The sequence below is a fragment of the Enhygromyxa salina genome (assembly GCF_002994635.1).
Taxonomy (GTDB): Bacteria; Myxococcota_A; Polyangia; order Nannocystales; family Nannocystaceae; genus Plesiocystis; species Plesiocystis salina_B.
This window is the reverse complement of the sequence record NZ_PVNL01000047.1, coordinates 1-57,334: the sequence shown is the minus strand read 5'-3', so window position 1 is coordinate 57,334 and position 57,334 is coordinate 1. Positions and strand designations below refer to the sequence as shown.

Below are 57,334 nucleotides of genomic sequence, written 5' to 3'. Positions count from 1 at the left end.
GGACCTGGGCCCTCGTCGAGGCCTTCATCGCGACCGGCGAGGTCCGCTGCATCTTCCTCGACTATCAGGTCCAAAAGCTGCTCTACAACCACGCCAAGGCCAACGGCGTGCCGCAGAGCAAGCTCGACGAGTACTTTCAGTATCCGCGCGGCAGCGGCCGCAACCACGGGCTGATCCGACACTGGCGCGGTCACGTGAACCACTTGCACGTCCGGTTTCGCGAGTAGCGTTCCGGCGGCGCCAGCGTATTGAGCCTCCGATGTGCACGATCATCGCCGCCGTCGACGTCTGGCCTGACTCGCCGCTGGTGATCGCCGCCAATCGCGACGAAATGCTCGATCGGCCGGCGATCGAGCCGCGGGTGTGGGCGGCCGGAGAGGTCGCGGCCCGGCGGGTGCTGGCGCCGCGGGATCTGAAAGCAGGCGGGACCTGGCTCGGCATCAATGACGCGGGGCTGTTCGTGGGCATCACCAACCGCCGGAGCTCGTCGGGCTTGCTGCCCGGCGGGCGAGTCCTGCGCTCTCGCGGCGAGCTCGTGTTCGAGGCGCTCGGTTCCGACACTCACCTCGACGCGCTGGCGCGGATCCAGGGGCTCGGCGCGCGCGACTACAGCCCCTTTCACCTGCTGCTCGCCGACCGCGCGGGCGCGCGGGTGGTCTGGGGTGACGGCGAGCGCCTGCATGAAGTCGAGCTCGAGCCCGGCGTTCACTGGCTGACGGAGCGCAGCTTTGGTGCTGGCGAGAGCGCGCGTCACCAGACCCTGACCGCGCGCTCGGCCGAGCTCGCGAGCGGGCCGGCCCCGGATGTCGCGCGCTGGCGCTCGATCCTCGCCGATCACCGGCCCCATGCAGCGGACGGTGCGGCCCCCAAACCGCTGAGCGTGGGCCTGGACTCGATGTGTGTGCACGCGCGGCCGATCAACTACGGCACGCGCTCGTCGACGATCGTGCAGCTGCACGCGCACGGAGCTGCGCAGGCGCCCGTGCGCTTCCTCTACGCGAACGGACGCCCGTGCGAGACCGAGTTCGCGGACTACCGAGACGCGGTCGCGCAGCTCGTCGCGGTTTAGGAACGCCACTTCGCTCGAGCCGGTGATTTTTGCGCGAGGCCAGGCTGGAGTGACAGCCACGCGCCACGGTCGTAAGCACTACCCGTGGGCTCGAGCAGCGCCAAACCAAAACGCGTGGTGATCGTCGGTGGCGGGTTCGCCGGACTCAACGCGGCCAAGATCCTCGGTCGTCACGGCACCGAGCTCGAGGTCGTGGTGATCGATCGTCGCAACCACCACTTGTTTCAGCCGCTCCTCTACCAGGTCGCGATGGCGGGCCTGAGCCCGGCCGATATCGCCGCGCCGATCCGCGGGCTGCTCAGCGACTACCGCAACACCACGGTGATCCAGGGCGAGGTGCGTCGGGTCGACGCGGACGCCAAGCAGATCCACGGGGACTTCGGCGAGCTGAGCTACGACTACCTGCTGCTCGCGGCCGGGGCCATGCATGCCTACTTTGGCCACGAAGACTGGGAGCCCCACGCGCCCGGGCTCAAGACCGTCGAGCAGGCCACCGAGATCCGCCGCCGGGTGCTCACGGCGTTCGAGCAGGCCGAGGCTCACCCGGCGCACACGGCGGACCGCAAGCGGCTGCTGACCTTCGTGATCGTGGGCGGCGGGCCAACCGGGGTCGAGCTGGCCGGGGCGATCGGGGAGATGAGCCGCACGACCCTGGCCAAGGACTTTCGCAACATCGATCCCAAGCTGACCCGGGTGATCTTGATCGAGGCCGGGCCGCGGATCATGGCGTCGTTCCACGAGAAGCTGGCGAGTCGCGCGACCCGTGACCTCGAGAGCCTGGGCGTGCAGGTGTGGACGAACTCGTTGGTGACCAAGGTCGACGCGAGCGGCGTGGAGGTCGGCGGCGAGCGGATCGAGGCGGCGACGGTGCTGTGGGCCGCGGGGGTTCGGGCGGCAGAGTTCGAGGCGCTCGACGCCGAGCGGGACCGGCAAAATCGCGTCCACGTTGGCGCTGATCTGAGCCTGAAGGGCCACCCGGAGGTGTTCGTGGCTGGCGATCTCGCCCACGCCGTCGACGCGCAGGGGCAGCCGTATCCCGGGCTGGCGCCGGTCGCCATGCAGCAAGGTCGGTTCGTCGCGCGGGCGATCCTGCGTGAGCTCGCGGGCGAATCCCGGGGCAGCTTCGAGTATGTCGACAAGGGCCAGATGGCCACGATCGGGCGCGGGCGGGCGATCGTCGAGGCCGGCAAGGTTCGCTTCGCTGGCATGCTCGCCTGGTGGACATGGCTGCTGGTCCACATCTATTACCTGACCGGGTTTCGCAATCGGGTGCTGGTGCTGATCCAGTGGGGGTGGTCGTACTTGACCTTCTCTCGCGGGGCGCGGTTGATCGTCGCCAAGCAGTGGCGGTCGTACCCGCAGTTGGGCGCCGCCGACGAGTCGGCCGGCGAGCACGCGGCCGAGTAGGCTTTGCGAGCATGCAACAAAAAAGAGGGGCCAGAATCCTGGCCCCTCTCGTTTGTTGGGGACTGGCTCAGTGGATGAGGCGGCGACCCGGCATGCCGAACTCGTCGTCATCCTCGTCGTCGAGCTCCGCCTGGGCCTGCGCGGCCGAGCGCTGCTCGTCCCGGCGCCGCATCAGCGCGGTCATGATCAGCGCCAGCCCGGCGGCCCAGCACAGGACCATGAACGCCAGCCAGTACGGCGACACGCTCACGTTGAGCAGCAGCGGCATCGCGGCGGCGTTCTTCAGGGCCACGTGCTCGACCTCGATCCCGTAGGTGCCGAGCAGCAGCGCGAGCTGCATGACCACGACCGCGCCGCCCAGGAAGGCGACCCGCAGCTTGCGCTCGCGCCGTCGTGACGCCCACAGCAAGGTTGCGACGCCGGTCTCGGCCGCCAACAACAGCTGCGTGAGGGTGGCCCACATGACCTCGGACTCCGTGGTCGCGAGGCCAGCCTGGTTCATCACCAGGTGATAGGTGAGACCGACCAGCAGACTGGTCACCACGATGAAGCCCTGGAACCGCAGGAACGCCCTGCGCGCTTCGATGTGGTCGGCGACCGCCCGGGCCCGCGCGGGGCGACGGAGGCTGGCGACCAACAGCCAGGCCAGGACCGGGAGCAAGAACGCGCTGGACAGGAAGGTCAGCAGGTTGAGCGCGTTGAAGTCCTGGGCTTGGTGATGGTGGCTGATGTCGAGCAGCGTGAGCGCCGAGCAGCCGATGCTGACCAGCGCCAGGGCCACGCCCTCGAGCGGGCGGAACAGCGGGGCCCAGCCCTGCTCGACGCGGCGGCGCCACGAGCCCAGGCAGATCAGGCCGAGCAGCGCCTGGGCGGCGACCGAGTAGGCGAGCATGGTCACGGTCAGCTCGCTGCCGAGGTACAGACCGATCTGGTTGATGCCGCTGAGATCGGCCACGGTGGCCATCAGCGGCGGCAGCGGGCCGAGCAGCAGCCCGGTCGCGGCGACGTCGAACGCGGCCAAGCCACCGCCGAGCAGGCCGGGGATCAGGATCCCGACGCCGAGCAGCCCGCCGACGACCATGGCGTTGACCCGCTGCCCCAGCGCGTCACCCAGGCCGATCGCGGTCAGGTGGGTGGCGACGGCCATGACCGCCAGCAAGCCGAGCGGCAGCGCGACCGCGAGCGGGCCCACGGTCATGGCGAGCAACATCGAGCCGCCGAGCAGCAGCGAGCCGCCGAGCACCAGCGCGAACACGTTGGGTCCGACGATCATCGCCATGGCCAGGTCGCCGGCGCTCATGCCGGTCATGCGCAGGACGGGCAGGGTGCCGGCCTCACGCTCGCGGGCGGTCGCGGTCGCGGTGACGATCGGGCTGACGACCACGAACACGAAGCAACCGATTGCGAAGAACAAGATCCCGGCGAGGCGGTAGCGGGTCGAGTCGGTGATCGGCGAGCTGTAGCGGATCGTGGGCTTGTGAAGCTTGGACCAGGCGGTGGTCTCCCAGCCCCCGTCCCAGCGCGGATCCGACGGGTTGAGCGCGGCGGTAAACTCCGTGGCCTCGTTGTTGGCCAGCGAGAAGGCCGAGCGGCTGAGTTCGTCGGCGATGCCGCCCTCGAACCATGCCCTGGCCGCGAGGGTCAGGTCGTGACGCTCGGGGTGGACCGTCAATTCGATCCGGGTCGCGTCGCGGTCGAGGGTGGTGGCGGAGACCTGTGGCGCCGGCTCGCGCGAGCGCTGACGATTGACCGTGGCTTGGTGCTCGGTCAGCTGCGCTTGGGCGCTGTCGATCGCGGCGACCAGCAGCTCGCGGGTCTCGGCGGGGGTCGAGTCGCGCAGCGCGTCGTAGGTGGCGGCCTCCTGCAGGGACTCGAGCGAGTAGCCGTTGGCGTAGATGCTGTTCCAGCGCAGCGGCGAGAGGTTGGGCAGGTTCAGGAGCTCGGCCAGGCGGACGTCGCCGCCCGCTGGCAGCCCGTTGCCGAAGTCGAACTCCTGGCGGTCGAGCAGGCGCTGGGCCTCGCCGAGGTTCTGGAGAGTGGCGCCAATCCGAAGATCGAGGTCTTGAAGGATCGCCGACCGGATGCGAACGTCGCGATCCCATTCCTTATCAACCTGGGCCTGGGCACGATCGTCGTAGCTGCAGTCCGACATGCCCGTGCGGCTGGAACAGACCTCGGTGGCCCGCTCGAGGCCCAGCTCGACCCGGAGCTGTTGGGCGCCCGCGGAGTCGAGGTGCGTGAACGCCGAGACTCCAAACCAGGAAAGGCCGGCGATCACCAGCGCCGCGATGGACGCAGAGATCAGCCGGCCTTTGAGATCTCGCCGAACGAAGGGCCGCAGTCGGTGCCAGATGCTTCGGTCGAGAGGACGTCCAGATGGCTCGCGTTTTATCTCGTTCACAGGTTCCCGCTTCCTTCAGGTGCAGCTGGCGCTGCCGGTATCGCCGATGGCTGGGTCCGACAGAGGACCCGCTCTAGTGTTCCACACTTCGTGAGACTGCGCCGGTCGAACACGTTGACGCAGGCGCGCCGTAATTGCTTCGGTCTGCCGATTCGAGCCCCGCGAACGTGCTAGTCACAGGTAAGATTTCACCGTGACCACCGATGCTCCCGCCGAATCCGTGCTCGAGGCGCTCGACCGTCTCGCGCTCCCCGAGCCCATGCGCGCCACAATCCGGGCGTGGCTGAGTGATCCCGCCTACGCCGACACCCGGGCCGAGCTGGAACGAACGGTCGCCCGGGCGATCGGCGGGTCAGGCGCGGATCCGGCGGGCAGCAAGGGTCAGGCCGACGCGCTGGCCGAGCTGGAGGATGCCTTCGTCGGACCGCTGCCGATCGGCACGGGGGGCCGGCGTGGCCCGTGCGGCGCCGGGCCCAATCGGGTCAACGCGGCGGTCATGCGCGAGACCGCCCGGGGCTTGGCGGTCGCGATGCGCGAGTCCGACGAGACCCCCAAGGTCGCGGTGGTGTACGATACGCGGAGCAGCAGCCGGACGTTTGCGTTGGTGGTCGCCGCGGCGCTGACCGCCGAGCAGATCGCTGTCACGTTGATCGACGGCCCGCGCCCAACCCCGCAGCTGTCGTTCCTGGTCCGTCGGCTCGGATGCGGGGCCGGGATCGTGATCTCGGCCAGCCACAACCCGCCGACCGACAACGGCATCAAGATCTACGGACCCGACGGGGCCCAGGTGATCGGCGATCTCGATCGTCGCCTCATGGACGGGATCGTCGCGGCCGGCAACAACCCGGGCTCGCTGCCGGAGATCGACATCAAAGCGGTCACGGCCGGCGTGGTCCCAGCCGCGGTCGAGCGGATCAACCCCGACGCGCAGCCCGATCGCGCCGATGATCCCTATCATGAGTACGTGCTGGCCCAGGGCGTGACCCCGGGTGCGCTCGATGGTGACGCGGCGGTGCGGGTCGCGTTCACGCCGCTGCACGGCGTCGGCCACAGCTCGGTGATCCCGGTGCTGCGGGCGCGCGGGCTCGCGCCGATCTTGGTCGAGGCGCAGCTGCCCGACGACGGCGTGTTCGAGACCGTCAAGAGCGCCAACCCCGAGTCGATCGCCGCGTTCGCGGTCGGGCTGGAGGTCGCGCGGGCGCAGCGGGCCGATCTCTTGCTCGCGACCGATCCCGACGCCGACCGGCTCGGCGCGATGGTCCGCCAGGCCGACGGCGAGTATGGCTTCATCGACGGCAACCGGCTCGGCGTGCTGATGCTCGACCACGTGCTGCGCGAGCTGTCGGCGCTCGGCTCCGAGGAGCTGCGCGGCGGCTGGGTGCTCACGACCCTGGTCAGCTCGCCGCTGATCGCCAAGCTCGCGCGCGCGCGCGAGGTCGAGGTCGTCGACGATCTGCTGGTCGGCTTCAAGAACCACGCGGGCATGCAGGCCGACAGCGAGCGGCGCGGCGAGCCGCGGACGTTGGTGTTCGCCTGTGAAGAGAGCCACGGCTACCTGCGCGGCAACGAGATCCGCGACAAGGACGGCGCGATCGCGGCGCTGTTGCTGTGCGAGTGCGCGGCCGCGTGCAAGCGCGAAGGCACGGATCTGTTCGGCCGGCTCGAGCAGCTGTGGGCGATCCACGGCTACCATCGCGAGCAGACCGGCAACCTCTATGCAGAGGGGTCATCGGGGCGGCGGGCGATCTCTGCCGTCATGGATCGCCTGCGCAGCGATCCACCGTCGAGCTTCGGTGGGCTCGCGGTCCAGGCCACGCTCGATCGCCTGAAGCCCACGCCAACCGGCTGGCCAACCCGTGATCTGCCGGGTGATGTGCTGGTCTACGAGCTCGCTGGCGACGGCCGCGGGTGTCGGCTGGTGTTTCGGCCCAGCGGGACCGAGCCCAAGATCAAGGCCTACGCGCTCGCGCATGGTCGGGCCGGGATCGACGAGCCAGGCGCGGCCGCCCGCGAGCGCGAGCAAGTCGACGCCCTCGTCGCGCAGGTGCTCGCCGACGCCGAGCGCTTCGCGACCGAGGTCATGGCGCCGCTGATCGAGTCAGCATGAACTCGAGGCGCGCGTGGGTGCTGCTCGGCGTCGCCCTGGCGGCGATGCTGACGGTGGTCGGCGTCTGGTGGTCGGCAGATCGCCCGAGCGTGGCGGCCCGCAGCGATGCGCGCGACACCAACCCAGCTGCGACCGCCCGGGCCCACAGCCGCGCCGATCCACACGCCACCCGCGGCGAGGGCATCGCGGAGTTGCCGATCTTGCCCGGTGCGCCGCTGATCGGGGGCGTGTTCGTCTCACCCGACGAGGGTCCGCTCACGCTCGGCGCGATCGAGCTGTGGTGCGCCGATGGCCAGCCCGGCGCGCGGGCCCAGCTCACGGAAGACGGAAGCCTGCTCGCGCCCGCCTGCCCGACGACCACCTGCGTCCGGCTGCGTCACCCGGCCTTCGAGCAGCCGAGCGCGTGGGAGCTCGCGCCTGACGAGCGGCGTGAATTCGAGGTCGCCGCTGCGCCGAAGATCAGCGGGATCGTGCGAAGTCCGCTCGGTGACGCGGTCGTCGACGCGAGCTTGGCCGTGCGCAGCGACGACGGCCGTCGAGCGCATGCGCGGACCGACATGGACGGCGAATTTGCGGTGGCGCTCCCGGGGCTTCGGCCGTGTGACGCCTGCGATCTCCAGCGGGGTCCACCTACATGCCGTGAGGCAGCGCCGAGCGAGGATCGTCTGCGGGCGCAGGTGCTGGTCTCGGCCCCAGCGTTCGCGCCGACCGAGCTCGAGGTCGAGCTCGACGCCCAGTCGGACGCGGTGTCCGAGCTCGTGCTCGATCCTGCGGCCGCGCCGATCACGGGCGTCGTGCGGGGTAGCGACGGCGAGCTGTTCGACGACCGCACCAAGATCTTGGCCACCAACAGCGAGCGCCCCGACGAGCAGCACCACGCGCGGGTCGTGGACGGTCAGTTCGCGCTGGCTGGGCTCGCGCAGGCACGCTATCGCCTGCGCGCGGTCCGAGACGGCCGCGAGCTGGGGATCCTCGCCAGCGTGAGCCCTGGTGACGAGGTCGAGCTGAACGTGGAGCAGCCCGCGCGAGGGGTCACGTTGGAGCTGCTGGTCCTACATGCGAGTGGGCGGCCAGCTGACGGCGTGCGGGTCGACGGCGGCCCCTTCGTGGGGGGGGGGACAGACCATGAAGGCCACCTCGCGGCCGCTGACGTGGCCCCCGGCGACTACACCCTCCGCCTGCGCGCCGCCGAGTGTTCAGTCGTTCGTGCGGTGGTCGAAGTCACATCGCAGCCAACGGGCCCACGACGAACGCTGCACCTGCCGTCAGCCTGCGAGCCAGACTAGGTATCCACGCAGTATCCACGCACACCACACCGGTGTCGGCGCCGGGCGGGCCCCGCATGTTCGCCAGTATCGTCGCGGTTTGCCCGGCATTGGGTAAGATGAGCGCCGTGGCTGCTTCTGCCGAACCGACGGGCTCTGGGTCCGGCAGTCAAAGTAGCGGTTTCCCCCAGGTGTTCGGCAAGTATGTGCTGCTGCGTCCGATGGCGCGCGGTGGCATGGGCGAGCTGTTCTTGGCGGCCGCGGGCGAGACGGGGGGGTTCGAGAAGCTGTGCGTGGTCAAGAAGGTCCTGACCGAGCTCGAGGACGGAGGCGGCGTGCGGCGCCGGTTCCTCGACGAGGCCAAGGTCGTGGTTCGCCTCAACCACGCCAACCTGGTCCAGGTGTTCGACGCCGGTCGGGTCGCCGACGACTACTACCTGTCGATGGAGCTGGTCGAGGGGAAGGATCTACGCGGGGTCTGGAACCGCTGCGCGCAGCTGCATCGGCGGATCCCCGTCGAGTTTGCGACCTTCGTGGTCCGTGAGCTGTGCCGCGCGCTCGAGTATGTCCACGACGCGATGAGCCTCGACCTGGTCCATCGCGACATCTCGCCGCCGAACATCATGGTGAGCTACCACGGCCAGATCAAGGTCACCGACTTTGGCCTGGCGACCCACGCGATCAAGCAAGAGCTGACCAACCCGGGCGTCGTGTTTGGACGCTACAGCTACCTGTCTCCCGAGCAAGCTCGCGGGCTCCCGGCGGACCGCCGCACGGACATCTACGCTGCGGGGATCGTGCTGTGGGAGATGTTGACCGGGCGCCAGCTGTTCCCGGCCGACCGCCACCAGGCGCTGGGCGCCAGCGCGCTGTCCGAGCTGCGCAACCCCAAGATCAAGGCGCCATCCTCGATCGTGCCCGGGGTCCCCGACGGCCTCGATGAGGTCGTGGTCAAGGCGCTCGCGGTCGAGCGCGAAGATCGGTTTCAGACCGCGGGCGAGTTCAAGGTCGCGCTATCCGAGGTGCTCACCCGCCACCATCCCAGCTGCGACGTCGACCGCGTGGCGGCGTTCATGCGTGACATCTTCTCGCGTGAGTACCGGCTGGAGTCGCAAGACTACGCCAGCTACTCGCGCGAGGACTTCTCGCCGATCCGGGCCCAGGCCTCGATCGACGAGTCCGAGACGCTCAGCATCAGCGACGCGATCAGCCTGGCCAGCGCCACGCCCACGCCCAAGCCCGCGCCCAAAGAAGGACGGAGCCGCACGCAGAGCGGCGAGCTCAACCCGTCCGCGATCGTTCGAGGCGTGGCCGCCGACGGCGGCACCTCGAGCATCCCGCTCGACGACGGCGACATCGACGAGCTCGAGTCGAGCAGGACCTTCACGGGCTGGGACGGGGGACCCACGCCAACCGAATTGGCCGAGGCCGCGGCCGCCCGCGTCGGCACCGTGGTCGGCAAGCGCTATCGCGTCGACCGTCTGATCGGCGTCGGAGGGATGGGGGCGGTGTTCGCCGCGACCCACCTCGCGCTCGGCAAGACCTACGCGCTCAAGATCCTCCACGAGGCCTACGGCCGCGATCCCGACATCATCGATCGCTTCATGCGCGAGGCTCGGGCGGCGACCCAGACCGGCCACCCCAACATCATCGATGTCCTCGACATCGGCACGATGGACGAGGGCGATCTCTACTTCGTGATGGAGCTGCTCGAGGGCATCGATCTCGCGACCGTGATCCGGCAGTCCGGACCGCTGGCGATGCGTCGGGCGGTCCACGTTGGGCGGCAGATCTGCCGGGCCCTGTCCGCGGCGCACGAGGCCGGGATCATCCATCGAGATCTCAAGTCCGAGAACGTCGTGCTGATCGTCAAGGGCAGCGACCCGGACTTCGTCAAGGTCCTCGACTTTGGGATCTGCAAGCACATCAACTCGATCAACCCGTCGCAGACCAGCCCCGGCATGGTCATGGGTTCGCCAGCCTATATGGCCCCCGAGCAAGCCGCCGGGGCCGCGGCCGACGTCAAGTCCGACATCTACGCGCTGGGCACGATCCTGTTCGAGATGTTGACCGGCCACCTGCCGTTCACCGGGCGCAACGCGATCGCCGTGCTCATGAAGAAGGGCAGCGACCCGGCGCCGAGCGTGGCCGAGGACCGGCCTGAGGTCCCCGCGCCGCTCGTCGAGGTGGTCGCGCGCTGCCTGGATCTGGAACTCGAGCGTCGGCCCGACTCCATGAAGGCGCTCGAGTACGAGCTCACGCGCGCGATCGAAGGTCGCGCGTCAGCGGTGGCCGCGGTCATGGGTCTGCAGCTCGACGCCGAAGCGGCGGCCTCGGCCTCGGGCTCGGGGCCGCAGGAGCGCGCCCGGGATCTCGAGCCGCCACCTTCGGAGGCCTCGATCAGCGAGGTCCCGGCCAAGCTCCTCACCGTCCATGATCAGGCCATGCAGGCGGCCGCGGTCGCACGCCATGCGCAGCAGGCCGCGGCGGGTGCGGAGGCCAAGCCGCTGCGGCGCCACCTCGGCTTTGGCGTGTTGATCGGCGTGGCGATGGTCGCCCTCACCGTGTTCGGGGTCTGGGCGTCTGGTCTCGCCGGAAGGTCTGGCAGCGGGTCTGGCTCGGACGCAGCGGCGGAGTCTGGAACCGGCGCCAGCGGAGCGCAGGACGGGGGCAATGACGGCGGGCAGGCGCTCGACTCCGCGTCATCGGGAGCCGGCGAGACGGCCACCCCAGACTCGGACACCAGCGGCGAGACCTCGGGTGAGGCCAACGATGTCGCGTCGATCGTCGCCCGCGCCGAGCAGGCGCTGGCCGACGAGCGCTGGCGCGAGCCGCTGGCCCAGAGCCTGGCGTTCGAGATCAACAACCTCAGCAATTTCGACCCGGGCCACGAGGCGATCGGCCGGCTGCGTCGCGGCGCCGAGCAGGTCCTGGGTCCGCGGGCGCGCAAGGCCGCCAAGGCCAAGGACTGGGAGCCGACGGCGGCCGCGTATCGCGACTTGCTGGCGATCTGGCCGGAGCACGCCGACGCCCGCGAGAACTTGATCGACGCGCTGCGCCAGCTCGCCCGTGAGCAGCGGGCCGACGGTAATTTCGTGGGCCTGCTCGCGACCGCCGACGAGCTGCTCAATCGCGATCCCGACATGTTCGTCGCGCTCAAGTATCGCGCCGAGGCGTTCGAGGGGCTCGGTCGCTGGACCGAGGCGGTCCCGGCCTACCGCGAGGCCATGCGCGTGCGACCGGCCAACAAAGACGTCAAGAAGGCCTATCGCAAGGCGCTGCGGGAGCTCACCCAGCAAGAGCACGGCGACGGCAAATAAAAGCGCCGCCACCTCGATGATCGAGGTGGCGACGCGCGCCATTCGTTCGCTATCTCGTGAGGGCCGGCGGCTGCTGATCAGATGTCGAAGGACAGGAAGATCAGCTTGTCGCGGAACTGACCGCGGATGCCGATCATGCTCGCGTGTGCCTTTGCGACCGCGCCGCCGACGTCGACACCGTTCGGCTTGAGCACCTCGCCCTCGAGCTCATCGCCGACTTCAAAAATGATCTCACGCATCGGCCCATCATCTTTGACGGTGGCACCCTCCTCGTTGGTGCTAGCTGGGGCCGCGATGGCCACGGACGGGAGCAAGAGCAGGGCAGCGCACAGGGGGAGCAAGTACTTGTTCATGGTCGGTGTCGTCTCCGGGGACTGGCAACGACCCGAATCGAAATGCGGTCTACGAATCCACAAACAGGTTCAACAGCAAGAACGCCAACAGCACGACCGTCAGCAGCAGCACGGTCGTCCCCACGCCCCACCGCTGGTACCGGACCCCCCCACGCTTCGCACTCCCGGCTCCAAACTCGCGCGCCGCCATGCGGGGCAGATCCTCGATGAGCCCCTCGTGGATCGGCTCGAGCGCCAGCAGCAGCGGCCGGAACACCCACTGCCACAGGCCCGGGAACATCCGCCGATAGACCCAATCCGCGTCCAGGGTGATCGTCAGGGTCCGCTTGAGCCGGTCGAGCAACACGAAGAACGCGAGCCCCGCGAACAACAGCAGCTGCAGCTGATTGATCACGTGGGCGTAGTTGTACGCTTCGTACAGGGGCGTGCCGTCGGCTCGCTGGAACGGCAGGATGTCGTAGAGCGGCTTGGGGAACAGCCCCAGCGCGATGCACAGCAACGCGAAGAAGATCATCGCGCCCTTCATGTTGGCGGGCGGGTCGAGCTTGCGATCATCGTTCTTGGGCGCCGGCTTTTGCAGGAACACGAACCACGGGAACTTGATCCCGGCGTGCAAGAACACGCCAGCCGAGGCCGCGACGAGTACGAACCACGCGACGCTCGGATGCAGCAGGCTGGCCCACACCACTTGCCCGTCGAGCTCGGCGACGGGCGCCCATAGCTCGACCATCGCGGCTGCGTCGGTGATCATCGATTTGGTCGTGAACCCCGAGGTCAACGGCACCGCAGAGATCGCCAGCGCGCCAATGATCCCGCACCACATCGTGATCGGCATGGCCTTGTAGAGCCCGCCGAGGTCGGTGCACTTGCGCTTGCCGGTCATGAACAGCACCGAGCCAGCCGACATCAACAGCAGCGCCTTGTAGATGATGTGGGCGAAGGCGTGGGCGGTCGCGCCGTTGACGGACAGGCCGGTGCCGATCCCGACCGCGCAGACCATGAACCCGACCTGGTTGATGATCGAGTAGGCCAGGATCCGGCGCATGTCGTTCTCGAGGATCGCGTAGACGATCCCGTAGATGGCCATGAGGCAGCCGACCCAGACCAGGATGTTGCAGCCGGCGAACAGGACCAAGAGCACGTAGACGGAGGTCTTGGTCGTGAACGCGGAGAGAAACACGGTGCCGGAGGGGGAGGCCTCCGGGTAGGCGTCGGGCAGCCATGAGCCCAGCGCGGGGGTGCCGGCGTTGATCAGAATCCCGACCAGCATCAGGATCGAGCCGGGCGTGTCGAGCGACGGGACCAGCCAGGTGCGGCCACCCTCGGCGATCATGCGCACGGGCTCGAGCAGGTCACCGCCGAGCACCATCTTGGGCACCAGGATCGAGCCGGTGTGGTGCACGTGCAGCGCGATGCCGGCCATCAGGATGGCGCCGCCGACCAGGTGCGCGTTGACGTAGCGGCGGCCAGACTTGCGGGCGGCCTCGGTGTTGCCAGCCCAGACCACCAGGGTCGAGCCGAGCGCCATCACCTCCCAGAACATGAACAGGGTGATCAGATCACCCGCGAAGGTCACGCCGATCGCCGCGCCCGCGTAGAGCATCGCGCCGCTGAGCTCGACGCGGCGATCTTGGTTGAGGGCGAACAGCGCCCCGCCGAAGGCCATCAGCGCGAAGATCGTCGCGAAGGCCTTGGTCGGCAGGTTGAACTGGGCCAGGACCAGGTCGTAGTCGAGCCAGTGTTGGACGATCCGGCCGTTGTCGGGGAACGTCCAGATCACCGCGAGGGCCACGAGCGGGGCCAGCAGCGACCAGGCCTTGTGGGCCTTGCCCGGGGTGACCGCGGTCAGCAGCGCGCCGATGATCAGCACCAACCCGGGGGGGAAGCTAGCGGCCATCGGGGAGCCTCCTGTGCTTGGCGTCGCGGGTGGGGTCGAGCGGCGACTGATCGTAGTAGGTGTCGGGCCGCATCAGGATCTTGCCGATCACCAGCTTGCTGCCCATGACCATGACCCAGCAGGTCACGAACCCGAACACCGCGTAGAACACCGGCCAGCCGTCGACGACGAACTTGGCCGCGTGGTGGGGGTCGTGCTCGAGCACGTGGATCAGCTCGAGCAGCTTGGGATCGAGCAGCAACAGCACACCGAGCACCGCATAGAAGCCGAGCCAGAGCTTGCGGATGGTCTTGGGATCGTCCAGTTCCATGGTGGGCCCCGCCTACTTGGGCATTGCCTCGGCCAGCATGCTCGCGTAGCCGGTGAAGAGGTCGGGGTAGAAGAACAGGCCGACGGTGGCCGCGGCGGTGCAGGTCAGGGCGATGACGATCGGCAGCGGCGCCTCGCCGTGGTCGTGGTGATCATGATGATCATGATGATGGTCACCTTCATGTCCGTCATGCTCGGGCGGCTTGCGGAAGAACGCGCGGTACACGATCGGCAGGAAGTAGGCCGCGTTGAGCAGCGTGGAGGTGAGCAGCACCGCGATCGCAAACCCACTCTCGGCCGTCCACGCGCCCTGCATCAGGTACCACTTGGAGATGAACCCCCCGGTGGGCGGCAGGCCGATCATCGACAAGGTCCCGATCGTGAACGCGGCCATGGTCCACGGCATCTTGCGGCCGATCCCGTCGAGCTCGGAGATGTTGGTCTTGTGCGCGGCCGTGTAGATCGAGCCGGCCGCGAAGAACAGCGTGATCTTGCCGAACGCGTGGGCGGCGATGTGGATCGCGGCGGCGCGCATGGAGATCGGCCACAGCAGCGCCGCGCCCAGCGTGATGTAGCTGAGCTGGGAGATCGTGGAGTAGGCCAGGCGCCGCTTGAGGTTGTCCTGGAACAGCGCGATGAAGCTGGCGATCACGATCGTGCCGCCGGCGACGTAGAGCAGCCACCCGCCCTGATCGTAGAGCCGCAGCTGGTCGACGCCGATGATGTAGATCGAGATCTTGCAGATCGAGAACACCCCCGCCTTGACCACCGCGACGGCGTGCAGCAGGGCCGAGACCGGGGTCGGGGCGACCATCGCGGCCGGCAGCCAGCGGTGTGAGGGCATCAGCGCGGCCTTGCCGACGCCGTACATGTACATGGCGAAGATCAGCCCAAACAGCGCCGGGCTCAGGGCCCCGTCGGCGAGCGGCTGCGCGAACACGCCGCCCTGCGTGAAGTCGAGGGTGCCCGTGTAGACGTACGTGGCGACCATCGCCGGCAGCATCAGGCACACCGAGGTGCCCATCAGGATGCCCAGGTAGGTGCGCCCGGCCTTGAGCGCCTCGGGCGTGCCCTTGTGGGTGACCAGCGGAAAGGTCACCAGCGACAGGGCCTCGTAGAACACGAACAGCGTGAACATGTTGGCCGAGAAGGCGATGCCCATCACGCTGGCGATCGACAGGGCGAAGCACACGTAGAAGCGGGTCTGGTGCTTCTCCTTGTTGCCGCGCATGTAGCCGATCGAGTAGATCGAATTGAGGATCCACAGCGAGCTGGCGATCATCGCGTAGATCATGCCCAGCGGCTCGAGGTGGAACGCGAGCGACATCCCCGGGACCACGTCGACGAGCGCCTCGGCCTTGCTCGGCGTGGCCTCGAGGAAGTTGTTGAGGTTGCCGACCACCCACAACAGCGCGACGGCGGTGATGATCGTGACGGACTCGCGCAGGTTGGGCCAGCGGCCGGCGGCGGCGATTAAAAACGCGCCGATCAGCGGGACGGCGATCGCCAGGATCGGGCTGAGCTGCAGCTCGAAGGTGGGGAGCCACTCGATTGCGTTGAGGGCGATCATCCGTGACCTCCGTTGAGCAGCAAGCTGGCAGCGGCGCGGGCGCTGTCGGCGGTCCAGGTGGCGTCGATCCCGAAGTACACGCTCGCGCCGATCAGGATCCACATCGGGACCAGCATGGACAGCGGCGCCTCTTTCACGCGCTTGTTGGGGTCGTCCGGGGTGCCGAACCAGATGATCTCGATCAGCCGCCAGACGTAGACGATCGCGAGGACCCCGCCGAGCAGCACGACCGCGGCGACGCCCCAGTAGCCCTCTTCCATGGCGGCCTGGACCAGGTACCACTTCGAGATGAACCCCGAGGTGAGCGGCACGCCGATCAGCCCGCAGCCGCCGACGGTGAACGCGGCCATGGTCACGGGCATCTGGCGACCGATGCCCTTGAAGTCCTCGATCTTGGTGCCGCCCGTGCGCAGCGCGACGGCGCCGACGGCCATGAACATGCCGCCCTTGATGATCGCGTGGTTGAAGATGTGGATGACCGAGGCGGTGACCCCGGTGTGGTTGGCCAGCGAGAAGCCGAGCACGATGTAGGCGATCTGGCCGACCGAGGAGTAGGCCAGGACCTTCTTGACGTTCATCTGGCGGACCGCGGCGACCGACGAGACCACGATGCCCAGGCACGCGCACAGGGCCAGCAGCTGTAGATCTGCGCTGGTGTCGTAGACGCCGCCGTAGATCGTGAACACGAACCGGAAGGTCATGTACACGCCGACCTTGGTGGCCGTGGCCGCGACCAGGGCCGAGACCGCCGAGGGCGCGTAGGTGTACGCGTTGGGCAGCCACAGGTGCAGCGGAAACAGGGCCATCTTGAGGCTCAGGCCGACCATCAAGAACGCGAAGCTGACGAACACCGTGCGGTTGTTGGCCAGGGTCCCGGCCTCGCGCATGCGGACCAGCTGGTCGTGCATGTCGCCCATGTTGAGCGTGCCCGTGAGCATCAGCAGGTAGCCGATCCCGAGCAGGATGAAGGTCGCGCCGATGCTGCCGAGGATCAGGTACTTGAGGGCCGCGACCAGGGCCCGGCGGTCGCGGTCACCACCCAGGGCGACCAGGGTGTAGACCGTGAGCGAGCTGATCTCGAGCAGCACATAGATGTTGAACGTGTCACCGGTGACGGTGATGCCGATCAGCCCGGCGATCGCCAGCAGCCACACGCTGTAGAACAGGTGGTGGCGATCATTGGCGACCTCGGCCATCACGCTGTCCTTGGCGTAGACCGTGGTCAAGAACGCGATGATCGAGACGACCAGGATCACGTAGGCGTTGAGCGCGTCGACGCTGTAGCCGATCCCGTAGGCCTCGGGCCACGAGCCCAGCCGGTAGACCAGCGGCTCGGGGCTGGCGTGGACCAGCTGCAGCATCGCGGCCGAGCAGACCAGCATGAGCCCGGTGATCAGCACCGACCAGGCCCAGGCGATCACGCCGCCGCCGCGCTGCACCAGCCCGGTGAACATGGCGAGCAGCCCGCCAAACAGGGGCAAGAGCACGACCAGCACCGGGAGGTGCGCGCGGATGGATTCGGGGAGCTCGATGTCCATGGTCGGGCTCAGCTGTCGCGCTTGTCGGCCTCGAGGATCTCGTCTTCCTCGATCGTGCCGTACTTGCGTTGGATGTTGACGATGATCGCCACCGCCACGGCCAGGGTGCTCACCGACACGACGATCGCCGTCAGCATCAGCACGTGGGGCAGGGGGTTGTCGAACGGGCCGGTCTTGGCGGCGTCGGTCCAGATCGGCGCGACCCCGGCGGTGCCGTCGGGGCTGCGGTACACGCCCATGGTCACGTAGAACAGGAACACGCCGGTCTGAAACAGGCCCAGCGAGATCGCCTGCTTGAGCAGGTTGCGGCGGGCGATGACCCCGTAGAAGCCGATCATGATGATCACGATCGCCAGCCAGTAGTTGAAGTAGCCGAACGACTCCACTTAGCGGACCTCCCCCCGGCGAACCGTCGCGCGTCGCTCGCTGATCATCAGGTAGATCGTGACCATCACCGAGCAGACCGTGATCCCGACCCCGTACTCGACGAGGGCCATGCCCAGCGCCTCGCCGTCGCCAGCGTGGTCGGGCTCGAGCATGCCGTAGTCGAGGAAGGTCCCCCCGCGCAGCACGCTGGCCAGGCCGACCCCCGCGTACAGCAGCGCGCCGAGGGCCATGCAGGCGTCGATGATCGGCGGGGGGATCCGGCGGCGCAGCTCGTCGGCTCCGAACACCAGGCCATAGAGGATGAACGCGGCGGCGAGGATCACCCCGCCCTGGAACCCGCCGCCGGGGCCCAGCTCGCCGTGCAGGATCACGTAGCAGCCGAACACCAAGATGAACGGGATCGTCATCTTGGCGATCACCCGGATCAGCGTCTGCTGACTCATCTGCTCGCCGGCGGGCGTGCCCGACTGGTCGTGGGTGTCGGCCATCAGGGCTCGCCCCTCTCCGATGAGCTGGACTCGGGCACCCCGAGCTCGCCCTCGCGTCGGCGCCGGAGCAGCAGCAACAGGCTGACCCCAGCGACGAAGATGACCGCGGTCTCGAACATCGTGTCGTAGCCGCGGTAGGCCGCGAGCAGGCTGGTCACGGTGTTGGGCGCGTGGCCGTTGAAGTCGTCGTCGGGGTGGCCCTCGTGGGGGTGGCCCTTGTCGCGCGGGGCCGCGGTCTCGTGCTTGCCGACGGTCTGGTCGAGCAGCCGAGGGACCCGGTGGGTGTGGATCGGCGCGTTGGGATCGCCGAACGGGGGCATGTCGAAGGTGCCGTAGATCAGCACCAGCCCGGTAGCGACGCAGACCAGCAGCGCGGGCGTGTGGAGGACCGGCTCGGACTTGGCGAAGCGCTTGGTCAACACCAGCGCGCCGAGCAGCAAGATCGTCGAGATGCCTGCGCCGACGGCCGCCTCGGTGAAGGCGACGTCGAGCGCGTGCATGTTGGTCCACACCAGCGCCATCAGCAGGCTGTAGACGCCCGCGAGGATCGTGGCCGAGAGCAGGCTGCGCACGCTGATGACCGCGACCGCCGTCGCGGCGACGAGCACCAGCAAGAAGATGTCGAGGATGAGGACGGGATTGCTCACGGGTCTTCGTCCTCCGCGACGGTCTCGCGCACGTCGAGCACGGGGCCGGGGGGCTCTTCGAGTGGCTCGGTGACGTCGCCCGCGACCACGATCTCGGCCACGCGCGAGCTCGCCGGGTCGTCCCCGGGTTCATGGTCGAAGGGCAGCCGGGTGTAGCGATCGAGCCGCGCGGCCTTGGCGATCGCGTGGGTCGCCGTGGGTGCGGTCAGGAACAACAGCGCGGTCAACAGCCCGAGCTTGAGGATGATGTTGGCGAGACCGATCCACGCGTCGGCGTGGCTGTTGGCCTCGCTCGGCCACGCGTTGATCAGCTGCTGCCCGGCCAGCAGCGCCAGGCCAAACAAGATCAGCGCCTGCGCGAGGGTGTCGGACTTTCCGGCCGGGTGGAGCCGCGCATAGAAGTCGGGCATCCGCAGCACGCCGACCGCCCCGGTCAGCGCGAACACGCAGCCGCCCAGCATGAACAGCGCGCCAAGGATTTCGAGCACGCTCACTAGCTGAGCCTCCGGTACTGGATGTACTTGAGAATCGCGATGGTCGCGACGAAGTTGATCAGCGCGTAGACGATGGACGTGTCGAGGTAGAAGCTGGGGTTGCCGTGCGGCATGTCCAAGAACGCGATGCAGGCGACCAGCACGACGGTCTTGGTGCCCATCGCGTTGACGGCGAGGATCCGGTCGAACACGGTTGGCCCGCGCAGGGCTCGGATCAGCAGCAAGATCGCGCCGGTCAGGAGGGCGAGACAGGTTGCGAGGACGACATAGGAAGTAGGCGAGTGCGCGGCGGCGCCAACGTTGGCCAGTGGAGCGGACCAGGGCTCGATCATTTGGCCTCCTGCTGGGACTTGATCGGGCCCTCGACGGCGAGCACCCGGCGGTGCATCTCGCCGCTGAGCAGATCGTCAGCCGCGGCCTTGGTCAGCGCGTGGACCAAAAGCTCGTCCTTGCCGATGTCGACCGTGACCGTGCCGGGGGTCAGCGTGATCGAGTTCATGTAGCTCGCGACTCCGTAGGCCGTGCGCAGCTGGTTGGGCACCCGGATCATTCGGGGCTGGATGTCGAGCGGGCCGATCTTCCACACGCGTTTGAGCACGTCGATGTTGGCCAGCACGATCTGCCACATCAGCCATGGCAGGTACTTGATCGTGCGGGGCCACCAGCGGTAGGGCACGCCCTCGTCGTCGACGATGCCGAGGCGCTTGGCCAGCAAGGTGATCGCGGCGCTGCACACGACCCCGGCGCCCAGCAAGAAGGTGCTGTGGATCTGGCCCGAGAGGACCGTATAGAAGGCCATCAGCGAGACAAACAGGATCCAGGCGTGCATGGGTCGCGGGGTGAGCGGTGGCTGCGAGTGGTCGGGCTGGGTTTCCGGGCTGATGCCGGGCTGATGTTCCGGGCTCGGGGGCCGGTACCCGAGTCGCTTGACCCAGGCGCAGGGCATGGTACGCCCGCCGAGCCCCTGAGTGCTAGTCTCACGTTCGCTGAGATTCTGAGCAGCCTCAGGGGGCACAGTGCCCACAGACGGGTCAGAATCCTGGCTCGAACCTCTAAAGTGATCTCGAGTGCGACAATCTCTTCGCAGTCCCGCGCACTCGCGCGGCCGATCAGCGCCCGTGGACGCCACACAGGCCGAGCAGGCGCCGGCTTTGGTTCGGTGGCTGGCCAACGGCCGGGGCGACGCGCTGCGCCACCTCGGGTGGACGCAGCTGGTCCGGCGGATCGCAGATCGCCTGCGCACCGACATCGCGCGGGCCCGGGTCCACGATGATCTCGAGGCCATGGAGCGGCTGCTCGGCCTGGCGCCCGCATCCGAGCAACCTGGCAGCGCGCGCCAGCTGGCCGCGGTCGAGCGGCTGCCCGCGCTGCGACCCGAGACCGAGCGGGCCGCCGCCGCGGCCCGGCTGAGCGAGCTCGAGGGGATCGAGGCGCTGTGGCTGTTCGACAACCCCAGCGGTGGGGCCGGGATCGCGGCGGCGCTGTCTCAGCTCGAGGATCTCGACGAGAGCCTCGCGGTCGCGCGCGGCGGCGGCTTGCTGAGCGTGGTCGAGCTGATCGGCGTGGCCGAGCTGTGTCGGGCGTGTGGGTTGCTCGCCGAAGCGTTCGCGCAGGCCGAGCGGCGCGAGGCGAGCGGGGCCCTGGGTGAGGGGCAAGTGCGGGGCCTGCGAGCCTGCGCGGCCAGGCTGGGTTCTAGGCCGGGGTCCAGCCCAATCGAGACCTGCGCCGCGCTGCTGGCCGAGCTCGATCGCGCGATCGACCGGCGCCCCGAGGTCGCGCAGATCTCGGCGGACGCGAGCCCGGCCCTGGCCGCCGCGCGCCGGGAGGTCCGCGCGGCCAAGCAGCGGCTGCAGACCAACGCCGAGCGGCTGCTGCGAAACCCGGTGATCGCCGAGTGCCTGCGCGATAGCTACCTGACCGAGCGCGACGGTCGGGTGGTGCTGCCGGTTCGCAGCGATCGGCTCGGGGCCGTGCGCGAGCGCGGGGCGATCATTCATGGCTCGAGCTCGACCGGGCAGACCTTTTATTTGGAGCCCGCGAGCCTGGTCGAAGACAACAACGCCCTGCGCGAGGCCGAGCTCGCGGCGGTCGAGGAAGAGCGAAAGATCCTCCGGGCGCTGTCGACCAAGGTCGCCGAGCGAGCGACGAGCCTGGGCGGGATGCAGCGGGCCTGCGTCGAGCTCGATCTGATGTTGGCCCGCCAGGCCTTCGGTGAGCAGCTCGGCGGCGTGATCCCGAGCTTGCACGATCCCCACCACGAGCACGAGAACGAAGGCGGGCGTCCGGCGATCGACCTGCGCGCCGCTCGGCATCCGCTGCTGTTGCTCGATGGCGTGGAGGTCGTGCCCAATGACATCGTGCTCGAGCGCGGCCACGCGCTGGTCGTGAGCGGGCCCAACGCGGGCGGCAAGACGGTGGCGCTCAAGACCCTCGGGGTCCTGGCGTTGATGGCCGCGACCGGGATCGCGCTGCCGTGCGAGGGCCAGCCGCGGATCCCGGTGTTCTCGGCGTTGATCACCGACGTCGGCGACGACCAGTCGATCGCCGCCAACCTCTCGACCTTCTCGGCCCACGTCGGCCACGTGCGGGCGGCCCTGCACGCCGCGACCGACTCGGGCCCTGGCACCCTGGTGTTGCTCGACGAGGTCGCGGTCGGCACCGATCCCGAGCAGGGCGCGGCGCTGGCCGAGGCGATCCTCGTCGCGCTGGTGGACGCGGGCGCGACGGTGGTCGTGACGACCCACTATGATCGGCTCAAGCTGCTGGCCACGCAGCCGGCGACGTCAGCCCGGTTTCACAACGCCGCGGTCGGGTTCGACATCGCCCGCATGCGTCCGACCTTTCGCCTGAGCCTCGGCGTGCCGGGCAGCTCGAGCGCGATCGCGGTCGCGCGGCGGCTGGGGCTGCCGGAGGCGGTGCTGACCCGGGCCGAGGCGCTGCTCGGCGACGAGGGCGTGAAGATCGACGAGCTGCTGCGCGACATCGAGGCCGAGCGGCAGTCGCTGGCCCGCACCCGCGAGCGACTCGAGCGTGATCAGCTGCGCCTGCGCCAGCAAGATCACGAGGTCCGGATCCGCGAGCGGCGGCTGCTCGAGGGGGTGCGCAGCCGCAAGGCCAAGGCCTACATGGCCGCGGTCGAGCAGCTGCGCGCGCTCGAGGTCGAGCTCAAGACCAAGCGCAAGCACCTGCGTCGCCAAGATCCCGAGCAGGTCGAGCAGCTGCCGACCCGGGCACAGCTCGCTGGCGAGGCTCGCAGCACGCTCGCCAAGCACCGGGCCCAGACCGAGGCCGAGGCCGCGTCGGACCAGGCGGCCGCCACCGAGCTCGCGGGCACCGTTCGCGTCGATCCGCGGACCCTGGCGATCGGCGATCGGGTCCGGGTCCTGAGCATGAAGCAAGAGGGCGAGGTCGTCGCGCTGTCCGGGACTCCCCCCAAGAAGGTCACCGTCCAGCTCGCCACGCTGCGGACCACCGTCAAGGTCCGGGATCTCAGCCGGCCGCCGCCCGAGCTCGGGCGTCGGCTCGGGCGCAAGCCTGGCAAAGCCACGCCGATCCTCGACTTTCAGGCGGTCGTGCAGGCCCAGGCGCAAGCCCACTTTGGCGAGGGCGCGGTCGCGGTGAAGACCAGCGTCGACAACGTCTGCGACGTCCGGGGCCAGCGCTACGAAGACGCCCAGGATCGCGTCTCGGACTTCGTCGCCCAGGCGCTCGCGCGGGATCAGGACGTCGTCTTGATCCGTCACGGTCACGGTGGCGGAGCGGTGCGCAAGGCCGTTCGCGAGCTGCTCGAGCGGCACGAGAGCGTTCACCGTCAGCGGCCCGGCCTGCCCGCCGAAGGCGGCGACGCGGTGACGGTCGCCTGGCTGCAGTGACAGAGGGTGGCTAAAGCGACCGGGGTCCCACGTTGGCGGAGGCCAGCGCTAGCTTACCCGCTGTGGAGAGCATCAGAAGCGTCGACCCCGGCCCCGCCTGTTCCGATCACGTGTTACTCGAGCGCTGGCGCGAGGGCGATCGCCAGGCCGGCGGTGTGCTCGTGTCCCGCTACGCGCCCGCGGTGCGTTCGTACTTCCGATCACGGGTGAGTGGCCCCGACAGTGAAGACCTCGTGCAGGAGTCCCTGTCACGACTCACACGCGCGATCCATGGGTTCCAGGCCCGGTCGAGCTTTCGCACCTATGTGATGAGCATCGCCCACAACACCCTCAATGACCACCTGCGCCGGGGCTACCGACGGATCTGCTTCGAGAGCTTCGACGACAGCGCGGGCGAGCCCGCGATCGCCGAGCAGTGTCTGCTCGAGCGTGAGCGCCACGCGTTGGCGCTCGCGTGTGTTCGGAGCCTGTCGCCCGACCACCGCGAGCTCGTCGAGCGCTTCTACTGGCAGGACACCAGCGCGCGCGAGCTCGGCCGCGAGAAGGGCATTCCGGCGGGCACGATCCGGCGGCGGCTGTTCGAGTCCCGGGCCAGCCTCAAGAAGTTCTACAGCGAAGCCACCCCCGAGACCCTCCGCCGCGTGGCCGAGCTCGAGATCGAGCAGATCCGCAGCTTCGTCAGGTCCGGCGCGGTCTAGAAAAGCACCCCCACAGCCACCAGCCACGACGGCGGCTGTGGGTCATCGCGTCGGCTCAGCGGGCCATGTGCACGAGCGCGTGGCTGTGGCTGATGTCGAGGACGGCCGCCCCGCCGACCTCATCCGATTCGGTGTCCGATCCAAGGGACGACAAATTCATGCCATCCCGGTGAGTTCTAAGCAATGCCGGATAAATTTGATCGACCCAGGCGAAGTCGTCGAATGTGGGCTGCAGCTGGGTGATCACTTTCAGGCGTGCCCGCTGGATTCGCTTGCGTCGGTTGGTGTCGCCTTGTTCGAGGGTTCGCGGGGTGCTGTCGTCGGGGGTATCGTCGGTCAATGAGAACTGGGCGAGCATGCCAAACACCTCGAGAATCAGCAGATCACACGCCGCGCGGTTGGCTGAGACGCTCGCTTGCGGGTTGACGATCGCAGTGTCGAAATAGGCGATGACCGCGAGACAGTAGTCAATCGTGAGCCGCAGCGGGCCGCCGGGTACAGCGATGCGCTCGAGCAGACTCAGGGTGCTGGCGTGCCAGCTCACGGCGCGACGAAACGCGGGATCACGTCGGCGCTCGCGGTTGCCCCCGCCCGTCAGGGTGCGGCGCACGTCACGCGCGGACGCGGCCCACGCTTGCTCGACGGCTGCGAGCGCGTCGACGGCCGCCCGCGCGAGCTTGGGCTCTGGCCACCTCCGCCACCCGTCGCTGGCGTCGGACAGGGCCGCGAAGCTGCTGACGAGCCGGTCCCAGCCGGCCGGATCGCGCTGCTCGAGCGCGGTGAGCAGGGCGCTCAGCGGCTGGCTGCCGCGCCGCCCGAGCGCGTTGCTGATGAAGCTGGCGAGCAAATTTCCCGGGTAGATCGAGCGCGGTGGGACCGAGCGCAGCCGGGTACTCAGGACCAAGATCGCAAGCTCGAGGTCGCGGCGACGTCGGCGAAACAAGGTGATCAGCGCGTCGCGGTCGATGCTGGCGCCGTAGCGGAGCGCGGCGCTGCTGAACGCGTCGAGGTGGGGGCTGACCTCGTCCTCGAGATCTTCGAGGGTGTCGGCCAGCTTGCGAAACCCGGCCGCGTCACATGGTAGTGCGTGAATGATGGATGCTAGCTGACCCGTCGATGAGTTGTGTTCGGACATGAGACTGCTCCTGAGACGTAATTTCGGAATCGGTGATTGAGCCGGCCGCGAGCCCGAGGCGAGTCGAGCGGGCGAATGACCCGAGGTGAACATGGCCATCTTTCTGAGTGCAATGTTCGAACATGTCGTAATTATATTGTGACGTCGGGGGGTCACATTGTCATTGTTGCGGTCATCATCATCGTGATTCGCAGCGTTCGCGTAATTATTGACAGCAGGCACGAGTCGCCCAATACGGTCCTGATTTTTGGAGGCGCGGCGGCGGTCTGCGATCTGCCATCTCTCCGACTCGACCGGACCTCGGCTGCGGTGGCCGCCGACGCCGGCGGGTCCGAGCGGGTCCGAGCGTCGGCCCGGGCTGGCAACGGCGGCGAGGCGCGCTCGATTTTGCGCGAGCCCGACCGCCCCTACGGCGTGGTGGCGGGTGAGGCCCTGTCGTTCTACGGGGCCACCTCCACCGATGAGATCTCCGTCATCCGCCACGACGCCCGACCATGAGACGCACGATCACGGACGACTGACCCAACGGCGCGCATGCGCGGCGCTGACCGCGCGCCGCTCGGACCTGTCGTGTTCGGCGGGGTGGTCAGTGCACACGCGAGCTTTGAATCGCGTGCACGCTGCATGGCTGCCCGAGCACAGACCGTTCGGCACGGCCCAACCACCGGAGCTGACTCATACGCAGCAGCACATCATGGTCGTGATCAGACCCTCGAGCGGCTGATCGCAGGTGACGGTCAGCGGGATGGCGGTGTCGTGATCGCCGCCCAGGCACCTCGCGTCGGCCTCGGAGGCTGAGCCCGACCAGCCCCACGCCGTCGCCCCGTCGCACGCCAGGTGTAGGCGCACGACTCGTCGAACGACTCGCAGAAGGCGTCGCACGTGGGCGCGAACGCGGGCGACCAGCACTCCGCGATCAGGCGACCCTGACACTCACCGTCGATGCACTCGCCGATCCCGAGCCCGCCGACGCACTTCAGCCCGAGCTCGCCGCAGTGCCATGGATCGCCGACGACACCGTCCTCGGCTTCCGCCTCGACGGGCAGGTCGTGGAATGGATCAGAGCCGACGTCGCTGACTTCACCTGGGCCGCACCCGATGATGGTCGAGGCAGCGAGGGCCGCAATCGAGAACCGAGCCAGATGTCGTTCGCACTTCATTTGAAGACCGCCTCCGTCACGGCGCGGGGCGGTAGCAGGCTACTGCCGAACCGATCCCCGGTCATCTCGTCGCCTTCGATCATACCTTGGGAAATGTAGGTGTCTCCGGTCAACGAGATCGTGCTGCCTGTACCCGTACGATAGACGTTGACCGCACCGATGTTGCCGTTCTCGCCAGGCGCTCCGATCGCAAGCGCTCGGAAGGCGTTGTCGCTGCCCAGACCAAGATTTGTCCACGTCAACGCGTACCCGAACTGATCCCCGGCCACGTTGTCGCCCGCCACGCCATCCCCTTGCCGAAACCAGGTCGCGTTGTCGACGTCGAGCCCGAGATCCGAGCCAGGAATGATGACGATTGAACCGTTAAGCTCGTCACCCGGCGCACCGATCACGAGATCATCAAAGTCGTCCTTGTTCAGATCCCCAGCGATCATGACCCATCCAAACTGATCGCCAGGGTCAGCCGTGACGCCAAACACATCATCGAGATCCAAGACGGGCCCGCCATACAGCAATCCCCAAGTCGCCTCCGGTCGAGTCGGTGGCGTTGGTGGTATCAAGATCGGGCGGCAGGGGGAACGCCTGGCACGAGGCCACGCCCAGTGGGAGGGCGACTGCTACCGCTAGTGTGGGGCGTTCTGATCTCATCGACTCACCGTATCAGACACCTCCTCATGGTCGTTGCAACCGGTGCCAAACGCGAGGGCGACTGCGAACAAGCTGAAGAGCAGTGGGCGCCTGCGTCGATGCGGAAACCATCGAACTGCGCGAGCCCGAGCTCGGATGGACCGTCGGCGGGTTCGAGATGCAGTTTCGCAACACGAACTCGAAGCCCTTCGGGTCGGCGATACCGCGCAGACGGTCGACTATCTGGCCACTGTCATCGAGGTCGCGGATGGGCGACCGACGGCGGTGCGGTTTCGGTTTCGGGCTCCGCTACTCACAAGAGTTTCGCGTGGACGACCTGGGAGACCGATGAGTTTCGACCGACCAGCCCGGCGCAGGCGTGTGGGGGCGGCTGAAGGTCATGACACACGCCTGGGTACCCTCGGTCCGTGCCGAGGTCGGCGGGAAGTCCGCGGAGGTGGCCCAATCCTGGCCGCGGGCGGGCCGGGACATACGTCTGGGCACCCTCGGTCCGTGCCGAGGTCGGCGGGAAGTCCGCGAAGGTAGTCGCGTTCCGGTGCGGCCCCGTTCGGATCCAACCTCGGCCCACCTCCAGTCCGTGCGACCCCCGTTCGGATCCAACCCCGGACCACTCCCGGCCAGCGCGGCCCCGTTCGGATCAGGCCTCGGCCCACCTCCAGCCCGTGCGACCCCCGTTCGGATCCAACCCCGGGCCACTTCAGCCTCACCGCGTTGTTGCTCGGGTTGTAGCAGACGTCCGCGAGCAGCTTGGGCACCTTGGCGAGGCTATATTGGCATGCCCCTGAGACCGACGTCCAGAGATAGCGATACTCAGCGTCCGCAGTCAGCGGCACAGCGCCGAGCGTGTCGAGTTATGGGCTCATGTCGATCACCATCAGCAAGCCGCGGACGTCCGTGGATTTCGTGGCAAAGCTTGCTGATGCTCGAGTCTTCCTCGATCGATGGGAGCGGCCCAGTTTGGAGCCATGCAAACAACGGTCGCAACCACCCTCCTCCTCAACCTCCAACAACCCACCGCGCCACCGCTCGAAGAGAGTCACGCAGTGGCAACCGTAACTTCGACCGAGAGCGCCGAGGTCCTGGTTTACGATCAGTCGGATGCTCTCCAAGGCCAAGTCCACATCTGGGAAGACGTGGACGGCGTCTGGTTCGTCGTGCTCGACTACAGCGACGGCTACAGCCAGATCACGCTCGCGCCCGGCACCGCCCCGGTGATCGAGGGCACCTTGTCTGCCGAAGAAGTGTCCCAGCGGACAGGCGCGCTCGCCATGGAAGTGGGCTTCGCGCCGCAGGCCCAGCGGGGCTGGGGAGGTTGCCTGGTCGGTGTAGCTGCCGCAAGGGTCGCCATCGCAACGGCGAATCCCGTAGGCGGCATGCTGGCGTCGGTCGCCGTCGGGTGTGGGTGTGGCGAGTTGATCTTCGGAAAGGGCAAGTCAGCATGCGGCGAGCTCTGGTAGCCGGGATAGTCGGCCTCATTGCTGTTGCGAGTGCCTGGATCATCACGGTCGCAGCGCAGCGTGACCTATGGGTCTGGGCGTTCATGACGCCGGTCTTCAGCGGCGCCTTCATCTCCCAGTGGCTGCGCGCGCGGCAGCGCAACCACGAGGTTGACACTCTGGCGAGCACTGTGGCGATCGGGCTGGCGCTCCTCGCAATCGCCATCGGTGGGCAACCACGCTGACGGGTGCAGGAACGCAGTGTAGGTGAGCGCACGTCAGGCACAGCACGTAGACGGTACGCTCGGTCGGCGGCTGGCGGCCCAGTCCCAACTGGGCTGAGTCCTAGGTGGCCCGCGCCCAGTCCTTGACGACGCGCTCGGCTTGCTCGATCGCGGTCAACACCGCCTGCTCCTGCTTGTCTGGCGGATACCCGTGCTTGCGAAGCAGTCGCTTGACCTTGCGTCGCATGTCGGCGCGCACGGCCTCCTTTGGACTGCGAGGCGCGCACAGAACGACTCGATGCGCCGGCCGCCTCGGCCCCCCCCCCGAGGACAGCCACGCTCACCACGTGAGCGCGTCGTCATCACATCGAGCGAACTGGCCCGAGGCGAACAACGCGGCGCGGCGTTGGTCCGGCGTGTGCCCGGCGGCCCGATCCCGCGCCGCGCTTTGGCTGCCCTCGACCTGCCGACACAATCCCGCGACGAGCGTCGAGAACGAGATATCGAGCTCGTCGCATAGGTTGTAGAGCGCGCGCATTCCCGGGTTGAAGTCACCCTGCTGGATCTGCTGGATCTGCTGGATCTGCTGGATCTGCTGGATCTGCTCGATCTGCTGGATCGTGTGGAGCGGCGGCCGAACTCGCTGGTCGAGGGCTTGCCTGTTTAGCCCCGAGCGAGGCGCAGGCTCCGAATGTTGGGGCCGAACACGGAGGTTGGGCGAATCAACTCACTACCCATATGGCATATGTCGCAATCATCCATCGCACTGTCAATGCATTCGTCTGGCGCAGGCGCCAGCTGCTCCCGAGATCGAGCGCCTCCGTGCGGTTCACGACACTCGCTCAGCGGTGGACACGAGCACCCATGCGGCGCCATTCAACAACGGGCAGCTTGCCGACCCGCCAGCGGACATCGCCGAGGACACGCCAGGCCTCGCTCGCGTCCTGCGATAGCGATGGCGCTGACGACGCCCAGCCAGCGTCGGGCGCCAGCACAGGCGTTTGTGCGAGCGCCTGCGCGCTGACCCGCGTAGCGAAGGTCAGTTGCTCGCCGCAACAGCTTCCCCGCCGGTCGCGCGACTCGGCCGTCTACGCCGCGTCCAGACCCGGTAGCGCACGTCGCGGTCCAACGTGTTATCACCGTCCAGATGCGACGGAGCAGCCCGCGGCGATCCGTCACGCTCGAGCTCGCGCTCATGGGCCTGCTCGTGCTCGCCGCGACGCTGTGCACATCGCGGTCAGCCCAGGCCGGCAACGGCGGCGAGGCACGCTCGATCTTGCGCGAGCCCGATCGCCCCTACGGCGTCGTCGCGGGCGAGGCCGACGCCAGCGCGGTGGTCCAAAACCCGGCCAACCTCGGCTATTTGGACGGCTTCAACGCGATCATTGATTTCACCTACAATATCGACAGCAGCGGGCGCCGGGGCGATGGCATCGGGGGCTTCGTGGCGGTTCCGCTGCCATGGAAGATCCTCGCGCTCGGGGTCGGGCTGCAGGCGGTGCTGCGCCAGCAAGGCGAGCCGGGCAGCCTGTATTCGACGGCCGACGCCCCGTTCGGAAAGTTCACGATCGCGGCGGCCGTACCGTTGATGCGCTGGGTGCCGGGATTGTCATTTGGGCTACAGTATTCGCGACTGTTCTCAGGCGAGAACGTCTACGCGAGTCGGGTCAACCAGCTCGATCTCGCGCTCAGCTGGCGAGCCAACCGATTCGTGAGCCTGGCTGTGGTCGCGCGCAATCTCAACGCGCCGAGCCTGGCCGACAGCGTGCGGGTGGCCCCGGTGCTCGATCCAGAGATCGCGCTGCGTCCGTTTGGCGACGCGCGCTTCGAGGTCGCCGCCGGGATGCGGGCCCGGCTCGCTGGCTTGCAGGCCCCCGAGGCGCCGATCCGCGGGTACCAGGTCCAGCCGCGCGGGCGGCTGTTGTTCGGCAACCGTGGCGTGCGGGTCTACGTCGAGGCCGAGGGGGTCGCGTACTTTGACGATCCTGGGCCCGGCATGCAGCCGACCCAGGCCGACGCGCGCACGGCTGCCCGGGTGAGCATGGGCGTGCAGCTCGACACCCCGCACTTTGGCGTCGCCGTGGGCCCCACCGCTGGGCTCGGCGCAGGCGGCATGCACGGCGTGAGCGGGCGAGTCAGGCTCTCGCGCGAGCGCTACACCGACATCTTGCCGGCTCGACCGCGCCGGGTCACGCGGCTGTCGCTGGCCGGCAAGCACGACGACCGCGAGCTGGCCGAGCTGGTCTGGCTGGTCGACGATCTGGCCCGGCGCCGCGGGGGCGTGGTGCTCGTCGAGCTGGCCGGCTCGGGGTTCGGCAGCGCCCAGCTCGAGGAGCTGCGCGAGGCCCTGCGTCGCTACCAGGACAGCGGTGGCAAGGTCGTCGCGTACCTCGAGGGCGGCTCGCTCACCAGCTACTTCTTGGCGTCGGTCGCCGATCGGATCATCGCGCACCCCCACGCCGCGCTCTCGATCATCGGGCTGTCGACGCGGACCCTGTACTGGGGCGAGTTGCTGGCCCGGATCGGCGTCCAGGCCGAGTTCGTGCGGGTCGCCGAGTACAAGGGAACGCCCGAGATCTGGAGCCGCACGGGCCCGAGCGCACCCGTCGCCGAGGCCAACCGCGCGTTGATGACCGACACCTGGAACCACCTGATCCGCGTGATCGGTCGCTCGCGCGCCCGCGATCCCGCGCTGGTCTCGGGCTGGGTCGACGCCGCGCCGTGGCAGCCCGAAGACGCCCGACGGCGCGGGATCGTCGATGACCTCGCGTGGCCCGATGAGCTCGACGCCAAGCTCGAGGCCTGGCTGGGTCGCGGCGTCAGGATCGAGGCGCCGCCGTCCTCACCAACGCGAACGGGGGACTGGGGCGCGCCGGCCCACGTCGCGATCGTGCACGTGCGCGGCACCCTGGTCACCGGACCGTCGCTCACGATCCCGCTGCTGAACCTCGAATTGGCCGGCAGCGAGACCCTGACCAAGACGATCGCCGAGCTTCGCGAAGACAACGCCGTCAAGGCCGTGGTCGTGCGCATTGATTCACGCGGGGGATCGGTGCGGGCCTCGGAGCAGATCGCCCGCGAGCTCGACCGGACCCGCGAGCGCAAGCCCGTGGTGATCTCGATGGGCCAGACCGCGGCCTCGGGCGGCTACTACATTGCGACCGCGGGGCAGTACATCTACGCCAACGCGACGACCTATACCGGGAGCATCGGGGTGTTCCTGCCCAAGCTCGATCTCTCCGGTCTGCTCGACAAGGTCGGGGTCGACGCCGAGCTGCTCTCGATTGGTGATCGGGCCACGATGCACTCGTACTGGAAGCCCTACAGCGACGATGAGCGCGACGCCGCGATGGCGGGGATACAGGCGACCTACGACCTGTTCATCGAGCGCGTCGCGGCTGCGCGGGCGATGACACCCGAGGCCGCCGACGCGGTCGCGCGCGGCCACGTGTGGAGCGGCGTGCGAGCGCTCGAGATCGGGCTGGTCGACGCCTACGGTGGACTCCATGAGGCCGTCGACCGGGCCGCGCAGATGGCCAACATGCCCGTGCGGTCTGGCGCGGCGCCGGCCGTTCTTCACTATCCGCCGCCGCCCACGATCCTGCAGAAGGTTCGACGCCTGTTTGGGCTCAATTTGTCGCTGCCGCTCGGCAGCAGCGCCGCGTCGGCTGGCCCGGCTGGACCTCTGGCCGGACCGCTCGCTGGATCATTGGGTGGGCTCCACGGCGTCCCGCCGATCGAGCCCGTGACCGGGCGGGCGCTGGGCTTCGCCGACCCGCTGCTGCGGACTCTGCGGCTGTTGCCCGCGGCGCTGTGGCATGGTGTCGGTCCGGAGGCGCTGGCGATCGGTCCTTGTTACTTCGAGATAGACGGCTGACAGCCGCGCGCTGTTGGCGTAGAACTAGACATGCTCACGCCGGAGCAAGAGTGGACGTTGGTCGCGTGCGGCATGATCGCGCACGCGGATGACATGCTCGAGTTTGGGGAGTGGGATCAGATACTGCGGCTCGTCGACGCCAGCGTCGACGACGAGCAGATGCAGCCGTGGCTGGACCTGCTCGGCGATCGGCCGTTGCTCGAGCGGCGCTTCGCCGAGCTCCCGCCGCCGCTGCCCTACTTCGTCGAGCAGCTGCTCGAGCAGGCCTGGCGGATGGCGCTGGCCGACGGGAGCGGCTCGGAGGTCGAGGCCGCCGTCCATGATCGGATCGCCGAAAAAGTCGGCGTGAGCCCAGACCAGGCCCAAGGTTGGCGTGAGCGCTGGACCCAAGATGCGGCCACGCGGGCCGAGCTGGTCGTCGGCTTCGCGGCGGCGCTCGCCAACCTCGACGGCCAGCTAGCGAGCGCCGAGGCGGCGCAGTTCGACTCGCTGTTGGAGCGCATGCCGGTCTCGGTCGCCCGGCGGGTCGAGCTCTCGATGCTGCTGTACTCGCCGCCGGAGCTAAAGCAGCTCGGGGGGCGGCTCGCGGCGCTCGACCCGGAGGCCCGCGAGGCGGTGCTCTACGAGGTGGCGCCGCTGGTCCAGGCCAGCGACCGGGGCGAGCGGGAGCGGGCGGTCTTTCATGAGCTCGCCGAGCTCGCGGCCGTGCCAGCCGATCGCGCGCGTGAGCTGTTGGACCGCTCGTAGTCGGAGCTGGTTCGGTCATTGACCACACCGGCCTCGCGTGGGATCAACCGATCATGCTTCGGCCGTCTGGGATCGGTGTTCTGACCGCGCTCGCGGTCGCCACCGGTTTGCTCGGCGCCGCCTGTACGGAGGTCGATCAGGCGCCAGCGCCGACCCAGGCGGTGCTCGATCCAGGCGACGGCGCGATCCGGGTCGAGGCTGCCGCCGCGCGCACGGGCGTGCTGGCCCGGGAGGTCACGGCGACGGGCATGACCTCGCCCTGGCGCGACGCCAACCTGCGCTCGGAGGTCGGCGGCCGGGTGCTCGAGGTCACGGTCGACAACGGCGACCAGGTCGAGGCCGGCGCGCTGCTGCTGCGGATCGACGGCTCGCGCCAGCGGCTGGCGGTGTCGGGGGCCTCGGCGCGGGTCGAGGCGCTCGAGCACGACGTCGAGCTCGCGCGCACGGACTACGAGCGCAAGCAGGGTCTGGTCGCCAAGGGCAGCCTGGCCGCGGCCCAGCTCGACGGGGCCAAGCACGCCCTCGATCGGGCCCAGGCCGCGCTCGACGGGGCCAACGCGGATCTCGGCTCGGCTCGGCGCTCGTCCAGGGACGCCAAGATGAGCGCGCCAATTGATGGGGTCGTGGCCCGGCGGCTCGTCGATGTCGGCGACACGATCGGACCCGGCGCGCCGCTGCTCGACCTCGTGGATCTGGCCAAGATCCGGGTCCGGGTCGGGCTCGTGGGCAGCGAGATCGGCCGCCTGGATCAGGACACCGAGGCGCTCGTCACGATCGAGGATCTCGGCGGCGAGTCGACCCTGGCCCGGTTCGCCGCGCTCGCGCCCGCGGCCGATCCAATCACGGGCCTGTTCGACGTCGAGTATCACCTCGACAACCCCGAAGGTCGGATCCGCGGCGGCATGGTCGCGACGATCTCGCTGCCGCTGCACAAGGGGGGCGAGCGGGTGTTGATCCCGCGGGCGGCCCTGACCCGACGAGCCGGCAAGCTCGCGGTGTTCGTGTTGGTTCCAGCTTCGGCGGAGCAGTCCGCGGGCGTGGGCGAGGGGCTCGAGCGCCGGGTCGCGGCGCTGCGCGAGGTTCGGGTCGGGGCCTACGGCGATCGTGAGGTCGAGATCCTCGCGGGCGTCGAGCCTGGCGAGCTGCTCGCGACGACCGCCCAGCACGCGCTCGCCGACGCGGTCCTCGTCGAGCTCGAGCAGCCAGAGCCGCGAACCATCGACGACCGCCACGCCCGCGCGAGCCCCCGGTCCGGGGCCGCCCGGTGAGCGTCGCCCGAGCCGCGAGGAGCCGCTCCGCGTGATCCGGTTTTTCCTGTCGCGGCCGCTGCTGGTCCACATGATCACGATCGCGGTGCTCGCGGTCGGGCTGCTGGTCGTCAGTCGCAGCCAGCGCGAGGGGTTTCCGGCGATCACGATCAACTCGGTTGCGATCACCACGGTCCTGGCCGGCGCCGCGCCCGACGACGTCGAGTCGAAGATCACCGATCCGATCGAAGAGGCGATCCGCGAGGTCGACGGGGTCGAAGAGTACACCTCGGTCTCGCAGGACGGGCTCTCGGTCGTGACCGTGGACCTCTACGAGGACCTCTCGTCGCGCGAGGTCGAGGCCGTCGAGCGTGATCTGCAAAAGGCGATCGACGCGATCCAGGACTTCCCGGCCGAGCTCGAGGCGCCGCCCATGCTCGCGCGCTTCAACCCGGCCAAGGCCGCGGTGCTCGAGGTCTCGCTGACCGGCCCGACCGCGGCCACGCTCGAGGCGGTCGAGCTGCTCCGCCCCCGGATCGAAGAGATCGACGGGGTCGGCAAGGTCGAGGAGGTCGGGATCGGTGATCCCGAGATCGAGGTGTTGCTCGACCCCGTCCGCGCCCGGGCCCAGCAGGTCACCCTCGACGAGGTCATGGCCGCGCTCTCGCGTCGCAACGTCAAGAGCACGGGCGGGCGGATGACCGCGTATCCGCTGCAGCGACAGGTGGTGATGTCGGGGGAGTACCGCGACGCCGCCGAGATCGGTGACACGATCCTGCGGTTTCGCGGGGCCAACGGCGGCGCGCTGCGGATCCGCGACGTCGCCCAGATCCGCGAGACCCGCGAAGACACCGGCCTGCGCGTGCACGCCAACGGTGAGACCAGCTTCAGCCTGATCGTGCGCAAGCGCGAGAGCGCCGACATCCTCGACACCGTCGACGACGTCTACGCGCTGCTCGAAGACTTCCCGCTCCCGGCCGGGGTCGAGGTCCACACCTTCAACGATGTCTCTCGCCTGACCCGCAACCGCCTCGACGTGGTGATCACCAACGGGATCGGCGGCGTGGTCCTGGTCCTCGCGGTCTTGCTGCTGTTCTTGTCGTTTCGGATCGCGTTCTGGGTCGCGTTTGGGCTGCCGTTCGCGCTGCTCGGGGTCGCGGCCCTGATCCCGGCGCTGAACATCTCGATCAACATGGTCTCGCTCGCTGGCTTCGTGCTGGTGATCGGGATTGTGGTCGACGACGCGATCATCATCGCCGAGCGGATCGCGTTTCATCTCGAGGCCGGGGTCGACCCCGAGGAGGCCGCGATCAAGGGCACCGAGGAGATGTCGGTGCCCGTGATCGGCTCGTCGCTGACCACGATCCTCGCGTTCTCGCCGTTGTTCTTGCTGGGCGGGATCCCGGGTAAATTTTCGTGGGCGATCCCGACGATCGTGATCTTGACCCTCGCGGTCTCGCTGTTCGAGTGCTTCTTCATTCTGCCCAGTCACATCGTGGGGCACGGGGACCGCACCCGCGCGCTCGCCAAGCCCAAGGCTCGGTTCATCAAGGCGCTCGAGCGCGTGTACACGGCCGCGCTGCGCAAGCTGCTGCCGTACGGTGGCCTCGTGGTCCTGGTGTTCGCGAGCTTGTTCGTGGGCACCGTGCAGTACCTGCGCACCTCGATGCCGGTCACGATGTTCCCGCAGGACGACGCCGAGTCGTTCTACCTGCGCGTGACGGCGCCGCTGGGCACCCCGATCGAGCGGACCGAGGCGCTGATCCGCGGGCTCGAGCAGCAGCTGCCCGCGATCGTGGGTGACGACCTCGACGGGATCACGGCGCGGGTGGGGCACCAGGAGGTCCGGCGGACCGAGCGGGCCCGCGGCGTCGCCGATCACGAGGGCTTCGTGACGGTGTACCTGAGCAACGAGCGCGAGCACTCGGCCAACGCCTGGATCGCCCGGGTCAAGCAAGAGCTGCACGTATCCGACGAGCTCGAGGTCGTCTACGAGGCCGCGCGGATCGGCCCGCCGATGGGTCGGCCCGTCGAGATCCACGTGTCGAGCAACGACGACGGGCTGCGACGGCGGGTCAGCAACGAAGTCCGGGCCTACTTGCAGGGGCTGTCCGCGGTCGTCGACCTCGAGAGTGATCAGCGGCCGGGGATCCGGCAGGTCGATCTGCGCCTCGACTACCGCCGCATGGCGCTCGAGCAGGTCGACGTCGAGACCATCTCGCGCACGGTCAAGGCCGCGTTCTTTGGGATCCCCGTGACCGAGCTGCGCGACCTCGACGAGCGCGTGGCGATCCGCGTGCGCTTTGATCCGGCCGCGCGTGCCGACCTCGACCTGCTGCTCTCGACCCCGGTCCGGGGCGAGGACGGCCGCCTGCACGCGCTGCGCAATTTCGTCGAGCCGATCGAGGTCGACGCGCTCGCCAGCTACCTGCACCGCGATGGCGTGCGCACGACGACCCTGACCTCGGGCATCGTGCCGGGGTCTGGCGAGACCGCGACCTCGCTGGCCAAGACGATCGAGGCCGAGCTGCTGCCGCGCTACGACGAGCTCGAGCCGCAGCTGCGGGTGCGGATCGGCGGCGAGGCGACCAAGACCGGCGAGACCCTGGGCGAGATGCCGACCGTGTTCGTGCTGGCGCTGGTCGGGATCGTGATGGTCGTGATGCTGCTGACCGGCTCGCTGACCCAGGCGATGTTCGTGGTCTCGGCCGTGCCGCTCGGGTTGATCGGCGTGGTCTGGGCTTACGCTGCGCATCAGATTCCGATCTCGCTGTTTGCGCTGCTCGGGATCACGGGTCTGTCGGGCGTGGTCGTCAATGACTCGATCGTGATGGTGACCTCGCTCAATCAGACTGGGGCGGGGGACGGCGGGCTGGGCGAGCTGATCGAAGATGTCGCCACTATCGCGACCGAGCGTCTGCGGCCGGTGCTGCTGACCACGCTGACCACGGTCGCCGGGGTGATGCCGACCGCGTACGGCCTGGGGGGCCGCGACGCGCTGCTGTCACCGATGTCGCTGGCGCTCGGGTATGGGTTGATCTTTGCGACGACGATCACGCTGGTCTTGGTGCCCTCGCTGTATGTGATTCGGCGGAAGGTCGAGCGCCGTCAGGCCGACCGCCGGGCCAAGCGTCGGGCCAAGCGGGACGTCGAGCGCGCCGTGTCGCCGCCCGGTGCTGACGGTGAGCCTGCGGACGACGGGCGGGAACAGCCCTAGCGGGCGCACGATCTCAGCGTGGCCAGCCGGCGGCCCGCATCGCGTCCGTGATTTGGGAGCTAACGCGGTTGATTGTGTCGCCCCGGAGGTCGGTCCGGCCGCCGACGTCAAGCCACTTCACGTTGCGCACGAGCGCCGACGTGGCCACCTTCTCGAACAGCTCAGCGCGCAGGCCCTCGCAGTCGCGCAGCGAGAGCCGCTCGAGCGCCAGCGGGTCGACCGATAGCAGCGGATCGAGGCGGTCGGCAAACACGTAGGTGGACGCGAGCGACAGCTCCGTGAGCTGGGGGAGGAACCACGCGTGGGCGAGCGTGGCGAAGAAGTCGCCCGTGGCGGCCCCGTCGAGCACGACCTCGCGCAGCGACGGGAGATCCATGCCCCCGTCAAAGTTCCAGGTGTTCGGCGCGAGGTTGCCAAAGCAACCCGGGAGCTCGAGCCGGCGGAGCTTGCCCCCGTTCGCGCCGAAGCGGCGGAGCATCGCGGCGGCGTAGCCCGAGACACGGTACTGGTCGAGCAGGCACAGCTCCTCGAGTCCCTGTCCAAGCTCGCTGTCCGGGAGCTCGAGCAGCGACGCCTCGATGCGCACCGAGACGTCCGGGTGCGGGCTGGCGACGAGCGCGGTCTTGGCAGGCTCGCAGGACCGCATGCGGGCCCACTCGAACGCGTTTAGCAGCATCTCGAGGGCGGCGTCGTCGCGCGAGGTCCCGAGCCGTGTGATCGCGTCGGCGGCCGCGTACTCGTGGTCTTTCTTGATCGCCTTGCGGACCTCGGCCAGGTCGTCTTCGAGTGTCACGGGCTCCACTATGCTCGCTTCCAGCCGACCTGGGCGATCAACGCGAGCGCACGAGCGGCGCGTCGCTGCTCGCGCGATGATCCGAGCGCGCCTCGCATGCGCTCGTCAGCGAGGCCAGCAGCACCGCGACGCCGAGCAAGTGGGCGAACGCCAGGCGTGGCCGCTGACCGGCGAGCACGCCCCGGCGCCGATCTACGTCGAGGATCGCCTCCACCCGCCCACGCAGCTGACCAGCGCCCACGCGCCCGGCTCGATCCAGTTGCGCCCGCGCGAGCGCGACCAGCTGCGCCGCGTAGCTCGTGGGTGGGACGCCGGCCTCGAGCACCGCGTCGTCGGCAGCGTTTTCGGCCTCCGCGGTCAGCCGTCCCAGACCCCACCACGCCAGCGGCGTCACCCAGTAGATCGCGCGGGCCAGCACCGCGAGCTGCAGGATCAGGTTGTCAGCCCGCGCGAGGTGGGCGAGCTCGTGGGACAGCACCGCTCGCCGCTCGGACGCGGGCGCGTGGGCGAGCTCGGTCGGGATCAGGATCATCGGTCGCAGGCAGCCCACCAGCATGGGGGAGGGCAGGCCCTGCGCGTGGGCGAGCGTGACCGCGAGCGGGGTGTTGGCGGCGGACAGGCTGCGGTGCCACGGGCCCGAGTGGATCGGCGTCGCGCGGGCGATCAGCTCGCGCGTGCTCGCCAGACCCCGAGCCCAGCGCAGCAACAATACGCTCGCGCCTGCGGCCCAGACCCCCACGCCCACCCACGCGATCACGAGCGGGACCCTTGGGGTTGGGGCCGGCACGGCCAGACGCGCGAGCGGCAGACTCAGCACGATCAAGCTCGCCAACGCCCACATGCTCCGGCGCTGGGCTGCGGTCGCTCGCGCGCCGATCATGCGATCTGTGATCCACGCGACTCCCAGCACCGCGGCCGCGACCACTTGCAGCATGCCGAGCCAGCCGAGCCAGCTGGTCATCCCTCGCCTCCGCGTGCCCGCTCGATCATTTCGCTCAGCGCGTCCAGATCATCGCGCGAGAGCTCGTCGCCCTCGAGCTCGAGCAGGCTTGCCACAGCCTCCGTGGTCGAGCCGCGAAAGAAGGTCTTTACCAGGTGCGCCAGCGCGGAGTGAGCCGCACGTGCGTGCGTCACCGTGGGCTCATACACGTAGCGTGGACCATCTTGGGTGTGCGCGAGCAGGCCCTTGTCCTCTAGCACCCGGACCAGCGCGCGCACGGCCGAGTAGCTGGGTGGATCTGGGAGGTCATCGAGCACCTCCTGGACCGTCACGCGACCGCGGCGGTACACGATGTCCATGATCTGCCCCTCGCGGCGTGACAGGTGCTGCAGCTTGGGCTTGCGCGGTGCCATGCTTGGTGCGGGTTTTCTAGCATCATGGGGCGAAGCAGCAAGTGCTGGCGCAGCCAGGCCTGTGACGCGAAAATATCCGTGTGCAGTTTTTCTAGCACCATGCTAAAAAAACAGCAATGAGCTCTGATCACAGGTCGGAAACCGGTCCTCGAATTTCATGGATGCTCGCTGCGCTCACGCTGCTGGCTACCCTGGGCGCGGATCTCGCCAGCAAGCACTGGGTCTGGACCCAGCTGCGTCCGCGCGGAGACAGCGTTGCATTGCTGGGATCCACGCTGGAGTTGAGCTTTGCGTTCAACCGCGGCACTGCGTTCAGCGTGGTTCGCGAGGTTCAGTATCCGATGATGTTCTTGCCGATCACGATCTTGGTGGTCGGCCTGACCGCCTTCATCGCGCTGCGCAGCCCCGGCGTGGATCGCCTGCGCATGCTCGCGCTCGGCCTGGTCAGCGGTGGCGCGCTGGGGAACCTGTACGACCGGCTGTTTCGCGTTGACGCGCTCGGGGATCACGGTGTCGTCGACTTTATTCGGCTCAACTACCCGTGGGGCGGCAGCTGGCCGAGCTTCAATCTGGCCGACACTGCGTTGGTGATCGGGACGCTGCTGTTGATGCTGAGCCTCTCGCGGGCTGACGGGCCTCGAGCTTAGTTTGGGGGGCCCGACTGGAGTGCGCTGCTGGGGCGGAGCACGACTGCCGCGATGGCGACCGCCGGGGTCTGCTCCGACCACCGCCCGTGCTGGGTCGGTCCGCGCTCGGATCCGTGTGGACCGAGGATCGGTGGGCGAGGCCGAAGGTCGACGCTTCGGCGTCAGCCGTGCCCGAGGACGAAGTCATCGTCGTAGAGCGAGAAAGGGAGCGCTTGCGAGGTCCCGAGGAGCGCCTCGAGCGGCCCCATCTCGAGGGGCTCCGACGGCACGCCGACGAGGACGGCACGGGTGGCGTCTTGCGCGAAGAGGAGCGTGATCGTCCAGACGTCGTCGTGATCGAAGACCTCGACGTGGACGGCGATGGCGGCCGTCCCCGCGGCACCCTCCGCGAGCACGGCGTGCTCGACCTGCGCGGAGATGTCCGCCGCCGCGAAGTACTCGGTGCGGAACCAGGCGTCGAGCACGAGGCCGGCCTCGGGAAGGTCTTCGTCCAGGTCCTGCTCGGCGAGCCACGCACCCTCGATGGCGCACGCGCGCGCGGTCAGCTCGTCGATCGTTGGGGCCGGGACCGTCTGGTCTATGTTGCTCATGGGCGCGGACGCTAGCACGCGCCGTGCCGCGATCCCTCAGGCTGCTCACCCGGGATTGATCGACTCGCACCCGAGGCCGAGCGTCATGTCAACGTGAGGAGTACGATATTGGCTGAATGTCTGGTCTTTCCACACCCTCAAACATAGCGAATTGCGCGATGCGAGAGGGCGAATGATCGGTTTCGTTGCGCGGCTCGAATCACTTCGATGCTACACGATCAGGTGTACTGGACCACACCAACGAGTGACCTCGACGCTCCCGCGTACTCGCTCGGGCGGTCGCCAACAGGAAGAAGCCCGGCAGCAGCCACAGCTCGCGTGAGGGGCGGCGTCAGGACCACCGCTCTCGACCGTCATTCAGCCTCGCGTTCCGTCGGGTTGAATGACCGAGCATCCGGTCGGTGTGATGACGGTGACGGCGCGGGGAGAGACGCCGCGATGGACCACGACGAGGGCATCCTCCGGGACGTCGTGGCCGTATACGATCATGGGCCGCGCGAGCCTCGCTTCCAGTACCGAGCCGTCGTCGGGATCGGAATCCACAGTGGTCCCGCGCTCGAGCTCGACTCCGCCGATCGATATGGACCCGGCCAGCACGCCGCGATCGCGGCTGAGTTGGACGCCGTGGTCGGCGGCGAAGGGCAGCCCCCGCCATGAGAAGTCGCGGCTCGGGGTGAACCGGTTCGCGGCGCCCCACGCCGTGAAGCCAACGGGCTTCGCGGCGGCGTGCGCTCGCCCCAGCCGCGATGGGAGCCGGACCCGCCCAGGCGCCGCGAGGACGCCGCTCATGACCCAATAGCGATGGGACGCGAACGACGAGCGGTCGAAGTGCGTCCAGGACACCTGGGCCTCGAGCACGAGCTCCGAAAAGCACAGCGCGCTGAAGGAGAGGGGCGGATCGAAGCGGGCCCTGACCGTTGTCTGCCCCGTCGGGGGTAGCGTGACCTCTGTCGGTCGCACCGCCGCCAGCCTCGGTGGGAGGAGCACTAAGAGCCGTCGCCCAGGGACCACCACGGCGGTCTTGTGCCACACCTTCGAGTCGATCCAGGGTGCTTCGGGCATGGCGGGGGCTCGCGTGGAGCGTGCTGCCGATCATACGCGTGTAGAGCTCGTCGCTCCAGAAGCGTGTGTTTGCGGCTCCTGACCGGGTTGCGGCCTCCGCGGGCCCGCTCGAGCCTGCCGCCAACCCAGCAACCGTCCGGCAAGCGCACGCCTACCGCTCAACTCACCCACCACCGCGCTGCCACCCGGTACTGACCGTGAGCCACCGAACCACGCCAGGAAACATCCACAGCAGGCCCACGGTCACCGTCAGCATGAACGGCCGCATGAATACCCGCCGCTCCGCCCGGATCGCCTTGATCATCGCAGCGCCGACCTGCTGCGTCGTCATCGTCGGGATCAGTACATTGGCAATCCCAGGCAACCGCTCCTTCGCGCCCGGGTTATTCTCCCAATAATCCGACGTGACCTCGCCAAACATCACCTCGGTCACCTTGACGCCAGTCCCACGCAGATCGGCGCGCAACCCCTCGTTGAACCCACGCAGCGCCCAGCGGCACGCGGCATAGCCCGTACACCCGCCCGCCACCACCCGGCTCATGGGCGACTGCACGTTGACGATCAACCCGCTGCGACGCTCGATCATCGCCGGCAAGAACACACGCGTGACAAAGAACGCCGCGAAGTAGGGCGCCTGCATCATCTGCACGGCCTCCTCGAGCGGCGTCTCGTCGACCGCCAACCAGCGCCCGGCGCCCGCGTTGTTGATGATCACATCGGGGACCCCGAGCGAGCGGACCACGTCCTCGCCCAGCGCCGTCACGCTCGCGGGATCCGAGAGGTCGCACGGCCGCACGTGCGCCTCGCCGCCCGCCGCGGTGATCTGATCCGCGATCGCCTGCAGCTTCGCCTCGGTGCGGGCGACCAAGATCACACGCGCCCCCTGGCTCCCCAGCGCCAACGAAGTGCTGGCACCCATGCCCTGGCTGGCACCGGTGATGACGACGAGCTTGCCTGAGACGTCCATGCCCGCAGAGATTACCTCGTTTTGGGACTCCCACAGACCGATCGCCGCTCTGTCATGGACGAGCGCGGGCCCACACGTAGACAAAGAACAGCGCGAACGCTGCATCCACGAGCCCGTAGCTGGCGTAGAACAGCGCGGTCATCGGATCCCGTGCCCACACGCTGCCCAGCTCGCCGCCGTGAACGAGCAGCCAGCACACCCAGTTGCCGACGTAGACCAGCTTCTCGACCCCGAACACCAGCGCGACCTTGGGCGCGGCGGCGAAGCTGTCGGCGAGCGCGAGGTAGGCCAGACCCCACACGCAGATCAACACGATCCCCGGGAGCCCAAACACAGCCGGATCGAGCTCGCCGAGCAGGTCGTTGGTCAGGCCGCGGCTGAACAGCAGCATGCCCAAGATGTTGAACGCGGCGGCGACGTGAAAGCCTCGGCGGAGGGTCTGGGCGGACATACACGACGCTATCACGCGCCCCGCCCGGACGCCGCCGTGGCAGCTGGCGATGCCGGCGCGCGGCTGGGTCACCCGCGAACGTCGTCACCCGTTGCGCCGGGCCGGGCGAACGCGCAATAAACTCGGGTGGTGGCGATCGAGGATGGTCAGTCGGTTGGCGTGCTCGAGTCCTTCGCCGAGGAGCTCGGCGGCGTCGCGGATGACATCCCGGCGGTCGACTTCTTCGCGGGCCTGTCCGCGCTCGAGCTCGGCCGCGTCGCGTCGTTGTGGCGCGCCTGTGGGCATCTCGACGCCACGGAGATCCCAGCCGCGACGGCGGTCGCGGAGTCGCTGATCCGCGCGATGCCCGACGAGGGCGACGCGCACGGAGCCATCGCGGTCCGAACCTTCGCCGAGACGATCCTCGGCCGCTGCCGCAGCGTGAGCAGCAGCGGCGGCAACCTGTATCTCGGCGCCCGGCCACCCGGCGCGCAGCTGCGGGCGTTCGAGCTGCTGCGGCTGCGGACCCCGCTGATCCCGTTCGCCTACGCGGCGGCCAACAAGGCGCTGCTGCACGGCCTACCAGATGGATCCGAGGTCACGTTGATCGACGTCGGGATCGGTCGCGGCGGCCAGCTCCGGGCGCTGCTGCGCAACCCGGTCGCGCGCCGCCAGATCAGTCGGCTGCACGTGGTCGGCGTCGAGCCGGACTCGGATCAGCAGTCCGAGCGCGGGGCGCTCGAGCTCGCGGGCCGCCAGGTGCTGGACACCGCGGCCGAGCTCGGCGTCGAGGCCACGTTCACCGCGGTCGCCAAGCGGGCCGAGCAGCTGCGGCTCGACGACTTTCCACCGATGCGCGGGCGGGTCCTGGCCAACGCCGCGTTCGCGGTCCACCACGTGGTCCCCAGCGGGCCAGGTGAGCTCGACCGCGAGGGGGTGCTGGCGCTGCTGCACGAGCTCGGGGCGCAGACGGTGGTGTTGACCGAGCCCGACAGCGACCACGTCGACGATCACCTGCCGCTGCGCCTGCTGTACGCCTATCGGCACTATCGCAGCGTCGCCGCTTGCCTCGACGCGACCCTCGAGGCCGCCGAAGCGCGGTTGGTGTGGACCGAGTTCTTTGCCCCCGAGGTCCGCAACGTGATCGGTCACGACGGCACCGGTCGCAGCGAGCGACACGAACTCAGCCGGACCTGGGCGGGGCGGCTCGAGCGGGCTGGCTGGGAGCTCGATTCCCCGCGGGATCTGGTCCCGAGGGCCGGCACGCCAGACGGATTCGCGCTCGACGAGTCGGCGTGGGCGTTTCGCCTGTTGTTTGGCGGCGTGCCGCTGTTGGCGGTGCTGCGCGGACGCAAGTAGCCGTCAGGACGCGACCCGCTTGCGATCCCCGTGCACGAGCCAGGCGAGCGCGGACTCGTCCTCCCAGAACCGACGCAGGATCGAGTGGGTGCCGCTCTCACGGGCGACGCGGTTGAGCTGCAGCGCGACGATGTCGCTCTCGACGATCTCGGCGACCCGGGTGACGCCGTGGCGCAGGCCGAACTCCTGCACGGCCTTGATCTTGTTGGCGACGTCTTGCGAAGCGGGGGAGAACGCCCGCAGGTCGGCCTTGATCTTGATCTCACTCCCCGCAAAGGCTCGGGTGGCGCGCTCGAGCTCGGTCACAAATTGATCGATCTCGGCGTGTCGAACCAGGCCCGCGAGGAAGAACTCGATGATGTGCTCGGCGGTGTCGGTCTTGATCTCGTACACGGTGCTACCTCGTTGGACGGAAGGGGGCGCTGCGGATCGCATTAGCACGAGCGATCGCGAGTGCATCATACATCACCGCGACGTGATCGCATGAATGTAAGGTGCGTATGCTGGGCTTGGGAATCGACGGCGCCAGCGACAGCGTCGTCGGGGTCGACGCTCTGAAAATAACAATCCGAGTCTCATTTGGTGATCTCTCAATGCAGGTGATTGTCGCACGTGAAGCGTTTCGCCCCAATGTCACTGGCTGTCATGATTTGCCGCGTGCGCGGGACGAGGGTTCATGCCGCGCGCCGATCCCCGCCGAAGGAACCCGCGAGCCACGCTTCGCCGATGCACGACGCGAGCGAGTGGGCGATCGGCCGAGGCGACCCGGACCCGCTGGTGGTTGTCGGACAACTCGCACACGCCGCGCCGAACCAACCCGCGCCAGCGAGTTGATGGAGAGCCACCCTGCGGCGCCGTTGGCCAGCACGATCGCTAGCGTAGCCTGCAAGCCAGCGAGCAGCTGCGCGATCCGCTACGCTACCACCCATGCGCGCTCGCCCTTGGCTCTTGGCTCTGCTGTTCGGCACCGTGACCTTCGCCGCTCCGCGCCTGGCCACGGCCTGAGGCGTGAGCGCGCCGGTCGGTCCGACTGGCTGCATGGCGACCCCGACCGAGACCAAGCGCAGGCCATTTGCGCTCGGCGTCAGCTACGGCTTCTCGGACACCCGGCTGGTGTTCATCGACGCCGGTCGCTATCGGTTTCGCCAGTCCGCGTACACGCTGAGCTTGGTCGGCGCGCTCGAGCGCGGCCTGGTGCTCGGGGCTGCGGTCGGGCCCCACATGGGCGGGCGCGTGAACGGGCTTCGAGGGGCGCCGGCCGACAGCTGGGAGATCCGGCCCGGGGTCGTGTGGTCGCTGACGGTGGCCCGTCGGTACTTTGGTACAAAACCCGAGCTCCCATATTTGTTGGTGGTCGGAACCGTGAGCGGATCGTCTGCGGCGACCCAGCGCGAGTCCGACGGGGAGCGCGTTGGATTACATGCACTGGATGTCAAAGGTGACGTGAGCGTGGGATGGACGCTTGGCGACGCGTGGAGCCCGTATGTGGCGGTGCGGGGGTTTGGCGGGCCGGTGTTTTGGAGGCAGGGTGATCAGCGCGTAATTGGCGGAGACCTTTATCATGTGTCGGTCGCGGCTGGGTTCAATCTGGCGATCGGGGACCGGGCGGCGATCTACTTTGATGGGGCGTTTGTGGGGATGCGAGGGTTGAGCGGCGGAGCGAGCTTGCGGTTCTGATTTTCAGTCGAATGGTGGTTACGGCCACAGAGGAATTTGTTATGTTGAGGTGATGACTTCGGTTCGCGTTGCGAAACACAGTTGCGTGCTCATGATCGGGCTGTTGGGCGCATGCGGGGGCGATCCCGGCGGTTCTGATGCGGCCTCTGATGCGGCCTCTGATGCGGCCTCGGGTGCGACGGGTGGCGCGGAGACGGCCGGCGAGGAATCTGGCGCGCCGCCGTCGGAGAGCGACTCTGGCGATGGCGACCCTGGCGAGAGCGACACGGCCGAGAGCGACTCGGGCACCCCCGTCGATCTCCCAGAGGAGCCCGAACCACCGCTCTACACGGGCGATCCGCTGCCGGAGGCGCCGCCGGGCGAGTGGAATTGGGTCGACGTCCCGGGCGCGAAGTGCATCGATGGAAGCCCGGCGGGGATCGGCGTGCGCTATGGCATCTCCGACGAGCTGGTCATCTTCTTCGAGGGTGGCGGCGGCTGCTTCAACGAGGCCACCTGTGGGCTGTTTTACGCGAGCTTCGCCAACTTCGATCAGCTGACCTTCGACCTGATCTGGCAGAACACGGTGCTGCAAGGCGGGCTGTTCAGCACCACCAACGCCGACAATCCGGTCCGTGACTGGAACTTCATCTATGTGCCGTACTGCACGGGTGACGTCCACGCTGGCGCCGCGCCGAACACCTCGGTGCCGGGGTTCGCGTTCGGGGCTCCTCAGCAGTTCGTTGGTTACTCCAACGTGCATGAATTTCTCGATCGAATTGTGCCCACGTTTGAAGGCACCTCGCACGTGTTGGTCACGGGGATCAGCGCAGGCGGGTTCGGGGCGGCGTTCAACTATGATCGGATCGCCGACGCCTTTGGTGGGAGCAAGGTCACCCTCATCGATGACTCGGGGCCACCGCTGACGGATCCCTATCTCGTTCCGTGCTTGCAACAGACCTGGCGCGACCTGTTCAACCTCGACGCCACGCTGCCAGCCGACTGCGCGGAGTGCTTCTCCGACGACGGCGGTGGGGTCTACCAGCTGGCCCACTACCTGGCCGACAAGCACGCGGATCAGACCCTGGGCTTGATCACGTCGGAGCAGGATCTGGTGATCCGGACCTTCTTTGGCTACGGCGTGCAAGATCAGGGCGGCCAGCAGTGCCCGCCTGGGATCATCGAGCTGCCGATGAAGGGGCCGTACTTCAAAGCCGGCGTGTACTCGCTCCGCGCCGAGCTCTCCGGTCACGACAACTGGGGCACGTACTTGCAGGGCGGCACCTCGCACACCTCGATCAGCTTCCTGAGCTACTACCTCAACAACGTCAACGGGATCCGCATGGTCGACTGGGTCGCGAACATGCTCGAGGGCCAAACGTCCCACGTCAGCCCCTGAGGCGGGGATCCGCGCGACCGCGATCTGAGAATTGCGGGAAGCCTGTCGGGGTCTACAGTTGACCTCCCGATGAGCACCGCCGACTTGCAGACAAAAGTCGTCAGCAGCGTGGGGGCTGAGGCTTCGCTGTCGGCGAGCGGCGGCCTCGCGGACTCGGTCCTCGAGACGATCGATCGGCTGGGCCGCTACGTGCTGCTGGATCGGCTGGGGCGCGGGGCGTTCGGCACGGTGTGGACGGCCTACGATCCGCAGCTCGATCGCCGGGTCGCGATCAAGCTGGTCTACGGGCGCGAGCGGGCCAAGAGCGAGCTCGACGCGACCCGGGACGAGCTCTTGTCCGAGGCCCAACTCCTGGCTCAGCTCTCGCATCCCAACGTCGTTGCGATCCATGACGTGGGGCTGGTGAAGAGCGACACCAACGACGCCCTGCGAGCGGTCGCGGGGGTGTTCATCGTGATGGAGCACCTGTCCGGGCCGACCCTGGCCGAGTGGCTGGGCGGGGGCGATCAGCACGAGCTCAGCGAGCTGCTGCGCGTGTTCGTCGAGGCCGGGCGCGGGCTCGGGGCTGCGCACGCGCGCGACCTGGTTCATCTCGACTTCAAGCCAGGCAACGTGATGTTCGGGGCCGACGGCCGGGTCCGCGTGCTCGACTTTGGGCTGGCCCGCGTCGGTCGGCAGCTGCGGGCGCGCGCGGGTGGGACGGGGCGAACCCGGGTGGCGGGGACGCCCGCGTACATGGCCCCCGAGCAGCACCTGGGCGAGCCGGCCGACAGCCGGGCGGATCAGTACGCGTTTTGCGTGTCGCTGTGGGAGGCGCTCTATTGCCAGCGTCCGTTCCTGGGCGACGACGCGGCGGGCTTGCTCGCGGCCAAGCGCGACGGCGTCCCCAAGCTCGCGCCCGCGTCGATCCGCCTGGTCCACGTGCACGCCGCGCTCGAGCGCGGGTTGTCGTTTGATCCCAAGCATCGGTTCGAGACCATGGAGCAGCTGCTCGACGTGCTGCTCGATGATCCTCGCCTGCGTCGCCGTCGGTGGGTCGCGGGGGTCGCGTTGGTCGCGGGCCTGCTGGCCGCGGGGTTTGGGCTCGCGCGGGCCTCCGACCAGGCTGCGATTGATCCCTGCGCGCTGCCAGCGGGGGAGTTCGAGGGCGTGTGGGATCCCCAGCGCCGGGCCGCGGTCGAGGCTGCGTTCGAGGCGACCGGGGTCGGGTTCGCGGGCGAGACCTTCGAGCAGGTCGCGCTCGGGCTCGATCGGCAGATCGCCGAGTGGTCGGCGGTCCGCGAGCAGGTGTGTCGCGCGACCCTGATCGACGCGGAGGTGCCGGTCGAGATCATGAGCGAGCAGCTGCTGTGCCTCGATCGTCGGCTGCGCAGCATCGCCGGACTCAGCGAGACGCTGCTCGCGGCCGACCCCGAGCTGGTTGCGCGCGCGCGCGACTCGGTGCTCGCGCTCGAGGACCCGCACGGCTGCCGCGTCGAGACCCAGCGCGATCAGTATGGGCTCGCGGGCGTGCTCGAGGATGATCGTCGGATCGCGCTGCTCAGCGTCGAGGATGCGCTGGCGCGGGCCCGGGTGCTCGGTGAGTTTGGGCGCTATGACGCAGGGCTCGAGGCCGCCGAGCAAGCGATCGATCGGGCGACGCGGCTCGACGATCACAAGGGTCTCGCGCGGGCGCAGCGGGAGCGCGGCCACCTGCTGCGTGAGCTCGGGCGGCCCGACGAGGCTCGCGACGCGAGCATGGCCGCGCTGACCCAGGCGGCGCAGCTCGACGCGCGCGAGCTCGAGAGCATGATCCTCATCGACCTGGTCCTGACCCACACCGCGCGCGGGGACTTTGCGCGGGCCCTGGGGATCCGCGAGTTGCTGGAGACCCGGATCGATCCGGCCCGCACGCCCGAGCTGGCGGCGCGGGTCCACCTGAACGCGTCGGTCATGCACGAGCGGCAGCAGCACTGGGACGAGGCCGTGGCCGAGCTCGACGCCGCGAGCGCGCTGGTCGAGACCCTGCCGGATCGCTCGGCGGGGCTGCGCAGCCAGATCCACGTGAACTACGGCAACATCATGGTCAGCTCCGGTCGCGACTTTGCTCGCGGCGCGGCCGAGTACCGCCGGGCGATCGAGCTGTGGACCAACGCCTATGGTTCGCACCACCCGCTGATCGCCAAGACTCGCCTGAACCTCAGCGCGGTCGAGTTTCGCCGGGGCGATCACGCTGGCGCGATCGCGCTGCTCGAGGCGGCGCTGATCAATCTCGAGCGGCTCTACGGCTCGGACCACCCGCACGTGAGCATGTGCCACCAAAACCTGGGCGCGATGCGGTCGGTGACGGGGGAATTCCCCGAGGCCCTCCGCCACACCCAGCGGAGCCTCGAGCTGACCGCGGCCAAGCTCGGCCGCGAGCACCCCGACTACGCCACGACCGAGCGCAACCTGGCCACGCTGCTGATGTTGCTCGGCCGACACGGCGACGCGCGGGACCACTTTGCCCACGCGGCGGCGGTCTACGAGGGCAGCTACGACGCCCACGACTCACGGCGCATGGCCGCGCAGGCCGAGCTGGCCGAGGTCACCTGGTGGCTCGGCGAGTATGAGCTCGCGCGCAACTATGCAGCCCAGGCCGCGCTCGGGCTGGCCGAGGCCGAGCCGGCCGAGGTCCGTCGGATCGGGCCGCTGTCGACCCTGGCGATGCTCGAATTGCATGACGGTGATCTCGCGGCCGCGCATGCCCACGCCCGCGAGCTCGTCGAGTTCAGCGCCAGCGTGCTCGGCCCCGATAGCGCTGACGTCGCCCGGGCGCGCACGCAGCTGGCCGAGATCCTGCGTGAGATGGGCGACTTTGATGAAGCCCGTGAGCAGCTCACGCTCGCGCTCGCGGCCCTGACTCGCAAGGACGCCAGCGCGCATCCGTTCGCGTGGGCGGTTCGGCTCGAGCTCGGGCGCCTCGCGCTCGACGAGGGCCAGCCCGACGCGGCGATCGAGCAGCTCGAGGCCGCGCTGGCGCTGACCCAGGGTCCGCACGGCGCGGAGGTCTACGCGGCGATCATCGAGCTCGAGCTGGCCCGCGCGCTGGCTGGCCGCGCCCGCGCTCGCGCGGATCAGCTGGGCGCGCACGGGCTCGCCACGCTCGCGCGCTACGGCGTCCGCCCGGACTTGCAGCTGCGCTGAACACGGGCGCTGGGAGATCGCCGGCTGCTGGTCGCGCGTACGCCCGATCTGTATGCTCCGCGGCATGTCGAAGCGCTCGGCCCCGCTGCTCCTGTTCGCGCTGTTGTCCGCGTGCGCCCACACTGTCGAGCCCACGACCGTCTCGTGGGTCACGCAGGCCGAGGCCGCGCCGCGCACCGACGCGCTGACCGCCGAGGACATCGTGCTCATGCGGGAGGTCAGCGACGTCGAGCTGTCGCCTGATGCCAAGCTGATCGCCCACGTGCTGCGGGTCCCCAGCGCGCTCGCGGAGCCGGGCCGCGCGGTCAGTCAGATCTGGCTGGTCGACGCGGCGGGCAAGCTCGAGCCGCGCCGGTTCTCGCCGACCGGGCACAGCTCGTGGTCGCCGCGCTGGTCGCCCGACGGCCAGCGCCTCGCGTTCTTGTCCAAGCGGCCCGGCGACGCCCACACCCAGGTCTACGTGCTCTCGATCGACGGCGGCGAGGCCGAGCCGCTGTTCGCGGCGACCAGCTCGATCGGGGCGTTCGAGTGGTCGCCCGACGGCAAGCAGGTCGCGTACTCGACCGCCCGCGCCCGCGACGCGGAGACCGCCGCGCACGAGGCCGGCCGCGACTGGGTCGTGAACGAAGACGGCGGCACCAAGACCCGACTGTTCGCGGTGGATCTGAGCACGGGCGAGTCGCGCGAGCTGGTGACCAGCCGCGAGCACGTGATCGACTTTTGCTGGGCGCCCGACAGCTCGCGGCTGGCGGTCCGGGCCAGCGAGCAGGCGAGCACCGATCACACGATGATGTACTCGTCGCTCTACACGCTCGAGGCCAAGCTGGGCAGCGCGGGCGCCGAGCTGAAGTCGCTGACCAAGACCGCGGGCAAGCTCGGTCACATGGCGTGGTCGCCCGATGGCTCGCAGCTGGCGTTCCTGGGCGCGGCCGACATTCATGACTCGACCGCGGGGATCGTCTACGTGGTCCCAAGCGGCGGCGGTGAGGCGCGGGCGCTCACGGCCGGCGTCGAGGCGACCGGCAGCTGGCTCGACTGGGCCGACGCGGGGACGGTGTTGTTGCTGGCCGAGCAGGGCACTGCCACCACGATCAGCGCGGTCGCGGTCGCTGGCGGTGCGCCCCAGGCGTTGATCGACGCGGGGCCGATCTGCCACGAGCTCAGCTATCGGGCGGGCAAGTCCGCGAGCTCGCGGAGCTGGGCCAAGGACGGCGTGCTGGCGTGCGTGGGCGACACCAGCTCGCATCCGCGCGAGGTGTTCGCGGGCAAGCTCAGCACCCGCCGACTGACCCGGACCACGGTGGTCAATCCCAGCCTGCTGACCCGCAAGCTCGGCGCGCAAGAGGTCGTGCAGTGGAAGGCCGAGGACGGGCTCGAGCTCGAGGGTGTGGTCATCAAGCCCGTCGACTTCCAGCCAGGCCAGCGCTACCCGCTGGCGGTGCTCCCCCACGGCGGGCCCGAGGGCGTCTCGCTCGACGGCTGGACCACCCGGGCGACTTACCCCGCGCAGCTGTTCGCGGGCCGCGGCTACGTCGTGTTCATGCCCAACTACCGGGGCAGCGCCGGGCGGGGGACCGCGTTTGCGATCGCCGACCACCAAGACCTGGGCGGCAAGGAATTCACCGACGTGCTCGCGGGCATCGATCACCTCGTCGAGCTCGGCATGGTCGACGCGGAGCGGGTCGGCATGGGCGGGTGGAGCTACGGCGGCTACTTCTCGGGGCTCGCGGCGACCGTGTACAGCGATCGCTTCAAGGCCGCGATGATCGCCGCGGCGATCACCAACTGGATTTCGTTTACCGGGACCACGGAGATCGAGCACGAGAACTCGCTCGTGCACTGGAAGCTGTGGCCGTGGGACGACATGACCCTCGCGTGGGAGCGCTCGCCGCTGGCCCACATCAAGCAGTCGAAGACCGCGGCGCTGATCGTCCACGGCCAGGCGGACACGCGGGTGCCCACGGGGCAGTCGCTCGAGCTGTACCGCGGCCTCGCGCACCTGGGCGTGACCACGCAGCTGGTCATGTACCCGCGCGAGGGCCACGGGATCAGCGAGAACGTGCACGGGCTCGACTTCGCCAACCGGTTCTTGGACTGGTTCGACGTCTACGTGAAGGGTGAAGGAGCGACGGGCGAATGAGCAGCGAGACGATCGTCATCGACGGGTCCCAGGGTGAAGGTGGGGGCCAGGTTCTGCGGACCTCGCTGGCGCTGTCGGCGGTCACCGGGGTGCCGCTGCGGATTACCAACATTCGCAGCCGTCGCAGGCAGCCTGGGCTGATGCGTCAGCACCTCGCGGCGGTCCGCGCCGTGTCCGAGGTGTGCGGGGCGACGGTCCGCGGCGACGAGGTCCGCTCGCTGGAGCTCGAGTTCACGCCGGGTCCGATCACCCACGGCGACCGCTCGTTCAAGGTCGGCACGGCTGGCAGCGCGACCTTGGTCTGCCAGACCGTGCTGTGGCCGTTGCTGGCGACGCCGGGTCGCTCGGTGATCAGCTTCGAGGGCGGCACCCACAACCCGATGGCGCCGCCCTTCGAGTTCTTGCAGCGGGTGTTCTTGCCGCACATGCGGCGGCTGGGCCTGGACATCGCCGCCACCCTCGAGCAGGCGGGGTTCTATCCGGCCGGCGGCGGGCGGTTCGTGGTCGAGCTCGAGGGCGGCTACCCGCCCGCGCCGGTCGAGCTGCACGGGCGCGGCGAGATCCTCAGCTGTGAGGCGCTCGCGTTCGTCGCGAACCTGCCCAACCACATCGCGCACCGCGAGCTCGCGGTGGTCCAGCGCGACTTGAATTGGTCGCCCGAGCAGTGCCACGCGATCGAGCTCGACGGGCGCGGGCCGGGCAACGCGCTGTGCTTGATCGTGAAGGCCGAGGCGGGGGCCGAGGTCGCCACTGGGTTCGGAGAGAAGGGCCTGCTCGCGGAGCTGGTGGCCGAGCGCGCCTGCGCGCAGCTTCAGGCCTGGCTGGACGCCGACGTCCCGGTTGGTGAGCACCTCGCCGACCAGCTGCTGATCCCCATGGCCCTCGCCGCCGCCGCCGACGGCCAGGCGTCGTCGTTCGTCAGCACCACGCCCACGCTGCATGCTCGGACCAACGCACAGGTGATCGCGCGCTTCTTGCCGGTCGAGTTCGAGTTCGAGCCGATCGACGAGCGGCGCGGGTGGGTGCGGGCGCGGCCGCGCTGATCCCGAGTCACCCCACCCATCGTCAGGGGCGATGCGTGGAGTGGTGAAATGACTACATACAGTGCGCGGGTGTCCCAAATTGGCCAATGGACCCACCACTCCATTGCTGCCCCGGCCTGACTCATGACATTTTGGGCAGATCGTGATCGTTTGGGCACGCAGCGCACCGTCCACGCGCGTCCATTTGCGCAGAGTGCCACCCCGCTGGCGGCAATTATAGGCTTGGTTCGCGACGTGAGTGGGCGTACTGTGGGGGGCGAGGCCAAACGACGTGACTGAGTCAACTCTCTACGAGCGCATCGGCGGTGAAGCAGCAATCACGGCGACAGTCGGCATGTTTTACGACCGCATCATGGCCGATGAGTCGCTCAAGCACTTCTTCGACGACCTCGACATGGACAAGCAGATCAACAAGCAGATCGCGTTCATGACGATGGCCTTCGGCGGGCCCCACGACTACACGGGACAGGACATGCGCGCGGCTCATGCCCGGCTGATCAGCCGCGGGCTCGCCGTGCAGCACTTCAGGGCCATCGCGGGCCACCTCGAGGCCACGCTGGTGGCGTTGAGCGTGCCGCCCGATCTCGTTGGCGAGGTCTTGACGATCGTCGGTTCAACAAAGTCGGAGGTATTGAACGAATGATGGCTGCAACTCAACCCACCATACCCAAGCGCAGCGGCGCGGGATTTCTGGAGTCGCCCACTTTTGACGAGGTCGTGTTTGGCGACGGCGAGGGCGAGCAGCGGTTCAGCTTCGACGAATTCCGCGAGCTGCCGCTGCGTCGGCGCGTCCAATTGCTGCTGAGCAAGCTGCCGAAGTTCTACCTGGGCGGGGCCGAGATCCCCCGCGCCGAGGCCATGCGCTTCAACGGCTAACGACAGGCGCCTGCAAGCGCGGCGAGTGCAGCGCGCCTGTGGGGTCATGAACCAGTTGTTTCGGGAGGCGGTGGCTCGGGCTCGGGCTCGGGTGGTTTTGGCGGCGGGTAGACGATGTTGGGACCGACCGTGACGGGCCGGCCGCGCATCAGCGAGCCCTCTTCGGTGCCTTCGAACCCGACCCGCACATAGGCCAGATCGCCCGCGCCGTCCTTGCTGGCCTTGCCGGCCAGGCGGATCGTCAAGAAGGTGTCCTGCGGGTTCTCGAAGAACCGCTCCTTGGGTTTGACCTTCTTGTCCTTGTTTGGCTCGATGCCCGCGGGGACGCGAAACTCGGGGAGCCGGGCGAGGAAGCGCTTGCCGTTGCGCTCGAACTTGGTCTGGCCCTCGTTCTCGCCCTCGATCGCGAGCGACTCGGGCTCGATCAGGCCCTTGTCGAGGGCGTCACCGTAGATCTCGACGTAGAGCCCGGTCTCGGCCGGGCCGCCGACGCTGACGGCGTTGAGCGCGATCTCGAATGGTCCGGCGGTGGTGAACGCCCACGCGTCGTTGGGCTGGTTGGGGTTGAGGCTCAGGCGCGGCGCCTGGGTGATGATCCGCGAGCCCGTGTCGACCGGCTTGCCGTCGGCGCCGGTCGGCTCGGCGGGGGCCTCGACCTCGGCCTCGGGGATCTCGGCCTTGTGCTCGTCGCCGGGCGCGGGGACCCCCGACAGATCGAATTCGCTGATCGACCACGCGCGGGCCGACTTGGCGGTGCCGCGCAGGATCTTGTCGGCGGTCGCGAGCAAGAACGCCGAGCCGTCGGCGGTCGGGCGCAGGTGGACCTGCGACGCGCCCAGCCCCGGCGACAGCTCGAGCTCGGTGTGGGGGGTGAGCTCGTGGTCGAGCACGACCAGCTTGCGATCCTCGAACAGCGCGAACACGTTGGGGCCCGCCACGGTGATCGGGCCGATCTTCTTGGCTTCGAAGCTGCGGTGCGCGAGCAGCTTGCCGTCGTCGCTGAACTCGCAGATCACCGCGCTCGCGTCGGGCTTGCAGATCGCGACCAGCACGCCGCGCGCGGTCGCGGTCGCGGCCATGCTCGTACCTTTTTCTTGTGGCGCTCGCAGCACGCACGCGAAGCCCTCGGGGGCCTGCTGGGGGCTCGGGCGCCGGAGGACCCCAACGACCGCGCTGGCCGTGTCGTAGACCGTGTACGCGTGGGTGTTGGCGTCGACCACGAGCAGGTCGGGATCGGTCGTCCAGCGGGTCTTGCGACTCCACGGGGCCTTCTCCCACAGCAGCTCGTCGGGCCACTCGACCTTCTGTGGCTTGTCGCTCTCGTACTCGTGCTCCCACTTGCCCTTGGGATCGGCGGGGGGAACACCGAGCACGATCGAGGTGAGCGCGCGGGCCTTGGTGCCGGTCACGTAGGCCGCGAACACCCGCTGGCCGTCGGCCGACGCCAGCGCGCTGATGTCCCACGGCAACTTGACGCTGCTGCGCTTGGGCCCGAGCGCGGTGCGGACCAGCTTGCGATCTGCGCTGATCGTGAACGCGGTGGTCAGCCCAGGTCCCGAGCCAGATCCCGAGCCAGATCCCGTTCCAACGGCGAGCGGGCGCACGCGCGCGAACGCGAGCTTGCCCTTCTTTGGTGGGAGCGGGCCCCCGAGCTGCTCGGTTGCGAGGACCAGCTGCACGTCCCCGCTGCGGTGCACGGTGAGACCCGTGGGACCAACCACGACGTCGATCTTGCCGTCGGTCCAGACGCTCATGGGGGACCTCGTCGTTCCGCAGGGGCGATATTCGGCGTGTTCTCGAGCATGGTCTTGGTGGTACGGGCTGGCCGACGCCAGCGCTGCTCGCCGCAGTCATAACACGGCGGCGAGGCGCTCACTGTCTTCAGCTTTGGGCCCCGTTCTTGGCCCACTTGCGGACGCCTGTGTGGGTCAAACCAGACCACGGGCTCACTCGAGCTCGATGTCGTCGAGCTCGACGTCGTCGAGCTCGTCGCCCTCGAGATCGAGCTCGACATCGTCGAGCTCGGCGAACTCGGGATCGGGCTGCGCGTCGGACTCGGCCAGCTGGTCGTGGGCGGCCTCGACAGGGGCCTGGTCGGGCTCGTCGGTCGCTGGCTCGGCATGATCGCTTGGCTCCACGAACTCGGCCGCCACCGCGAGATCCTCGATGTCGGCGATCTCGTCGATCTCGGCGAGGTCATCGAATTCGTCGAGAGCCTCGATGTCGGCGAAGTCGTCCGCGTCGATGAGGTCCTCCGCGATCTCGGGCTCGAGCGTGGGCGTGGGCGTGGGCTCGGGCTCGACCGCGAGCGTGGGCTCGGGCTCGGCGGTCGGGATCGGGA

49 protein-coding genes and 2 pseudogenes (1 of these 51 cut by a window edge) are annotated in these 57,334 nt (G+C 68.8%); 24 read left to right on the top strand and 27 right to left on the bottom strand.

Annotated elements, in window-relative coordinates; genetic code table 11:
- The 3 genes from ENSA7_RS12000 to ENSA7_RS11990 all read left to right on the top strand — a co-directional run.
- A protein-coding gene (locus ENSA7_RS12000; protein ID WP_106089396.1) for a penicillin-insensitive murein endopeptidase crosses the window boundary here: on the top strand, positions 1-227 show its 3' end. The gene continues 964 nt to the left of window position 1, outside the view; only the last 227 of its 1,191 coding nucleotides appear in the window; its start codon lies off the left edge, out of view; its stop codon occupies positions 225-227.
- Between the two features lie 32 nt (positions 228-259).
- Positions 260-1,069 carry an NRDE family protein gene (locus ENSA7_RS11995; RefSeq protein ID WP_106089395.1) on the top strand — a complete coding sequence of 270 codons (810 nt, stop codon included), beginning with the start codon at positions 260-262 and terminating at the stop codon, positions 1,067-1,069.
- Between the two features lie 84 nt (positions 1,070-1,153).
- Complete coding sequence (locus ENSA7_RS11990) at positions 1,154-2,476, top strand: NAD(P)/FAD-dependent oxidoreductase (protein ID WP_106089394.1); 1,323 nt, start codon at positions 1,154-1,156, stop codon at positions 2,474-2,476.
- 67 nt (positions 2,477-2,543) lie between these two features.
- On the opposite strand, the gene ENSA7_RS11985 is transcribed toward ENSA7_RS11990, so the two are convergent.
- Positions 2,544-4,754 carry a hypothetical protein gene (locus ENSA7_RS11985; protein WP_106089393.1) on the bottom strand — a complete coding sequence of 737 codons (2,211 nt, stop codon included), beginning with the start codon at positions 4,752-4,754 and terminating at the stop codon, positions 2,544-2,546.
- Between the two features lie 316 nt (positions 4,755-5,070).
- Between ENSA7_RS11985 and ENSA7_RS11980 the strand changes: the two genes are divergently transcribed.
- The 3 genes from ENSA7_RS11980 to ENSA7_RS11970 all read left to right on the top strand — a co-directional run bounded on the left by ENSA7_RS11980 (position 5,071) and on the right by ENSA7_RS11970 (position 11,569).
- Positions 5,071-6,984: a phospho-sugar mutase gene (locus ENSA7_RS11980; RefSeq protein WP_106089392.1), complete on the top strand. Its 1,914-nt coding sequence runs from the start codon at positions 5,071-5,073 to the stop codon at positions 6,982-6,984.
- On the top strand, positions 6,981-8,270 hold the full coding sequence (locus ENSA7_RS11975; RefSeq protein WP_106089391.1) for a carboxypeptidase-like regulatory domain-containing protein: 1,290 nt from the start codon (positions 6,981-6,983) through the stop codon (positions 8,268-8,270). Before ENSA7_RS11980 ends, ENSA7_RS11975 begins: the two co-directional genes overlap by 4 nt.
- 107 nt (positions 8,271-8,377) lie before the next feature.
- A complete protein-coding gene (locus ENSA7_RS11970) occupies positions 8,378-11,569 on the top strand; it encodes a serine/threonine-protein kinase (protein WP_181233665.1) in 3,192 nt (1,063 codons plus the stop codon).
- A gap of 77 nt (positions 11,570-11,646) precedes the next feature.
- Here ENSA7_RS11970 and ENSA7_RS11965 read toward each other — a convergent pair whose 3' ends face one another.
- The 11 genes from ENSA7_RS11965 to ENSA7_RS43545 form a co-directional block, all read right to left on the bottom strand.
- Entirely contained in the window at positions 11,647-11,871 is a 225-nt protein-coding gene (locus tag ENSA7_RS11965; RefSeq protein WP_146157604.1) for a hypothetical protein, read from the bottom strand.
- 100 nt (positions 11,872-11,971) lie between these two features.
- The gene (locus ENSA7_RS11960) at positions 11,972-13,819 is read right to left on the bottom strand and encodes a Na(+)/H(+) antiporter subunit D (protein ID WP_106089388.1); all 1,848 of its coding nucleotides are present in this window, start codon (positions 13,817-13,819) and stop codon (positions 11,972-11,974) included.
- A complete protein-coding gene (locus ENSA7_RS11955; protein ID WP_106089387.1) occupies positions 13,809-14,129 on the bottom strand; it encodes a hypothetical protein in 321 nt (106 codons plus the stop codon). Before ENSA7_RS11955 ends, ENSA7_RS11960 begins: the two co-directional genes overlap by 11 nt.
- A gap of 12 nt (positions 14,130-14,141) precedes the next feature.
- On the bottom strand, positions 14,142-15,698 hold the full coding sequence (locus ENSA7_RS11950) for a monovalent cation/H+ antiporter subunit D family protein (protein WP_106089386.1): 1,557 nt from the start codon (positions 15,696-15,698) through the stop codon (positions 14,142-14,144).
- On the bottom strand, positions 15,695-17,236 hold the full coding sequence (locus ENSA7_RS11945) for a monovalent cation/H+ antiporter subunit D family protein (protein ID WP_106089385.1): 1,542 nt from the start codon (positions 17,234-17,236) through the stop codon (positions 15,695-15,697). The genes ENSA7_RS11950 and ENSA7_RS11945 overlap by 4 nt, the downstream gene beginning before the upstream one ends.
- Positions 17,237-17,244: 8 nt before the next feature.
- On the bottom strand, positions 17,245-17,622 hold the full coding sequence (locus ENSA7_RS11940) for a cation:proton antiporter subunit C (protein WP_106089384.1): 378 nt from the start codon (positions 17,620-17,622) through the stop codon (positions 17,245-17,247).
- A complete protein-coding gene (locus ENSA7_RS11935; RefSeq protein ID WP_219907951.1) occupies positions 17,623-18,111 on the bottom strand; it encodes a Na(+)/H(+) antiporter subunit B in 489 nt (162 codons plus the stop codon). It lies immediately after the preceding gene.
- The gene (locus tag ENSA7_RS11930; protein ID WP_181233664.1) at positions 18,111-18,758 is read right to left on the bottom strand and encodes a hydrogenase subunit MbhD domain-containing protein; all 648 of its coding nucleotides are present in this window, start codon (positions 18,756-18,758) and stop codon (positions 18,111-18,113) included. Before ENSA7_RS11930 ends, ENSA7_RS11935 begins: the two co-directional genes overlap by 1 nt.
- On the bottom strand, positions 18,755-19,252 hold the full coding sequence (mnhG, locus tag ENSA7_RS11925) for a monovalent cation/H(+) antiporter subunit G (protein ID WP_106089383.1): 498 nt from the start codon (positions 19,250-19,252) through the stop codon (positions 18,755-18,757). Before mnhG ends, ENSA7_RS11930 begins: the two co-directional genes overlap by 4 nt.
- The gene (locus ENSA7_RS11920; protein ID WP_106089382.1) at positions 19,252-19,584 is read right to left on the bottom strand and encodes an MrpF/PhaF family protein; all 333 of its coding nucleotides are present in this window, start codon (positions 19,582-19,584) and stop codon (positions 19,252-19,254) included. Before ENSA7_RS11920 ends, mnhG begins: the two co-directional genes overlap by 1 nt.
- Complete coding sequence (locus ENSA7_RS43545) at positions 19,581-20,081, bottom strand: Na+/H+ antiporter subunit E (protein WP_181233663.1); 501 nt, start codon at positions 20,079-20,081, stop codon at positions 19,581-19,583. The genes ENSA7_RS11920 and ENSA7_RS43545 overlap by 4 nt, the downstream gene beginning before the upstream one ends.
- A 289-nt stretch (positions 20,082-20,370) precedes the next feature.
- On the opposite strand from ENSA7_RS43545, the gene ENSA7_RS11910 reads away from it, so the two are divergent.
- On the top strand, positions 20,371-23,124 hold the full coding sequence (locus ENSA7_RS11910; protein ID WP_181233662.1) for an endonuclease MutS2: 2,754 nt from the start codon (positions 20,371-20,373) through the stop codon (positions 23,122-23,124).
- Between the two features lie 62 nt (positions 23,125-23,186).
- Positions 23,187-23,822 carry an RNA polymerase sigma factor gene (locus tag ENSA7_RS11905; RefSeq protein WP_181233661.1) on the top strand — a complete coding sequence of 212 codons (636 nt, stop codon included), beginning with the start codon at positions 23,187-23,189 and terminating at the stop codon, positions 23,820-23,822.
- A 55-nt stretch (positions 23,823-23,877) separates the two neighbouring features.
- Here the strand turns inward: ENSA7_RS11905 and ENSA7_RS11900 are convergent, their stop codons facing one another.
- Positions 23,878-24,957: a hypothetical protein gene (locus tag ENSA7_RS11900; RefSeq protein ID WP_106089378.1), complete on the bottom strand. Its 1,080-nt coding sequence runs from the start codon at positions 24,955-24,957 to the stop codon at positions 23,878-23,880.
- 75 nt (positions 24,958-25,032) lie between these two features.
- Here ENSA7_RS11900 and ENSA7_RS11895 point away from each other — a divergent pair, with 75 nt between their 5' ends.
- Positions 25,033-25,455 carry a hypothetical protein gene (locus ENSA7_RS11895; RefSeq protein ID WP_146157603.1) on the top strand — a complete coding sequence of 141 codons (423 nt, stop codon included), beginning with the start codon at positions 25,033-25,035 and terminating at the stop codon, positions 25,453-25,455.
- Between the two features lie 239 nt (positions 25,456-25,694).
- Here the strand turns inward: ENSA7_RS11895 and ENSA7_RS11890 are convergent, their stop codons facing one another.
- Together ENSA7_RS11890 and ENSA7_RS11885 are read right to left on the bottom strand one after the other, a co-directional pair.
- Positions 25,695-26,117, bottom strand: a complete 423-nt coding sequence (locus ENSA7_RS11890; protein ID WP_106089376.1) for a hypothetical protein — start codon at positions 26,115-26,117, stop codon at positions 25,695-25,697.
- Positions 26,114-26,596, bottom strand: coding sequence for an integrin alpha (locus ENSA7_RS11885; RefSeq protein ID WP_342352824.1), 483 nt, complete (start codon positions 26,594-26,596; stop codon positions 26,114-26,116). The genes ENSA7_RS11890 and ENSA7_RS11885 overlap by 4 nt, the downstream gene beginning before the upstream one ends.
- Positions 26,597-27,730: 1,134 nt before the next feature.
- Here ENSA7_RS11885 and ENSA7_RS11880 point away from each other — a divergent pair.
- Positions 27,731-28,222: a hypothetical protein gene (locus ENSA7_RS11880; protein WP_146157601.1), complete on the top strand. Its 492-nt coding sequence runs from the start codon at positions 27,731-27,733 to the stop codon at positions 28,220-28,222.
- 83 nt (positions 28,223-28,305) lie between these two features.
- Complete coding sequence (locus ENSA7_RS43540) at positions 28,306-28,446, top strand: hypothetical protein (RefSeq protein ID WP_181233660.1); 141 nt, start codon at positions 28,306-28,308, stop codon at positions 28,444-28,446.
- Between the two features lie 100 nt (positions 28,447-28,546).
- Here ENSA7_RS43540 and ENSA7_RS11870 read toward each other — a convergent pair.
- Together ENSA7_RS11870 and ENSA7_RS11865 are read right to left on the bottom strand one after the other, a co-directional pair.
- A pseudogene (locus ENSA7_RS11870) lies at positions 28,547-28,693 on the bottom strand (type I restriction enzyme endonuclease domain-containing protein); the annotation flags it as partial.
- Between the two features lie 72 nt (positions 28,694-28,765).
- Positions 28,766-28,963 carry a hypothetical protein gene (locus ENSA7_RS11865; RefSeq protein ID WP_106089372.1) on the bottom strand — a complete coding sequence of 66 codons (198 nt, stop codon included), beginning with the start codon at positions 28,961-28,963 and terminating at the stop codon, positions 28,766-28,768.
- A gap of 609 nt (positions 28,964-29,572) precedes the next feature.
- On the opposite strand from ENSA7_RS11865, the gene sppA reads away from it, so the two are divergent.
- The 4 genes from sppA to ENSA7_RS11845 are packed head-to-tail and all read left to right on the top strand — an operon-like array spanning position 29,573 to position 37,513.
- Positions 29,573-32,302 (top strand): signal peptide peptidase SppA, encoded by a 2,730-nt coding sequence (sppA, locus tag ENSA7_RS11860; protein WP_106089371.1) that lies wholly within the window; start codon positions 29,573-29,575, stop codon positions 32,300-32,302.
- A gap of 30 nt (positions 32,303-32,332) precedes the next feature.
- On the top strand, positions 32,333-33,049 hold the full coding sequence (locus ENSA7_RS11855; protein ID WP_106089370.1) for a nitroreductase family protein: 717 nt from the start codon (positions 32,333-32,335) through the stop codon (positions 33,047-33,049).
- Positions 33,050-33,102: 53 nt separating this feature from the next.
- Positions 33,103-34,317 (top strand): efflux RND transporter periplasmic adaptor subunit, encoded by a 1,215-nt coding sequence (locus ENSA7_RS11850; RefSeq protein ID WP_106089369.1) that lies wholly within the window; start codon positions 33,103-33,105, stop codon positions 34,315-34,317.
- A gap of 31 nt (positions 34,318-34,348) precedes the next feature.
- On the top strand, positions 34,349-37,513 hold the full coding sequence (locus tag ENSA7_RS11845; protein ID WP_106089368.1) for an efflux RND transporter permease subunit: 3,165 nt from the start codon (positions 34,349-34,351) through the stop codon (positions 37,511-37,513).
- 13 nt (positions 37,514-37,526) lie between these two features.
- Here the strand turns inward: ENSA7_RS11845 and ENSA7_RS11840 are convergent, their stop codons facing one another.
- Genes ENSA7_RS11840 through ENSA7_RS11830 form a run of 3 tightly spaced genes read right to left on the bottom strand, consistent with a single transcriptional unit; the run spans position 37,527 to position 39,659 of the window.
- A complete protein-coding gene (locus ENSA7_RS11840) occupies positions 37,527-38,306 on the bottom strand; it encodes a hypothetical protein (protein ID WP_146157600.1) in 780 nt (259 codons plus the stop codon).
- A 37-nt stretch (positions 38,307-38,343) separates the two neighbouring features.
- Positions 38,344-39,267, bottom strand: a complete 924-nt coding sequence (locus tag ENSA7_RS11835; protein WP_106089366.1) for a M56 family metallopeptidase — start codon at positions 39,265-39,267, stop codon at positions 38,344-38,346.
- The gene (locus ENSA7_RS11830) at positions 39,264-39,659 is read right to left on the bottom strand and encodes a BlaI/MecI/CopY family transcriptional regulator (protein ID WP_106089365.1); all 396 of its coding nucleotides are present in this window, start codon (positions 39,657-39,659) and stop codon (positions 39,264-39,266) included. The genes ENSA7_RS11835 and ENSA7_RS11830 overlap by 4 nt, the downstream gene beginning before the upstream one ends.
- A gap of 161 nt (positions 39,660-39,820) precedes the next feature.
- On the opposite strand from ENSA7_RS11830, the gene lspA reads away from it, so the two are divergent.
- Complete coding sequence (lspA, locus tag ENSA7_RS11825; RefSeq protein WP_181233659.1) at positions 39,821-40,306, top strand: signal peptidase II; 486 nt, start codon at positions 39,821-39,823, stop codon at positions 40,304-40,306.
- A 161-nt stretch (positions 40,307-40,467) separates the two neighbouring features.
- Here lspA and ENSA7_RS11820 read toward each other — a convergent pair whose 3' ends face one another.
- From ENSA7_RS11820 to ENSA7_RS11805, 4 genes are all read right to left on the bottom strand, one after another.
- The gene (locus ENSA7_RS11820) at positions 40,468-40,896 is read right to left on the bottom strand and encodes a hypothetical protein (protein WP_106089363.1); all 429 of its coding nucleotides are present in this window, start codon (positions 40,894-40,896) and stop codon (positions 40,468-40,470) included.
- Between the two features lie 357 nt (positions 40,897-41,253).
- A complete protein-coding gene (locus ENSA7_RS11815; protein ID WP_106089362.1) occupies positions 41,254-41,958 on the bottom strand; it encodes a hypothetical protein in 705 nt (234 codons plus the stop codon).
- 163 nt (positions 41,959-42,121) lie between these two features.
- Entirely contained in the window at positions 42,122-42,925 is an 804-nt protein-coding gene (locus ENSA7_RS11810; RefSeq protein ID WP_181233658.1) for an SDR family NAD(P)-dependent oxidoreductase, read from the bottom strand.
- A 52-nt stretch (positions 42,926-42,977) separates the two neighbouring features.
- Positions 42,978-43,376 carry a hypothetical protein gene (locus ENSA7_RS11805; RefSeq protein ID WP_146157599.1) on the bottom strand — a complete coding sequence of 133 codons (399 nt, stop codon included), beginning with the start codon at positions 43,374-43,376 and terminating at the stop codon, positions 42,978-42,980.
- A 129-nt stretch (positions 43,377-43,505) separates the two neighbouring features.
- On the opposite strand from ENSA7_RS11805, the gene ENSA7_RS11800 reads away from it, so the two are divergent.
- Positions 43,506-44,714: a GRAS family protein gene (locus ENSA7_RS11800; protein WP_146157598.1), complete on the top strand. Its 1,209-nt coding sequence runs from the start codon at positions 43,506-43,508 to the stop codon at positions 44,712-44,714.
- A gap of 3 nt (positions 44,715-44,717) precedes the next feature.
- On the opposite strand, the gene ENSA7_RS11795 is transcribed toward ENSA7_RS11800, so the two are convergent.
- On the bottom strand, positions 44,718-45,107 hold the full coding sequence (locus ENSA7_RS11795; RefSeq protein ID WP_181233657.1) for a type 1 periplasmic-binding domain-containing protein: 390 nt from the start codon (positions 45,105-45,107) through the stop codon (positions 44,718-44,720).
- 615 nt (positions 45,108-45,722) lie between these two features.
- Here ENSA7_RS11795 and ENSA7_RS11790 point away from each other — a divergent pair.
- The 7 genes from ENSA7_RS11790 to ENSA7_RS11760 all read left to right on the top strand — a co-directional run bounded on the left by ENSA7_RS11790 (position 45,723) and on the right by ENSA7_RS11760 (position 54,993).
- Positions 45,723-46,391 (top strand): hypothetical protein, encoded by a 669-nt coding sequence (locus tag ENSA7_RS11790; RefSeq protein WP_146157597.1) that lies wholly within the window; start codon positions 45,723-45,725, stop codon positions 46,389-46,391.
- A gap of 91 nt (positions 46,392-46,482) precedes the next feature.
- The gene (locus ENSA7_RS11785; protein WP_181233656.1) at positions 46,483-47,769 is read left to right on the top strand and encodes a pectin acetylesterase-family hydrolase; all 1,287 of its coding nucleotides are present in this window, start codon (positions 46,483-46,485) and stop codon (positions 47,767-47,769) included.
- A gap of 69 nt (positions 47,770-47,838) precedes the next feature.
- On the top strand, positions 47,839-50,934 hold the full coding sequence (locus ENSA7_RS11780; RefSeq protein ID WP_106089356.1) for a serine/threonine-protein kinase: 3,096 nt from the start codon (positions 47,839-47,841) through the stop codon (positions 50,932-50,934).
- 64 nt (positions 50,935-50,998) lie between these two features.
- A complete protein-coding gene (locus ENSA7_RS11775) occupies positions 50,999-53,074 on the top strand; it encodes a S9 family peptidase (RefSeq protein WP_181233655.1) in 2,076 nt (691 codons plus the stop codon).
- On the top strand, positions 53,071-54,117 hold the full coding sequence (rtcA, locus tag ENSA7_RS11770; RefSeq protein WP_106089354.1) for an RNA 3'-terminal phosphate cyclase: 1,047 nt from the start codon (positions 53,071-53,073) through the stop codon (positions 54,115-54,117). The genes ENSA7_RS11775 and rtcA overlap by 4 nt, the downstream gene beginning before the upstream one ends.
- 271 nt (positions 54,118-54,388) lie before the next feature.
- A complete protein-coding gene (locus ENSA7_RS11765) occupies positions 54,389-54,760 on the top strand; it encodes a group I truncated hemoglobin (RefSeq protein ID WP_219907950.1) in 372 nt (123 codons plus the stop codon).
- Positions 54,760-54,993 carry a hypothetical protein gene (locus ENSA7_RS11760; protein WP_106089353.1) on the top strand — a complete coding sequence of 78 codons (234 nt, stop codon included), beginning with the start codon at positions 54,760-54,762 and terminating at the stop codon, positions 54,991-54,993. Before ENSA7_RS11765 ends, ENSA7_RS11760 begins: the two co-directional genes overlap by 1 nt.
- A gap of 44 nt (positions 54,994-55,037) precedes the next feature.
- Here ENSA7_RS11760 and ENSA7_RS11755 read toward each other — a convergent pair whose 3' ends face one another.
- Both ENSA7_RS11755 and ENSA7_RS43535 read right to left on the bottom strand, forming a co-directional pair.
- Positions 55,038-56,747, bottom strand: coding sequence for a hypothetical protein (locus ENSA7_RS11755; RefSeq protein ID WP_106089352.1), 1,710 nt, complete (start codon positions 56,745-56,747; stop codon positions 55,038-55,040).
- 192 nt (positions 56,748-56,939) lie between these two features.
- Positions 56,940-57,334: pseudogene (locus ENSA7_RS43535) on the bottom strand (hypothetical protein); the annotation flags it as partial.

What these genes read in the sequence shown, in the direction of transcription:
- ENSA7_RS11975 (WP_106089391.1), top strand. Translation starts at nt 6,981, where the DNA reads ATGAACTCGAGGCGCGCGTGGGTGCTGCTCGGCGTCGCCCTGGCGGCG.
- ENSA7_RS11880 (WP_146157601.1), top strand. Translation starts at nt 27,731, where the DNA reads ATGCAAACAACGGTCGCAACCACCCTCCTCCTCAACCTCCAACAACCC.
- ENSA7_RS11775 (WP_181233655.1), top strand. Translation starts at nt 50,999, where the DNA reads ATGTCGAAGCGCTCGGCCCCGCTGCTCCTGTTCGCGCTGTTGTCCGCG.
- ENSA7_RS11945 (WP_106089385.1), bottom strand. Translation starts at nt 17,236, where the DNA reads ATGGACATCGAGCTCCCCGAATCCATCCGCGCGCACCTCCCGGTGCTG.
- ENSA7_RS11760 (WP_106089353.1), top strand. Translation starts at nt 54,760, where the DNA reads ATGGCTGCAACTCAACCCACCATACCCAAGCGCAGCGGCGCGGGATTT.
- ENSA7_RS11960 (WP_106089388.1), bottom strand. Translation starts at nt 13,819, where the DNA reads ATGGCCGCTAGCTTCCCCCCCGGGTTGGTGCTGATCATCGGCGCGCTG.
- ENSA7_RS11810 (WP_181233658.1), bottom strand. Translation starts at nt 42,925, where the DNA reads ATGGACGTCTCAGGCAAGCTCGTCGTCATCACCGGTGCCAGCCAGGGC.
- ENSA7_RS11755 (WP_106089352.1), bottom strand. Translation starts at nt 56,747, where the DNA reads ATGAGCGTCTGGACCGACGGCAAGATCGACGTCGTGGTTGGTCCCACG.
- ENSA7_RS11920 (WP_106089382.1), bottom strand. Translation starts at nt 19,584, where the DNA reads ATGATCGAGCCCTGGTCCGCTCCACTGGCCAACGTTGGCGCCGCCGCG.
- ENSA7_RS11815 (WP_106089362.1), bottom strand. Translation starts at nt 41,958, where the DNA reads ATGCCCGAAGCACCCTGGATCGACTCGAAGGTGTGGCACAAGACCGCC.
- ENSA7_RS11850 (WP_106089369.1), top strand. Translation starts at nt 33,103, where the DNA reads ATGCTTCGGCCGTCTGGGATCGGTGTTCTGACCGCGCTCGCGGTCGCC.
- ENSA7_RS11855 (WP_106089370.1), top strand. Translation starts at nt 32,333, where the DNA reads ATGCTCACGCCGGAGCAAGAGTGGACGTTGGTCGCGTGCGGCATGATC.
- ENSA7_RS11895 (WP_146157603.1), top strand. Translation starts at nt 25,033, where the DNA reads ATGACCCGAGGTGAACATGGCCATCTTTCTGAGTGCAATGTTCGAACA.
- ENSA7_RS11865 (WP_106089372.1), bottom strand. Translation starts at nt 28,963, where the DNA reads ATGCGCGCGCTCTACAACCTATGCGACGAGCTCGATATCTCGTTCTCG.
- ENSA7_RS11935 (WP_219907951.1), bottom strand. Translation starts at nt 18,111, where the DNA reads ATGGCCGACACCCACGACCAGTCGGGCACGCCCGCCGGCGAGCAGATG.
- ENSA7_RS11785 (WP_181233656.1), top strand. Translation starts at nt 46,483, where the DNA reads ATGATCGGGCTGTTGGGCGCATGCGGGGGCGATCCCGGCGGTTCTGAT.
- lspA (WP_181233659.1), top strand. Translation starts at nt 39,821, where the DNA reads ATGCTCGCTGCGCTCACGCTGCTGGCTACCCTGGGCGCGGATCTCGCC.
- ENSA7_RS43540 (WP_181233660.1), top strand. Translation starts at nt 28,306, where the DNA reads ATGACGCCGGTCTTCAGCGGCGCCTTCATCTCCCAGTGGCTGCGCGCG.
- ENSA7_RS11950 (WP_106089386.1), bottom strand. Translation starts at nt 15,698, where the DNA reads ATGATCGCCCTCAACGCAATCGAGTGGCTCCCCACCTTCGAGCTGCAG.
- ENSA7_RS11805 (WP_146157599.1), bottom strand. Translation starts at nt 43,376, where the DNA reads ATGTCCGCCCAGACCCTCCGCCGAGGCTTTCACGTCGCCGCCGCGTTC.
- ENSA7_RS11955 (WP_106089387.1), bottom strand. Translation starts at nt 14,129, where the DNA reads ATGGAACTGGACGATCCCAAGACCATCCGCAAGCTCTGGCTCGGCTTC.
- ENSA7_RS11995 (WP_106089395.1), top strand. Translation starts at nt 260, where the DNA reads ATGTGCACGATCATCGCCGCCGTCGACGTCTGGCCTGACTCGCCGCTG.
- sppA (WP_106089371.1), top strand. Translation starts at nt 29,573, where the DNA reads ATGCGACGGAGCAGCCCGCGGCGATCCGTCACGCTCGAGCTCGCGCTC.
- ENSA7_RS11900 (WP_106089378.1), bottom strand. Translation starts at nt 24,957, where the DNA reads ATGTCCGAACACAACTCATCGACGGGTCAGCTAGCATCCATCATTCAC.
- ENSA7_RS11830 (WP_106089365.1), bottom strand. Translation starts at nt 39,659, where the DNA reads ATGGCACCGCGCAAGCCCAAGCTGCAGCACCTGTCACGCCGCGAGGGG.
- ENSA7_RS11780 (WP_106089356.1), top strand. Translation starts at nt 47,839, where the DNA reads ATGAGCACCGCCGACTTGCAGACAAAAGTCGTCAGCAGCGTGGGGGCT.
- ENSA7_RS11890 (WP_106089376.1), bottom strand. Translation starts at nt 26,117, where the DNA reads ATGAAGTGCGAACGACATCTGGCTCGGTTCTCGATTGCGGCCCTCGCT.
- ENSA7_RS11820 (WP_106089363.1), bottom strand. Translation starts at nt 40,896, where the DNA reads ATGAGCAACATAGACCAGACGGTCCCGGCCCCAACGATCGACGAGCTG.
- ENSA7_RS43545 (WP_181233663.1), bottom strand. Translation starts at nt 20,081, where the DNA reads ATGCACGCCTGGATCCTGTTTGTCTCGCTGATGGCCTTCTATACGGTC.
- rtcA (WP_106089354.1), top strand. Translation starts at nt 53,071, where the DNA reads ATGAGCAGCGAGACGATCGTCATCGACGGGTCCCAGGGTGAAGGTGGG.
- ENSA7_RS11835 (WP_106089366.1), bottom strand. Translation starts at nt 39,267, where the DNA reads ATGACCAGCTGGCTCGGCTGGCTCGGCATGCTGCAAGTGGTCGCGGCC.